Raw genomic sequence first — 55,631 nt, 5'->3', positions numbered from 1 at the left:
GCCATCGACGCGATGCGCGGTGGCCAGTGATCGCCGCCGCTTCACGACGCCGCGCAGCAGCGCAGGCTCCGCGAGCTTGTCCTGGGTGCCGTGGACGAACAGCATCGGGATTTGGACGTCTTTGAGGTGCTCGGCACGCGCGGTCGATGGTTTGCCCGCAGGATGCAGCGGGAAGCCGAGGAAAACGAGGCCGACGACGCCAGCCAGCGGCTTCTCCGCCTGCGCCTGAGACGTCATGCGGCCGCCGAAGGATTTGCCGCCCGCGACGAGCGGCAGACCACGGCATCGCCGGCGGGCCTCGGCAACCGCCGCTCGGATCGCCGCATGCGCGATAACAGGACTATCCGGCCGTCGACTTCCTCGCTGCATGAATGGAAACTGGAACCGCAGCGTGGCGACGCCATGTCGGTATAGATCGGCCGCCACATCCGCCATGAACGGGTGAGCCATGCCGGCGCCGGCGCCATGGGCAAGGACGAAGCATGCCCGCGCCTTTCGCGGCTTCATGAGCAGCGCCGACAGCGCCGGCATATAGCCGCTTTTGAGCGCCACCGGCGTTTCGGCTGGAGGCCGTACCGTCATTTCGCCGCCGCCAGTGGATCGCGCCGATCCTCTTCCCAACCGAACACTGAGCGCCCGCCGAGGGACGCGGAAGCCTCGAGTTCGCCATCGACAAACTCCTTAAGCGATGGACCGGACGCCATCCGCTCGAGCTGCCGTGCCTGGTCGTCGAGCCGCTTCAGGGTGTCCAGTTCCTCTTCGCGGCCGAGCCGCGCTTTCTGCACGGCCGACTTCAATACGCGGATGGTCTCGTCATAGACCTTGATGGGCACCGGGTAGGGATGGCGGTCCTTGCCGCCATGAGCGAGCGAAAAGCGGGCGGGATCGCGGAAGCGATAGGGGCGCCGTGGACGATTTCCGCGACCATCGCGAGGGAGCGCACAGTGCGCGCGCCGACGCCCGGTGTCAGCAGCAAGTCCGGAAAGTCGATGGGGCCGCGCTCGGCCGCCGCGGCAAGGGTACCGTGTAGGCGCCGCGTGAAGACGTCGCTCGAGCGGACATCGTGATGCGCTGGCATGATCAGATGCGGCAGCAGCGGCTGCGCGGCCTGTCAACGCGGTGAATTCGTCGACGATGCCGTCCGCGCCGAGTGCCGTCAGCAGGTCCAGTTGCGCGCTCCGCGACGGTGCGGCGCGCTGGTCGGTCAGATTAACGACTTCGCCATGCGGCGGCCCGTCGATGGCGCTGTGCGGCGCATCGACGAAGCTCTTCACGGTTTCGGAGTGCCAGTGATATCGGCGCGCCTGCTTGCTGTCCCCGTTCATGCCCTGCTGGACGACGGTCCAGCGGCCATCGTCGGTGACGAAGAATCCGTGCAGATAAAGATCGAAGCCATCCTGGACGGCGGCGCTGTCGACCTTGGCGACTAGACGGCTGGCGCGGGTGAGTGCGACGGCATCTAAGCCTATGCGGTCGCCGAGCGCGCGGAGCTCATCCGGCGTCTTGCGGGAATGCTGGCCACGGCCGCCGCAGACATGGATACCGAGTTCGTCCTGCAGCGGCCCCAGACCTCGCTTGAGGGCGCCGATGACGCTGGTGGTGATCCCGGACGAATGCCAGTCCATGCCCATCACCGCGCCGAACGATTGAAACCAGAAAGGATGCGACAGGCGGCGAAGGAATTCGTCCCGACCGTAATGGTGCACGATTGCCTGGGCTACGACCGCCCCAAGCGACGACATGCGGGTCGCCAGCCACGCTGGCACGCGGCCGCCGTGAAGAGCAAGATCAGCGCTGCCGGTTCGTTTCGCCATCAGCCGTCAATATCCGATTCTGCGCCCTCGCACGCCGCCTCCGCAGCCCCGCTCGATCGCGTCAAACCCGTTTCGTCAGCGATGCTCCTTCGCGTGATCTAGGGCGGCGCGCAACTTGTCACGTTGTCTTTCCCAGCGCTGCTGTTCCGCATCCGCACGCTTGTCGAGCTTCTCGCGTTCCGCTTGTAAGGCGGCGTCCTGTGCGTCGTGCTCCTGCTCTGCCGCGTCGAGTGCTTGTTGCGCTTTGGCGATACGTGCCGATCGTCGTTCCCGCTGCTTCGCCTCGGCTATGTCCGCTCGGCGCTGCGCGTGTTCGCGCTTCCGCTGCTGCTGGTCGAACGCTGCCGCCGCCTTGCGCGCCGCGGCCCCATCGGGCTTAACCGTTTTGCCTTCAGACCGCCGCGCCGGCTCCTTTCGCTGCCTTGTCCGAGCAGGCCCTTCAACCAGATCCTTCGGCAGGTCGCTCGTCACCCTGAACGAGCCATCTGTACCAACCGGCCTTCGTAGCACCGTGCCGGGATGCTCAAGCGTCGCCGCGACGACCTCGGCATCTTCGACCTCCCTGGCGAAACCCTGATGAAATAGGTTGCTGTCGGCGCCCCAAATCTGCAGGGCGGCCTTCATAGATGGAGCGGCGACGGCGAGGTCGTAGAAGCCGATGGAGGTCTGGTAGGTCTTAAGCTTTCTGGCCATCAGTCGCGGACCGGGCGCATCAGGGGCCATCCGGATCTACGCAAGGACAATTGCTCCTAAAAGGCTCAACCTGCGGCAGTAGAGAGCAGCGCGGCGGATGCTTCCCAAGCGCGGAAAAGACCTCGACGAAACCGAGGTCTTTTCCTTCCGAGGTCGGCTGTCGAAGTTACTTCTTCTTGTTCAGATTTTGCGCCATTTCGAGGTGATGCTGCAAGTGCGGGAGCGTCTTCCCGGCCCAATCCTTAAGCTTCGGATCTTCTCCGCCTTTCGCGTAGCGTTCGAATAGCGACACTGCGTCCTTGTGTGCGCTGACTTGCATCGACGCATAGTCGGACGTGAAGTCTTCCGGCTTCGCGTCCTTGAGCTTGTCGACCATCTTTTGGTGGGTATCGTCCAGTGCGGACGGGATTTCCGCTTTCACGCTGCCGCCGACGAGCGCTTTGAGCTCTTCTGACGTCTTGGTGTGGTCGGTGATCATCTGCCCGGCGAACGTCTTCGCGTCGGCGTCTCCACGCTCCTGCGCCAGCTTGCTGGTCGCGATTTCGGTCATGTCGCTCATCGCGGCTTCCTTGACGAAATCGGCGGTGGTAGGCGCGACGCCGAGGACCGAATTCACGCCGGTTTTCTCTCCCAGGGATTGCGCCGAGGCGTTGGTGGCAAGGGCAAGAGACAGGATGGCGGCAGCGGCGAGGAATGACTTCTTCATCGTGTGACCTTCATGGGTGAATCAGCGGAAGCGCTGCAACCCGAAAATGTCCGAACTCGGTCCATGTTCCACGGGCGGGCCTGCGCTTGAGAGGAATGCTGCATCTGGGCTTGCGGTCACCTCCGGTCCGCGTCACGACTGCAGGGTCGAGGCACGTTGCGAGGACTCACATGCGAGCGTTGGAGCTTTCCCATCCTTGGGGCACCGAGAACCTGAAGATGGTCGAACAAGCCGATCCCACGCCCGGCAAAGGCGAGGTCGTTGTGAAAATGCGCACGATCTCCCTCAATTTCCGTGATACGGCCATCATCGCGAAAGGCGGTTATTCGGCTGGCGCCGCCGATGCGCCGCCCATTATTCCATTTTCTGACGGTTGCGGCATCGTCGCGGCGATTGGCGAAGGCGTGCGCCGCGTCGCCGTGGGCGACCGCGTCTCGACCTTGTTCTTTCCTAACTGGCAGGCCGGCCCGCCGACGCCGGACAAGCGCGACGGACCGCTGGGGTCGCCCGGCGCACCCGGAGCGGCGAGGGAACTCGCTCTGTTTCCGGAAACGGCGGTTTCGAAAGTGCCCGACTATCTGACCGATGAGGAATTGGCGACGCTTCCGTGTGCCGCACTGACAGCATGGCGGGCGATGTTCGTCGATGCGCGCCTTGAGCCCGGCGACACCGTGGTGCTGCAGGGGACCGGCGGCGTTTCGATCTTCGGTCTGCAATTCGCGAAGGCGGCCGGGCTGAGGACGATCATCACATCGTCCTCCGATGAGAAGCTCGCACGGGCCACGGTACTCGGAGCGACCCACACGGTGAACTACAAGGACGTTCCCGATTGGCACCGTCCGGTTCGCAAACTGACCGGCGGTCGCGGTGCCGACTTCATCATGGAAGTCGGAGGAGCGGGTACGTTGATCGAAAGCCTGAAGTCCGTCCGCATGGCGGGACATATCGCGGTGATAGGCGTGTTGACCGATGCTAGTGCCCCACCGGCGAAACTCTCCGCTTCGGTGATGATCGCGACCGCTGCGAAGGTGCAGGGCTTGTCGGTTGGTTCCCGGGAGATGTTCGAGGCGATGTGTCGCGCGCTGACCCTGCATCGCATCCGGCCGGTGGTCGACCGTGTGCTCCCATGGACCGATGCTCGGCTCGCCGTCGAGGAAATGGCGCGCGGCAGCCATTTCGGCAAGATCGTGCTGACCTTCGATAGCTGACGTTGCTTAAGCATTCACCTCGGCACTACAGGTCGGAACGCGCATCAACGGAGCCGCTCTTTCTCGTCGGGAGTAGTTTCGGGACGCCATTCCCAACCGCCAGCTTTATATTCATAGAACCCAACGAGCTGTCCTTCAGTGTCGCTTCCAGGCGCTATGACCGGCACACTGTTGCTAGGCGCGCTTAGTTGCTCGCCAGCCTTCGGCCCATTAACGCAGCGGCCAGCGTAGTTCTCTGCCATCACAATTCCCGGCTTTTTGCCCACCAAGCGTCGGTCGCGATCTTCTTGAAGCGATCGGTCCAGTCGGGGCCATTCCGCGTGCAGACCTTGATGGCTTCGTTGATGATGTGGACCTGCACCCGATAGCTCGAACTTGATCTCATGCACCCAGCGGTCGCCCGCAGGGACACGGCCGATAGAGGACGCCAGCGCAGGCTTCACGAAGCCCGGATACTTCGCGCGGAGGCCGCCATCCGGCGCCTTGATCTTGGCGTAGGGCATATGTGCCTCACGCTTCGACGGAATGGTATCGGTGGTTTCCGCCCGATGAAGTGTAGATCGAGCGCCAGCCGGTGAGCGGATTGGGTGATCGACAACGGTTGAGTCGGTGATCTTGTCCGACTTGATCAGCGCGGCGCCTAGGTGTCCGACGATATCGAGCAATGCATCCGGACCAAGCCGGGCGGCGTCGATCTGGGGCGCGATGGAGGGGCTGAGATCGGTCATCGCTTCAGCCTCAGCGGCAACTGGCGCTCCGGATGTACATGGCGATGGACCAGATCCTCCAGCCAGGCCGGCACGTCTTCATAGGCGAGATCGCATCGTTCCTGGACCTCTCGGGCGATATCGGAGGTCACATCCCTCGACCAGTTCTCGGTCGTGTTGAAGGCGACGATGCAGAGAGGGTCGGAATATTCCCCGCGCATCAGGTCGGTGATGACGGTCTCCAGATCGGTGCCGTTGATGTCTGCTTCCCGCCAGACACAGCCGCCGGGACCGTGACAATCGACGACGAGGTACACAGTATCGTGGACGCCGGCCGGCACCGCGGATGGGCTCCACCCCGAACGCATGACGCAACTCCGCAACTGAACGGCGGATTCAAGAGACACCCCGGTGATTCGTTCCGTCGCGCGGCTAGAGCACCGGGGCGAGGTATCTGAGGGTGAAATACGACAGGGCGATCAGAGCCAGCGTCGCCGTCAGCGCGAACAGAACGCGCCCGAGTTCGAGCATCATGCGGCAGCGGCTTCCAGCTTTCGGATGGCCGCCCTAGCCTGGCGTGTGCCGATCAACGTGAAGCCGTGAACGCGACAGACCTTCTTCACCGCTTCGGCTTTGCGGTTCAAGGCTGCAGCAGCACGGTTCACAGTTGCACCTTCATCGGAGAACTTGCTCAGGTCCGCGATGTCGGCATCCGTCCAGCTACGGCTTGTCACGTGGGGCATGATCCACTCCTTCAGGTCGGGGGTTGCAGGTCTGGCGAGTCGCCCAGGCTGGGGCGTTAGCTTCAGCCTCGTTCTGGCGGGCCTGTTTCATCAGTCGATCGCGTTCGACGCACGGGGGCATCCGCCGTGCTTCGGCGCGCAGCAGCGTGGCTCGATCCACAAGGACCTCTTTCGTGCTTCGATGTGCTGAAAACATAAGAAGGTCATGCGCGCATTCCCTTCCATGCCGGAGGAGGGCGGAAGCGCGATGAGGCGTTCTCATCACCGATATCGGCCACCCGCGCGGTGACGAATTCAGTGGGTACCAAAACGCGGCAAGAATCGAGAAATCTTTCGCAAAAAGTTTTTGGAACAAATCCGGCGACTGCACTTCCTCCGTTCGAGGTGCTCATGTTTCGTTGGTTCGTCAGTCAGTTGCGGATTCCTGCCGAGATGGTCGGCCAGATCAAAGAGATATCGGCGCCTCTGATCGACCGACAGATCTCGCTCAAGTGGTGCGCCTGCTGCAGGAGGACGACCCAGATTCGATCGCCGACGACGAAGTCGAGGCCTGATCCTCAACAATCTGCACCACGATCTCATCAGTCAGCATCTGACATCGCGAACATTCGAACCAGTAGTGATCGGGGCCGGAAAGCGGCAACGACGCACGCACCAAGCTCATGCGGATATCGCAATCGGCACAGATCGGCGCGTTGAGAAGACAGCTATTCGGCATCCACACCTTCCAAGAATCGCAGAATGCATCAGGGAGGAGGCGCGGTCTGCAGATCAGATCGCGAGATTGCCAGCTTGCCTCACTGCCTGGTTGTGCCGTCCAATCGTTCGTCACGACCTGTGCCTGAACAAGCCTGATGCTCTGTCCGCTTCGAGCCGCCTCGATCGTGCCAATTCTGCGAGAACGTCTGGACGTGGAGAGGTCGGCAAGTCGACGGGCTGCCTCATCGGCAGTTTGGAAAGGTGGTCGGATCCGCAGCATCGCGCCGCGTTCGTGAACCAAACCTGGTGACTCCCGTTGAGGCCGAAACGGACCGTTCAGATGCCTCTGAAAGACCAGATCAAAAACGTCGCGCGGAAGTTCATCGAGGATCGTCCGGACGCCACCGCGTTGAAAAAACTGACACGGCCCAGAAAGCCTTTAGCGGTTCGTTTTGCCGACGACGGAATCGTGCCCAACAATCCGCGCCTGCCGTCGATCGTGTATCGAGGCGCGATCGCGGTCGACCGTGACGGCTTTGATGCGGCGGCGGTCATCGACGCGCTTTTCGAACTCAACGGCTGGACCCGGTCTTGGCGCGATACGGTCTACAACTTCGTGCATTACCATTCACAGATCCATGAGGTCCTAGGCGTATCGAAAGGGTCCGCCAAGCTCGAATGCGGCGGCGTTAAGGGCCGCGTGCTGTACTTGAAGGCCGGCGATGTAATTGCTTTGCCCGCAGGCACCGGTCACCGTCTCATCGAATCTACGCGCGATTTCAAAGTGGTTGGTGCCTATCCGAAAACGGGCACCTACGACGAGGTCACCGATACCCGCGACCGCATCGAGGCGAAGAAGCGTATCAGCAAAGTCCGGAAGCCTCTCAAAGACCCTGTCTACGGCAGAATGGGGCCGCTGAGCCGCCTGTGGGGGCGGTCGCGATCGCGTGAAGGCTGACGCGGTATGGACAGCATCACGTCATGGATCGGTTTGATCGCAGCGGCCTGTACCTCCTTGTCCTACATTCCTCAGGTCCGAAAGGCGCTGCCACGTGGATCGACGAGTGATCTGTCTCTTAAAATGCTCGCAGTGCTTACGTCCGGTCTGGCGATGTGGGTCGTATATGGAGTCCTGAAGACCGACTGGGTCATCGTCGTCGCCAACACGGTCGGCGCCGGCCTCAGCGGGGCGGTCCTGCTCTGCAAACTTCGCGACCTGCGTTCCTCAAGCAAAGCGGCCGCCAAGCAGGTAAACGCCTCCGACCAATTGTAGTCGCGCGCTCGCTATCAAGCAGAAGCGCCACGACGAAGTTTTGGACGCTCCCGTCTGCCACCATGCCTCCGCGTTCCCAAAACAGGTAATGCGGTCCGGTGATGGATGCGTCGAAATGGTCGGCCCGAGGGTCAGAACTTGACGACGGCTCTCAGGCCGACGACGGCAGCATCTCTGAGTCTGCGACCTGCGTCGGCGCTCAACGGGTCCGTTGCGCCGCCTCCTGGGCGAACGACGTACTGGAGGTTGGGTTGGAGGCTTAGACCCGGCTTGATCTCTTATTGATAAGCGGCGGTGATCATCGTCTCCGACGTCCTGCGTGGCCAAGTCGGCGAATGGATGCGTCGGAAGTCCGCATCCAGCGCCTGGGCTCTAGGCGAGACATGGGCGTAGGCGATCGCCATCCCGACCTTGTCGTTCGGCCGAGCGTCGGTCGGGCCGATCCATTCGATCCCGCAATCGGCGTAGATATCTAGGAGGCTCCGGTCGGGCGGGCTGTAGGCTGCTCGAGCGAAAACGCCGATGCCGCGATCATCGTCTCCCGCCACCCGGTAAAGCTGCTGCTCGAAGACGCCCCAAAAGCCGTAGTTTCCGGTCAAGGTCGCCGGCGATGCGGAAGACGACGGGTCGGCCATCGACCGACCGTCGTCGCCGTATCGAAGGTCCGCGAACGCGCCTGAGTGATGCCAACCCCCGATCTTGAAAGTACCCGCGAGATGCTCGTCGCCTTTTTTGTTGTTCCACGCATATTGCAACTGCCCAAGCACAAGCGGCGGGTCGTTGATCCGGAAATTCAAGCCGTAGCGATTGCGTTGCTGGGCGTCGCCTGCGCCCGGGCCCGCCGCGTCGCCGTCGAATACGGCGGTTTGCAGCGACCAATCCTCGCCAAGGTTCAGGGATAGCCGTGCTCCCAGCGCCGCCAGGGGCGGAGACGGTCCTCCGCTCGGCAGAACGATTGACACTACGGCCGGCCAGCCGAGCGAAGCGTTGGTGAAGACCTCCGTGTACTTCGTGTTGAAAAATTCCGGGTCGGCGGCGAGTTGCCCGATCTTCAGGGAACCGAGCGAATCCCATTTCTGCTCGAACCAGGCTTCGTAGAGGCGGGTCGTCGGAAGGGCCTCGATGCCGCTTACCACCATGAAATTCTGGAGGTAGCTTCGGGACAATCCGTCGCCATGAATCTGAAAAATATTTGCATGGAAGGTCAGTTGCCTCGCATCGATGAGCTTCTCCATGTCTATGTCGACGGCCAAGTTCAGACGTCCTTCGTACACCGCCCCCTGCCTCGATCCGCCACTGACGTTTCCGAGCGTTTCGCTGATATACGTCGCCGCGAACTTCACTCCGCGGTCCATGAACGGGTTCGGGAGGATGCCAAGGGTCGTCTCTTCGATCGTGCTCTGGCCCGTGTCCGGATCCGCGGGCTTGTGGTCGTCAGTCTTTTTGTCCTCCTGGGCCCAAGCCGTCGCGACGCTTAGGTGTGCGGCGATCGCCACGGCCAGCCAGCCGACCGATATGACGAACCGTCGCCTCGCCCTCATTCCACGGCCTGGTTGGCTGCCTCACGGGCCTTCTTTCCAGCCCGTCGAACCGACTTCTCGCCGACCTTTTCGGCGGCGGCTCGCGCTTCGCATCTGGTTCTGATGTCCTCGAGTTCCTCGTCGGTCAGGTGTTCGATGCCGACGAACGAATTGTGCGCAGCACTCGTTCGGATGAGCTCATCGAGTTTGACTTGGATGGCAGCGCTGTCCCGGTTCTGAGAATTCTGGATGAGGAACACCATCAGGAAGGTCACGATGGTCGTGCCTGTGTTGATGACGAGTTGCCAAGTGTCGGAGTATTCGAAGAGCGGTCCCGTCACGGCCCAGATCACGACGACCGCGAACGCGATGGCGAACGTCGAGGCGCGCCCCGCCAGCGTGGACGTCTTGTTGGCGACGTCGCCGAACAATCGGGCAAAGCCGTGTGGCCGATCGGCCTTTTTCGTTTGCATTACGGTCCTTTCCAGGTGCGACATTCGACCACATGCGGCCATTTCCGGAAAGGTAATTTTCATTTCATGGGCGTCGTCTATCGGACGAACACATCAGCAATTTTCAGTGTACCGTCAAAGTTTTGCGGAGAGACAATGCCCATCACCAGGCCCTGGACCAGCGAGGACATTGAGAAGCTCGAAAAGTTGGCGGACGAGGGAGCCACGCTGTTGCGTGCCAGCGCGGCGCTTCGCAGACCTTCGTCGGCTGTTCAGAAAAAGGCGCGCGAACTCGGCAAGCCGCTCGCGGGCGTCCGGAAAGTAAGGGCGGATCTGCGCGCCGCCGGAGTGCTGGAGGAAAAGCGCAGGTGACGGGCGAGATTTCCCGGATTGATTGCCGTCCGGCCTGATGCCAATCTTCTCGAGAGCATGAGGCGCGCATGAAATCCACCATCCGCAAGCGGTCGTTGGACATCGCGGGGCACAAGACCAGCGTCAGTCTGGAGGATGAATTCTGGTCCGCGTTGAAGGAAATCGCGCGGTACGAGGGTGTTACCGTCTTCGAGCTGGCGACCAGGATCGATAAAAGACGAACCGCCGTTTCGAAGTCCAACCTTTCGTCTGCCATCCGCCTTTTCGTGCTAGATCACTACGTTCGGAGGCGATCGCCGCCCGGCGTCGCCGATCTTCCGGATTAGAAAAAGGTGTCGCGTGACAGACGAACGGGCCGCCGGCTCGCTGAGAGATCGGGAGAATGAGCTCGCCGAGGTGCAGCGCATCGCGAAGGTCGGCGGCGTCCTCGTCCACCTCACCAACGGGTTCGAGAACAAGCGCTCGCCTGAATATCTCGCGATCCACGGACTGCCGCCCGAGGCGGTCAACGAGACGCACCAAGACTGGGTCAGGCGGCTTCATCCCGACGATCGGGAACGAGCCGAGCGCCAATTTCTGGATATGCTCGAAGGCAAAGCCGAGCGCTATTCCTCCGAGTACCGCATCATCCGCCCCAACGACGGCGAGGTACGCTGGATAGCGGCTGAGGGCCGCATCGAGCGCGATCGAAACGGGCGCCCCGTCCGGATGGTCGGCGCCCACATCGACGTCACGGATCGGGCTCAGGCCCGCGAAATGCTCCGGGAAAGCGAGGAGCGGTTTCGGCTCATCGCCGACAGCGCACCGGTCCCGATGTGGGTCACCCGGATGGATCGAACCCGGAGCTTCGCCAACAAGGCCTACGTGGACTTCGTCGGTGTCCCCTACGAACAGGCACTGGCATTCGACTGGCGGACCATCCTCCATCCCGATGACGCTCAGCGCGTGGTGAAGGAAAGCATTGCCGGGGAGGCGTCCCTGAAACCCTTCGTGCTGGAGGCGCGCTACCGCCGAGCCGATGGCGAAATCCGCTGGATCCGCTCGGAATCGCAGCCGCGCTGGGACCCAGCCGGCCGGCACATCGGCTTCATCGGCGTCGCGCATGACATCACCGTCGCAAAGCAAGCGGAGATCAATCTGCGATCGGTGAACGATGATCTCGAGCTTCTTGTCGCGCAGCGGACCGCCCAGCTCCGCAGCAGAGAATCCCAGCTTCGTGCGATTCTCGAGACCACGAACCAGCATCAGGACCTTCTCGATCTCGAGGGACAGGTCGTCTACGCCAACGCCACTGCCCTGTCTGCTGCAGCGGTCGGCCCGGAGGATGTGCTCGGTAAACGTTTTTGGGAAGCGGCTTGGTTCGACGAGGCGCCGGCGGTAGCGAAAGCGGTCGAGGAGGCGTTCCGCCAGGCGTCCAATGGTGCGACTTCGAGAATGGACCTCGAATTGAGCCTCCCTGCAGGCCGCCGGCTTTTCGAGCTCGCCTTGCGCCCCGTGACGGACGAGACCGGCGAAATAACGGCCGTCCTGGCGGAAGCCGTGGATACGACCGAGCGGCGGACCAACGAGGAAGCGCTTCGCCAGGCGCAGAAGATGGAAGCGGTCGGACAGTTGACCGGCGGAGTCGCCCACGACTTCAACAATCTTCTCACGATCATCCGGTCGGCGACGGATTTTCTCCGTCGTCGCGACCTTCCGGAAGAGCGCCGGCGAAGATACGTCGATGCCATCTCGGACACGGCAGACCGGGCATCTAGGCTGACCGGTCAACTGCTCGCATTCGCTCGCCGACAGCCTTTGGCGCCCGTCGCCTTCGACGTCGGCGTGCAAATCGACAGCGTGGCGAGCCTGATCCGTCCGCTCGTCGGTGGCCGGGTCCAGATCGAAGTGAACGCTCCGGACAAAGGGATGCTCGCCGTCGCGGATATCGGGCAGTTCGAGACGACGTTGGTCAACTTGGCCGTCAACGCCCGCGACGCGATGAACGGCGAGGGACGGCTCGTCATCTCCGCCGAGCCCGCTGTGGAGATCCCGGCAGTCCGATCCCATTCCGCCCGGCCTGGCGATTACGTCGCAGTCTCGGTGGCGGATAGCGGCACAGGCATTCCGCCCGAGCACATTCAGACGATATTCGAACCGTTCTTCACGACGAAAGAGGTCGGGCGCGGCACGGGGCTGGGCCTGAGCCAAGCCTTCGGCTTCGCGAAGCAGTCGGGCGGCGACATCGTGGTGACCAGCATCGTCGGAGAAGGGTCTGTCTTCACGATCTATCTGCCTCGCAGTCGTTCCACGGCCGCAGCCGATCCCGCCCCGGCGCCGCATACGGATCTCACCAGCGGGCAAGGACACCGGATCCTAGTGGTCGAGGACAACCCGGATGTCGGCCGGTTCTCCACCGAGCTCCTGGAGGATCTCGGTCACTGGACCGAATGGGTGCGGTCTGCCGACCAGGCCCTCGCGGCGCTGTCCGAAAACGAGTTCGCCTTCGACCTGGTCTTCTCGGATGTCATCATGCCGGGGATGAACGGTGTCGAATTGGGGAACGTCATCCGCGAAAGATATCCCGGACTGCCCGTCGTGCTCACGTCCGGCTACAGCAGCGTTCTCGCTGAAAACGCGCATCGCGGATTTGAGCTCATTCAGAAGCCGTATTCGGTGGAAGCGCTGTCGAGAACGCTGCGGAAGGCGATCGGAGATCGATCGCGCAGATAGGTGAGCGGCTCCGTCAACGTCCGCGTGGCGAGCTCTCCGTTGATGACTTCGAGACGCTTCCGCATGGCGTAGTCGCTTAGTACGGATGCAGACGCCGCGCGTCGGATCCGAAAACGACGCCCCTCGCCGCCGATGGGCGAGAGGCTCGATTGGTGGTAAGGCCGAGTTCTCAGGTCTTGATGTCGTCCGGAAGCTTTCCGCCATTCGCGGCCAACTTGGCCATCACCTGCTTGTGCAGCCAGATGTTCATCGTAGCCGAGTCGTTCGTGTCACCCGAATAGCCGAGCTCCTTGGCGAGCTCCTTGCGTGCCGACAGGCTCGAATCGATGTCGAGGGCCTTCATGAGATCGACGATCGACGTCTTCCACTCCAGCTTCTCACCCTTCGCCGCGACGGCCTTGTCGAGGATCGGAGCGACATCGACGTTCGAGGCGCTGCCGGTTGGTGCTGTCGAAGGCGCGGTGGCAGAGGGCGACGATGCCTGAGACGACGCCTTGTCCTGCGCGGCAGGTGCCGCTCCGCCGGCCGGCGCCGCTTCCGCGTGACCGAAGATGGCGCCCATGATCTTTCCGAAAATGCTCATTTTGCTCTCCAATGATATGAAAAAGGACGCCGCGGCCGAGCCGCGGCGTCCTTCAACGTTTATGCGTCATGCCGCTTCTGCGTTCACCGCCGACAATGCCAGCTTCGAGAGCGCATCGTCGGTCTTCTTTTCTTCCGCGAGGGTCTGGTCCAGCAGCTTGACGGCATCCTTCAGTCCAAGGGTCTGCGCCCAGGTCCGAAGGGTGCCGTAGCGGGAGATCTCGTAGTGCTCGACGGCCTGCGCGGCTGCGAGCAGGCCCGGGTCGAGAGCCGATGTGTCGGCGTACTCGTCCATGATCTCCTTGCCTTCATCGAGGATGCCCTCGATGGCGTCGCACTTCTTCCCGCGCGCAGCCTTTCCGAGGCTTTCGAATATCTGTTCGAGGCGTTCGATCTGCACCTCCGTCTCGGCCTGATGCTTTTCGAAAGCCGCGCGTAGCTCGTCGGAAGCGGCGGCTTTGGCCATCTTCGGCAGGGCTTTGTAGATCTGCTTTTCGGCGTAGTAGATGTCCTTGAGGGTGTCGAGGAATAGATCGTTGAGGTCTTTGTCAGCCATCGCGGCCTCCCATGCTTCTGACGCCGCTGAAACGCGGTGTTCCCGTCCAGGTTCCAAGGATTCGGTAGTGCGGATCGCGCCATAAATCCGGGAGGTCAGCCAGTGGGACGAGATCGATCTGCTCTGTGTAGCGGGTCCGATAGATCGTCATGAGAGCATCGTGCCCTTCGTCCGACGAACTGCAAAGGGCGTCCTCTACGACGACGGTCCGGAAGCCGAGCTCCACGGCGCTCAGCACCGTCGACAACACGCAGACGTCGGTCTCAGCGCCGGTCACGATGACCGTGTCGACCGCTCTTCCGTGAAGGCGGGCGGCGAGGTCGGTGCCTGCAAACGCCGAATAGCCCGGCTTGTCCACGACATGTCCCGGCGGCACCATGCGGGCCAAGGCCCCGATGAGATCCAATTGATCCGGCGGAAGGCGGTCGCGGGTAGCTCGCTCCCATCGCTTGAAATACTGCCGCCAACGGCCGGGGCGTTCGTCCGCGGATCGGGGCGTTATGAAACGGGTGAACACGTTCCGGGGCGGGTTCAGTTCTGCGGTCGCCACGATGCCCGGCAAGACCCTCGCCATCCAAGGCGTCTCCCACATTCCGCCGCGGGCGAAGATCCGCTGCATGTCCACGCACAGATGAACGGCATTCCGGATGGGGTCCCGTGACACTTTGGCAGCCATTCAGGAGGCTCCGGAATGATGTGCCGTCCGAGGATGCCGGTCGTGCAGGAACGTCGCGAGCTCCGTGCGGAGATCGGGCGAAGCGGCCATCACCCGCTCAAACAACTGCTCCTGGAAGTCCCGAGGCAAGGTGGGCCACAGTTCGATGGCTGCTTGCCCGAGCGTCATCGCTGCCTTGGTCTCGTCCATGATCATCTCCTTTCGCCGGAAATGGACAAATTTGAGCTTCGTTCCGGCAGCTGCGGAGCTTCGCTTTCCCGTACTTCACACCTACACTGACGGCGTCGCAGTTCGGAAATCATGATGCTCTTGCTCGTCGCCTTCGGGGCTTTGATACTGCTCACGGCCTGGCTTCCCGTGGTGCTGAAGGAAGCGCCGCTTTCGCTGCCCATCGTCTGCATCGCCATCGGCGCAGCAGCGTTCTGGTCCTTTCCGGAAATCCCGGTGCCGCACCTTCCCGCCGAACTTCCTCTGGTCGAGAAGATGACCGAGTTCGTGGTCATCATTTCGCTCATGGGAGCCGCCTTGAAGATCGACCGCAAGCTCGGGTGGCGGAGATGGATCACGACGTGGCGGCTGCTTGCGATCGCGATGCCCCTTACGATCGCCGCGTTGTGGGCTTCCGGCTACGCGTTGCTCGGGCTGTCTGGTGCATCCGCACTCCTGCTGGCCGCCGCTCTGGCACCGACGGACCCGGTCCTTGCCAGCGACGTGCAGGTGGGACCGCCCAAGTCGGGAGAGGAAGACGACACCCGCTTCGCGCTCACCTCCGAGGCGGGCCTGAACGACGGCTTGGCGTTCCCGTTCGTGATGGCGGCGATCGCCATGAGTCAGTCAAGCGGATCGCTGGGCTCCTGGGTCGCACATTGGTTCGCCGTCGATATCGTCTGGCGCCTTGCTGCCGGCATCGCCATAGGGGCAGCGCTGGGTTACGGCCTGGGATGGTTGGTCTTCCGCATTCCCAATCGTGCCAAGCTGTCGCGGACGGGCGATGGCTTTGTAGCGTTGGGGATCACTGTCGTCGTTTTCGGCGTGTCGGAAGCCGCTCAAGGCTACGGTTTCGTATCCGTCTTCGTCGCGGGACTGGCGCTCCGGGCCGCTGAGCGCGACCATGAATACCACCAGACCCTACACGACTTCGCCGAGCAGCTTGAACGCCTTCTGATGATGACGCTGCTCGTCCTTTTTGGCGGGGCGATCTCGGCAGGTGGTCTGCTGAACTCGCTGAGCGTCAGCGGCGCGGTCTATGCGGGCCTGGCCATCTTCGCGATACGCCCCTTGCTGGCGTGGATCTCGTTGTCGGGGACTACGTGCCCTCCGACCGAGCGGGCCGCCATCAGCTTCTTTGGGATCCGCGGCATCGGGACCATCTATTATTTGGCCTTCGCCTTCCAGAAAGCCTCGTTCGACGGTGCCGAGACGATGTGGAGCATTTCGGCCGCAATCGTCCTGACGTCGATCGTTCTGCACGGGGTCACGGTGACGCCGGTGATGATGCTGATCGACCGGCGACGGAGGCGAGGCCAGACGGCCCGAGAGGAGAAAGCGCTCGCATCTGAGAGCAACTAGAAGCCCCCGCTTATTTGGCCACCGGTCGTCGGGAAGACCCGTCAGACGGCCGATTTGCGGCCCGAAGCCTCTCTCCGGTGTAATCGTGAAGATCGCCGACCTCGGCTTCCAGTTCGGCGCGTGAAAAGCCTTCGGCCGATGCCATATCGACGCAGCGGGCGACAAGCTCGCCACGTCCTGCGACGCCCCGGGAAGCCCGAAGTGCTCTGCGGGTTGGATGCTGTTCTGGGCCCAAAACTCGGCGAACTCGCGAATCTTATTCTTAAAGGACCCTACGTCCCGACGTTGGGACGGCGTCCTCCATGGTCGGACCGAACTTCATGGAGGACCGCTTCGCCGAGGGCAGATCACGCCCTTCGTGGATCCAACAGCATCCTATCGCGACGCCACAAGCGGCGACGCTTTGGACGTTTGCCAGGGGTGTGATTTGTTAGGTTACGACATAGATAGTTTCGGATACGCTTTCAAAACGGTCAGCGATCGCCACCCGCCACTCGGGTTCTGGAATTCGATGGTCTGCCCGACGGAGAGGCCGATCAACGCCGCACCGATCGGTGTCAGGATTGATATCTTGTTTGCCTCGACGTCGGCCTCTTCCGGGTAGGTCAACTCCACGTTTCTTTCCTGACGACCGATATCATCACGGAAAGTCACGTCGGAATTCATCGTAACGAGACCCACCAACACCCGCGTCGCGGTCAAAATCTCCGCCCGTTCGATTTCTCGTTTCAAAAATGCCGCCGTATGCTGTTCGACGTCCGAAGCGGCCTCTGCGATGTGCCGAAGGCGACCGATCTCGGACGTCTTCAGGCAGATTGGCGGCAAGGCCGGTTGCTGATAGCTCATCGTCTCGCCTCCATTATGCCGCTTCAGGACCATCGGGAGGTCCATCGTTCCACGACGTATGCCACTCCTTCGACTTTTCTGCGGCAAACGGCTTCACATCAGGGGTCTGCACGCGGATGACGCTCAGCGTGCAGGATTTTCCGGCACCGTCTACGTACGGCATCCTGTCACCAGCTTGAAGCCCGAGCAGGGCCGCGCCCACTGGCGAAAGAATCGAGACGTGTCGTCGATAGCTCCAAAATTTCTCGGGCATAACGAGTATCGCGCTACGCATGGGCTCGCCGTCATCAGGACGGAAATCGACCCACTCGTCCAAACGGACGCAATCAGGCATCGTGGACGGTGGATGGATTGAAGCCCGGTCGATTTCCGAACGCAGAAAGTTACCTACGGGGTGAAATCCGTATACGGCATGATCGGTGACGCGCTTAAGCCGCAGGATATCGATAGATGGTATGGCGATCGGAGGAAGCGATAAAGCGATCATGACGTGCTCCATAGGACAGCAGCCGGGATCGGGCTCGTCGATCAAGTATGCCGTCGGAAATATCGGAGGATTAACGTGCAGCCGTCCCGTCACCGCGCATTGAGCAGCGGAGCGGGCTAACTCCGGTTTTGGAGTCGTCCTGCGTGAAGCAGTGAACGATTTCTGCATACGTTCGACATGATGCCTTCAAACTAGCGCCGAAGAATCTGAAGTCAACGAGTAGCGTCATGATGACGCATTTTCGGGAGTTATCAAAAAGCATCTGCGAATGCTTGGCTGTGCGAATTGAGTCCTGAAGAGGGGTCAAACCCCGCACTACCTTCAGCGCTTCAGTTCGTTCTTCGTCAACGCGCCCGTCTTGGGATCCATGTGGATCTCATAGGTCTTGTCGTCCTTGACGGCATCGCCTTCCCAATGGCCGTCATCGGCGTCGAGCTTGCGGACATCCGTGTAACTCATCGACTTCAATTTCTGGATCGCTTGGTCCTTGGTGATCCAGTCGGCACCAGGCTGATCCGCGATTGCGAGTGTCGATGCGATCGCGCAGAAGCCGATTGCTGTCAAAACGCCGAGATGGCACTTCATTCTACGCTCCCGTGAAGGCTATCGAAAGAAACCTGAGCGGAGGGCGGTTGTTCCGCTGCTTCGCGAGAATCCACTCAGGTACCAACTGGCGTTTGGCCGGACACGGAAGGAGCCGAGCCATGACGATCCGCCGTCTCGGGAGGCGACATGCGCGCGCTCCCGACATCAGTCGCAAGCTGCGGCGCCGGTCTCGTCCTTGTCCGAGCCTTGAATAGAGGTAGTCGTTTCTTCGTCTTGCTGTCGGGAGAAAATCGTCAGCGTCGCCGCGACCAAGCATAGGAATGCGATTCCGGCGGCCGGAGCGGCGAGTGCGAAGAGACCATATGTCCGGTGAGCTCGCCCACCGGCCACCGCTCCGGAAACGAAACTCGTCCATACGCAGAGGTTGAGGATCCAAGACCATTTGGACCGACCGCCCGAAAGAGCGCCGCCGAGCGACTCTCCCAGGCCGACGAGCGTTCCGGTGACGAATGTGCCTCCCGGACGCATGCCGGTTCCGGACTTCAATATCGTGTTCTGCATGCCCATCGCGGCGATCGCAGGTATCACCGCGACATCGGGCGTCACGCCCTTCCGCACGAATAAGAGCGCGATCGATAGCAACGCGGCTTCCGCCGCGAGCAGGACGACGCATCGGAGATATGGGCGACGGATCTTCGTCATGCCGCCGATCATGGCGGCCGCCACGAACGCGGAGACGAGAATGGCGGCCCGATAGCATGCTTCGAGGTCGCCATGCTCGAGGTCCACGCCTATCGAGATGCTGGCGCCGCTCGCGAAGGAGATGAAAAAGCCGCCCAACTCCTTGAAGCTGACCGCGTTCACGAACCCGGCGAAGCAGGTCATGAGCAATCCCGAGCACGCGACAAAGCTCCGGTTCATTGTCGTTACCTTTCGAATGCGATGCTGAGGGATCGGCGGAGAAGAGCCCTGCTGTCGCCGACTCTGACGTCCCGGCATGTCTTCTACCCGCCCGGTCGGTTCGCTATCCGTCTCCGCGGCGTAAGGCCCTGCGACGCGGACGCTCGCGCGACGCCGCCGAAGGTTGGACCCCTCGACGGATGGGTGCTACCTTCCGAGGTATGCGGCCGCCTGCTTTTTTGCGTCATGGGCCGCGACGAAGGAGAGGTGAACCGAAGTGGAAAGAAGGCACGGAGCAATCGGAGCGGTCTTGATCGCTTGGACTCTCGCCGTCATCGGCGTCGCGACGATCGGAGCGGTTGCCGTCTTTCTTCTCGGATAGCGAGGCGGAGATCCGGGTCTCCGGAAGATGCCTCGTCACCGATGTCGCCGCAGCGACATCGGTGACTCCGGAGCCTTACTTCGGAAGCACCTCGGTCACGGTCAGATCGCGCACCTCACCGGTCCGCGTCTGCCAACTGATCGACTCCCCTGCGGACATGCCGATCAACGCGACTCCGATCGGGGTCAGCACGGATATCTTCTTGAGCGTGATGTCGGCTTCGTCCGGGTAGACGAGCGACACGGTCTGCACCTGGCCGGTCGTGTTGTCGCGGAACGCGACGCCGTCGCCCATGCGCACCACGCCGGACGTCGGGCGTTCGTCGCGGATGATCCGCGCCCTGTCGAGTTCATCCGCCAGCCAATCGGCGACGTCCGGCATTCGGGTCGTGGCGGCCTCTGCCAACGATCTCAATCGAGCATGATCGCTCGCAGTGATCGAGATCTTCGGTTTCAGGCGTCGGGAAGGAGAGGCCTTGCCCCGACCGTTATCATCGACTTGGTTCATTTCCGTTCACCCTTCAATTCCGTTGGCTCCCGCGGAAGTCCGGTACCACCGGGCTTCGCACGGATCGCGCGCAGATCTGGATTTCCATATGTGACGATCAGAGAATTGATGTCGTGTCGCCGCGCGGCCTCGCAGGAGGCGCCTTTGACGGCGGCTAGTCCGCAGCCGCGGGGAGACCGGAGAGCCGGTCGAAGCTAGGCACGATAGACATCATTCCATGATGCTAGGCATAGTTTTCGCGATGTCAATCTCGTCGTTGAGGTCGAGAGGGACGCCGACCGAGATGTGGAGCGAATTACATGCGCGACGGAGTGTCGCGAGGGTGGAGTTGACTTCCTTCCACGCCGCGCTACGTTCGCACCATGTCGCATCTTCGCAAATATCGCTCGTTGCTTCGAGCAGGACGTCTCCAAAACCGGAGTTAGCCCGTCGCCGTCCTCGCGGACGGTCACGGGTGTGTTGCGAACGACTTCCCAGAAATAAACGGCCCTCCCAAGCCTGCCGACCGCTCCGGTCGGCTTGCGCGTCGGCTTTCCGTCTTGCCGCGTCCCACAGTTTATCGCGGGGCGTCGTCTCCGCGTGCGTCGCGAAAGCTGCGATTGGAGACGACGTACGCCTGTCGATGGGCATGACGACGAACATGCGAGGAATGATGATCAGCCATCTGGATCCCAGGCTTCCCCCGATCGCGGTCAAGGCGTCGGAAATCGACTTGTTGTGGAACGTCGCCGAGCACGGCTCATGTGTCGAGCCGCGGGCTTCCGCATTCCTGAAGAACGAGATCGGACGAGCCGAGATACTTCTGGAGCCGCGGGTGTTGCGCGGTCTCGTCACGATGAACTGCAGGGTTTCATTCCGCGACGTCGGTTCGACCGAGGAGATGACGGTCGAACTCGTCTTTCCCGAGGCGGCGAACGAAGCGGCGGGCAGGATCTCCGTGCTGTCTCCGCTAGGCGCGAGCCTGCTCGGAATGTCCGTGGGACAGGCCGTCCAATTCGCGGACGAACGCGGAGCGCGACGGACTATCGTCGTTACGGCCGCCACGCCGCTTTCCCGATCGTGACCGCATCCCGCGACCGGGCGGCTCGACGTTGCCGCCGGTTACGCTGCATTTCAATGGAGTTTCTCAAGATGACCGAGCGACAGATACACGGACGCATCACCGGTCCGATCGTGATGATCGGCTTCGGCTCGATAGGCAAGGGCGCGTTGCCGCTCATCGAGCGCCACTTCGAATACGACAAATCGAGATTCGTGATCGTGGCCCTCAAGCGGACGACGAACTCGCGAAGAAGCACGGCGTGCGGTTCATCAGGAAGGCCGTCACGAAGGACAACTACGAAGAGATCCTTGCGCCTCTCCTGACTGAAGGCGGCGGTCAGGGTTTCTGCGTGAACCTCTCCGTCGACACCGGCTCCGTGGATCTCATGCGTCTGACGAGAAGGATCGGTGCCCTCTACATCGATACGGTCGTAGAGCCTTGGGCCGGCTTCTACTCGGACACGAAGAGCACGCCCGCGGAGCGCACCAACTATGCGCTGCGGGAGACGCTGCTTGCCGCGAAACGCGAAAGCCCCGGCGGAGTGACGGCCGTATCGACGTGCGGTGCCAATCCCGGCATGGTATCATGGCTCGCGAAGCGGGCGATGCTCGATCTCGCACACGATCTGACGTTCGACCTGCGACCGCCCGAAAGCCGCGAGGATTGGGCAAGGCTGGCACGCAGGCTCGGCGTCAAGGGAATCCAGATAGCCGAACGGGACACCCAACGCTCCAACAAGCCGAAACCCGCGAACGTCTTCGTCAACACCTGGTCCGTGGAGGGATTCGTGTCGGAGAGCCTTCAGCCCGCCGAACTGGGCTGGGGCACGCACGAGAGATGGATGCCTCGGGAGGCCCGGACGCACGAGACCGGTTGCCGCTCGGCGATCTATCTCCTCCGCCCGGGTGCCGCGACGAAGGTACGCTCCTGGTGTCCGACACCGGGGGCTCAACACGGTCTTCTCATCACGCACAACGAGGCGATTTCGCTGTCGGACTATTTCACCGTGAGGGAGAACGGTGCGGTCGTCTACCGACCGACATGCCACTACGCCTATCATCCCGCCGACGACGCCATGCTGTCCGTAGGAGAACTGCTGGGCGCGGAGGGGCGGATGCAGGGAGCGTCGCGCATTCTCGACGAGACCGAGATCGTCGACGGTATCGACGAACTCGGCGTGCTCGTCTACGGGCACGCCAACAATGCGTATTGGTATGGGTCGCAACTCTCGATCGACGATGCGCGCAGACTGGCGCCCTACCAGAACGCGACAGGACTTCAGGTCACTTCGGCGGTGATCGCCGGCATGGTTTGGGCGCTGGAGAATCCGACCGCAGGCATCGTCGAGGCGGACGAGATGCATTTCGACCGCTGTCTGCAGATTCAGAAGCCGTATCTGGGAAAGCTGCGGGGATACTATACCGATTGGCACCCTCTGGCTGGCCGACCCGGCATCTTCGACGACGACGTGGATACCGCGGACCCGTGGCAGTTCAGGAACGTGCTGGTCAGATGACGATGCCTGCATCGATCCGACGGCTACGCTACGGCCGCAGTTTTCATTCTCGAGGAAACGCGGCCGCACGAAGGCGGCCGGGCAACCCGGAGGAATGAGAGGTGTCGGGGATCGCCCATGTGATCGGTGCAGGTTTGGCGGGGCTCGCCGCCGCCCTGCGTCTGTCGGAGAACGACTACGCGGTGCATATCCACGAAGCGACGATGCAGGCCGGCGGTCGATGCCGCTCCTATTTCGACCCGAAGCTGGAGATGGAAATCGACAATGGAAACCATCTGATCCTGTCCGGAAACGTCGACGTTCTAGCCTACGCGCGATCCATCGGAACTCTCGACGGTCTCGTCGGACCCGACACCGCCAGACTGCCGTTCGTCGAGCTGGGATCGGGGAAACGCTGGACCATCGATCTAGGACGGGGGCGCCTTCCGACGTGGATCTTCGACAGACGCCGGCGCGTGCCCGATACCCGCATCGCCGAATATCTTCGGCTTTATCCGCTCGTCGCCAACCGCGAGGACCGGCGCGTCGGGACGTCGTGCGTTGCACGGGGCCGCTTTATGATCGATTGCTCCACCCGTTTCTTCTCGCCGCACTTAACGTCGATCCCGAAGAGGGCTCCGCCAAACTGGCAGGAAGCGTTCTGAGGGAAAGTATCGTCGCGGGAGGCGTAGCGTGCCGCCCGCTGGTCGCGCGACCCGGGCTCGGCCGCGTCCTGGTGGACCCCGCCGTCGCGACGTTGAAGCGCCGCGGAGCGGTCATCAGCTACGGACATGCTCTGAGGGCCTGTGGTTTTCGGGACAGCCGGGTCGCAGGCCTGGTTTTCGCGGACGGGAATGTCGCCGTGGGCCGGACCGACGTCGTCGTCATGGCCGCGCCGCCCTGGGTCGTCGCGCCTCTGATTTCCGATCTCCGCGCGCCCGACGAATTCCGCACGATCGTCAGCGCTCATTTCAAGATCGCTCCCACGGCCGGGCAATCACCGGTCGTCGGGGTCATCGGAGGACTGGTCGAGTGGCTGGTGACGTACGACGATCGGTTGTCGGTCACGGTCAGCAACGGCGACCGTCTGAACGGGATGCCCCGGGATGTTCTGGCAGCCGCGCTTTGGGACGAGGTTCGGCGGATCTGCGGAATCGACGCGGCTCTCCCGCCCTGGCAGATCGTCCGCGAACGTCGCGCGACCTTCGCGGCCGTTCCGGAGCAGAACTCTCGACGTCCCGGGACCCGCACGGCTTTCGGCAATCTCTTTCTGGCGGGAGACTGGACGGATACGGGCCTGCCAGCCACGATCGAAGGTGCCGTCCGCTCCGGCTACCGCGCCGCCGACATGGCTCTAGGGCCGCCTGCCTAGAAGGCGGTGTCGAGATCCGCGTTCACGCGACCGTCGCCCGACCTTGTGCCGGCGGCGGCCCGGGCAGGCACCCGTGTCGCCGGTCGGCGCTGCCGTCAGATGACCCCAAGCGCCGCCCGGGCAGGCACCCGTGTCGCCGGTCGGCGCTGCCGTCAGATGACCCCAAGCGCGTCCATGGCCTCGGCTATGCGGACGAAACTCGCTATGTTCGCGCCCAGCACGTAGTTGCCCGGCGCGCCGTAGTCGTCGGCCGTCTCGGCGCAACGATCGTGGATATCGCTCATGATGGCCGCCAGTCTCGCTTCCGTCTGGTCGAAGGTCCAACTGTCGCGGGAAGCGTTCTGCTGCATCTCGAGCGCCGACGTCGCCACGCCTCCCGCGTTCGCGGCCTTTCCCGGCCCGAAAAGGATGCCGGCGTCCTGAAACGCTCTCACTGCTTCGGGGGTGCAGGGCATGTTGGCCCCTTCGCCGACGGCGACGACGCCGTTGCGGACGAGGGTCGCCGCATCCTTGCCCGTGAGTTCGTTCTGCGTGGCCGATGGCATGGCGACGTCGCAAGGAACGTCCCAGATCGATCCGCCTTGGATGAAGCGCGCGCGGGAGCCCTTCAGGCGGACATATTCCTCGATCCTCTCGCGTCTGACCTCCTTGATCTCCTTGACGAGCTGGAGATCGACGCCGTCCTCGTCCACGACGTATCCTGCCGAGTCCGAGCAAGCCACGATCTTTCCGCCGAATTCGGCGATCTTCTCCATGGCGTAGATGGCCACGTTGCCGCTTCCGGACACCACGACGCGCCTGCCGTCGAACGAGAGCGACTTCGTCGCCAACATGCTATTCACGAAATAGGTCGCTCCGTAGCCCGTCGCTTCCTTGCGGGCGCGGGAGCCGCCGTAGACGAGACCTTTCCCCGTCATCGCGCCGGCTTCGTAGCGGTTGGTCAGCCGCTTGTATTGGCCGAAGAGAAATCCGATCTCGCGTCCGCCCACGCCGATGTCTCCCGCGGGAACGTCGGTGTACTCCCCGAGATGACGGTAGAGCTCGGTCATGAACGACTGGCAGAAGCGCATGATCTCGTCGTCAGACCTGCCCCTCGGGTTGAAGTCGGAGCCTCCTTTGCCGCCGCCGATGGGAAGCCCCGACAGCGCGTTCTTGAAGGTCTGTTCGAATCCCAAAAACTTGATGATTCCGATGTTTACCGATGGATGGAAACGAAGGCCTCCCTTGTACGGACCCAGCGCCGAGTTGAACTGGACGCGGAAGCCGCGGTTGATCCGGACCTCTCCGGCATCGTCCACCCACGGAACGCGGAAGATGATCTGCCTCTCAGGTTCGCACAGTCGCTGGATGAGGGCCTTGTCCAGGTACTGGGGGTGTCGGGCGACGACCGAACCCAGGCTTTCGAGAACCTCCTGAGCAGCCTGATGGAACTCCTCGTCACCGGCGTTGCGCCGAACGATCTCGCTCAGAATGGGAGAAAGCTTTTCGTCTAGAAGAGGCACGTGCTCAAAACTCCTGTCGCAAAGCTTGCGGCCGCCCGCAGCTTCTTGGACTACAGTACATCCACGACGAAGCCATAGCCAGACACCGCACCGACCCTGCGGCGTGGAGGCGCGAAGATGAAGCGGCGGGTCAGCGAACAACCTGTAACGACCGGAGACGTTGAAGGACGCTCAGTTCCTTCCGACGGCCCAGAGGGACAATCCCGGGATCTGCCGATCTACACAGACGCTCCGATGCGCGTGCCGCTCACACGTTTTCAGCGGGGTCTACGGGAAAGGCGGCGCGATCGATGGTGCGCTCGGTCCGATCGCGGGAGGCGGGACCATTAGACGACCGTGACGTAGTTGCCGTCGGCGCGTCGAAATTCCTTTCGGCGGGTATTGATCACGACCTCGGCTTTTCCCACATGGCGGTCGCCCCAACGAAAGGAGAAAGGAGGCCAAACATGACAACGTCCGCCATGTCCGACTACGACGATATCCACGCGAATTCCCTACTTGCCAGCACCTTCAGCCACCCGCGGGAAGTTCTCGCCGATCCTGTTTTGGATGTCCTGCAGAAGCGATGCATCCTCGCCACTTGGGCTTCGGACGCATTCGCTGTCGAGGGCAAGCCGTGGCTTCGCCAGATCCCCGGCTCCGACCGTCAAGTGCGCATTGGCGACATCCTCGCGGCTCTGCGGACCCTCGACGGAGGTGACGGCCCTCCGCCGCGCCGCGGTGGCGCGATCCATTTCACCCGGAAGCGAAAGGTCGGCCAGACGGCCTACGAACGAAAACGCCAGATGATCGCCGTCCACCCGTGACGTCTGGACAATAGGTGACCGCTCACGCGCACGGACCTTCAGCAGCGGCCTATGCCCGGCGGCAACGCGGACCGTTCGGATCGCGTTGCCGTTTGCTTCTGCGCGGTTTGGCTGTCTACGCATGCCGTATGGCGGGTCTCATCGCACGGGACACCGATGAGTGACACAGTTCATCGACAGCTCCGTCGGAAGCTTATGCTCGAGCAGTGGCTTCTGTGTGCCGTCCAGGCATGCCGGATGCCGGCTAGATTTCAGGCTGTCGGGTCGAAGACCGTCGCTCTCGGCGGGCTCGCATCCATGGCGCGATCCACCACGCGATCGGATATGCCAGGGCGAAACTGAGGACGACGACTAACGGAATGAAATATTTCGAATGCTCGGCCAGCGGGCGCACCAACAAGACGATGATAATGCCAGCGCCGAAGAGGACGGCGTTGTCAACCCGAAGACCAGCCACGATAGTCGCGTTCGCGTTTCCATGATGACCATGAGCGCCGCATGTGCAGACGGACGGTCAGTTCTTGCCAAAAATCAAGCGCGCCGAAAAATCTTAGGCTTTCGTTCGCCTGGCCGTAGCTCATAGAAGAGTTGAGGATACGATAACGGAAGGCGCCGTCGCGCATCCAAGCGCGGCTGGAGCCTGATTCACGAATCCGCGACATCCTGCACCTTCCGTCGTCTTACAGGCGTTCGGCGATCGACAGAGCGTTTCCCAGCGCCGCGCCTGCCGCGGTGTTGTCGAAAATACACCATTTGGAAACTGCGGGGCTCCGCCCCAGTTGTTCGGCGATGCGATCGAGCGCTGCCTCGTCGTAGTCGGAGTAGTACGTCCTCGGCGCGCCGTGCAGACGGTAGTACATCAAGCCGTCCCATCCTCCGGGCTCGCCATCGCCGTAAAGCACGGGGTGGGCGGCCACGCGGGCTACACGCAGGCGTTTGAGTAGCCCGTCTGCATCCGGGGTGAACCAGCTTGCATGGCGGGGTTCGACGGCGACAGCGGCGGCAAGAATCGAGCAAGCGTGTCCGAAGAACCCTCTCGCGGTGTCGGCGTCGAAAGCCAGTTTTGGCGGTAGTTGCACAAGCACGGCCCCAAGCTTCCCAGCCAGGCCTGCTACCTCTTCGGCAAAAGCCCGAAAAAGGATTTCGGCATCGACTAGACCCCGATCGTGCGTGATGGCCTTGGGGACCTTCACGGAAAACCTGAAATCAGGTTCTACGGTCCGTGCCCATCTTTCGTAAGTTGCCCGTCGATGAGATCGCGAAAACGACGAGTTGATCTCGACGGCCGAAAGGCGTGATGCGTAGCGTTCCAGATGGCTGCCCTCCGACGGGAAGAGGCCTGCGCGCGATGCCGGGACGGACCAGCCGGCCGTTCCCACATGTCGTGCCGCGCGTACCAACTTCCTCCACCCCATCATGTCCTGCCAAAAAAACGGCCCGCCGAAGCGGGCCATTGTGGATCAGCGGTACAAAGTCCGTTCCTTTCGGACCTCTTCGGCGTCGTACGGCTGGCTGCCCGGATCGTACCCGGTCCATCCGTTCTTCTGCCAAGCGGCGCTGCGGTCGCGCAGGTTCACCGAGGAGGTGTCCAGCACGGCTTCCAGACGAGACTTGTCGCCGTCTGCGACCTTGGCGGTCACTAGCGAGCCACCGCGGCGTACGCCTTCCGCATAGAGCGGAGCTTCGTCCTTCGAGACGCCGGCTTCCGTCAACGCGCCGACGAGACCGCCGGTTGCCGCGCCCGCGGCGGCGCCGACCGCGGTCGCCGCCAGCCAGCCGGCCGCCACGACGGGCCCGAGACCGGGGATGGCAAGCAGGCCGAGGCCAGCGAGCAGACCAGCCGCGCCGCCGATTCCGGCACCGACGCCAGCGCCGGTACCTGCCGCTTCGGCACGGTCGTCGACGCCGTCGCCGTCACGGTCCTTCTTGTCGTCGAACCAGCCGTCGGAGTTGTTCGCGACGATGCTGATGTCGGAATGAGGAACGCCGGCGGCCTCGAGCTTCGTCACGGCGGCCTGGGCATCGGAGTAGTTGTCGTAGAGACGGGAAATGGTCGAGGTCATGATGTTTCTTCCTTACTTCGCCGCGTTCACGTTGCCCTGGAAATCCACGCTGATGCTGCTCGTCACACCGCTCTTGGATGCCTTGCCGCGCCAGACGCCGTTGTCATCCTTCTTGAGCTCGGTCACGTTGCCGTAGCCGGCTTTCTCGATGGCCGACTTGGCCTGGCCCTCGGTGAAGGAGTTGCGACCGGCGACTGGAGCGTTGGAGTTCTTCTGCTCGGTGTTGACGGCGTTGTTGTTCGGTCCGTCCTTGGCCTGCGGGTTTTGCGCGAAAGCGGCTCCGGACGCGAGCAGAGCGGCGGCTACGATGAGATTGGAGATCGGTTTCATGCAAATCCTCACATGTTGGTGACGGGTTCTTCCAACATCTTCGAACACGCCCGGTTCCAATCCTTGAAGGATGAAACATTCAGCGGCCATTCTGATTATCGTGCGGAATCCACGCGATATCCTGGTTCGGGCCGAGCCGGCCAAGCCGCTTCGGACACCGCGCTTCCGGGACGACGCTCGGGCTCATTCCCCACGTTGACGTCCCCGGGCGCCCTGCCGCGCCCGTGGGCCGCGAAGGCCCGCTGCTTACGTTCTTCGCCGCGTTGACGTCGCGATCAAGCGTCGAGCCGCAGGCGTAGCGGTGGACCCGCTCCGCCAAAAGTCTTCACTACCTTCGACCCGCATGCCGAACAGTCCTGCGAGGTGACGCGCGGACCGATCTTCACCGCCATCCCGCCGGCTCTCTCAGCCTTGCAGACACGACAAAAAAACAACTACCGAATGGTTGCGCGACCGCAGATCCGGAACGCACGGTTCGACCCAGTCCGCAAGGATATGCAGCCTCAAAAAAATTTAGGTCGGCCCTTGAAATCGCGCTGCGAGTTTTTCTAGATATCGGATGTCGGACGCCCATAGGGTCCGACGGAGGCGGGCGCCGGTGGTGTCCGGCGTCTGCTCATACCCATCTTGCTCAAAGGAGGATTTGGCTATGAGAAACTACGACTTCGCCCCGCTCTGGCGCTCGAGCATCGGCTTCGATCGCCTTTTCGATCTTCTGGACGCGACGCAGCGCTCCAATGAGGAGGGCTTTCCGCCCTACGATATCGAACGTCTCGGCGATGACCGCTACCGCATCTCGCTCGCACTGGCTGGCTACTCTCCCGAGAACATTTCCCTGACGGCCGAGCAGAACGTTTTGACGGTCGAAGGCCGCAAGGACGAGCAGAAGCGCGATCTGCTCTACCAGGGAATCTCGGCGCGCGGCTTCAAGCGGCAGTTCAACCTGGCCGACCACGTCAAGGTCACCGAGGCGAACTTCGACAACGGTTTGCTGCGGATCGGTCTGATGCGTGAAGTGCCAGAGGCCATGAAGCCGCGAAGCATTCCGATCGGACAGCCGGGTAGCAGCAGCTTCGAACAACTGGAAGCGAAGGCCGCCTGACGGTGGCTCCAAACCCGCGCGCCTGTATTCGGCGCGTGGGCTTTCTTTTGACGCGCATCACGGAGTTCGACAATGGCCGCCACGGCTCTTCCCGCCCTGGATACGGGGGACGGTTTCACACGCTACATGAACACGATCAAACGCTTTCCCCTTCTGACGCCGAAGGAGGTTTTCTTCGGGCGAAAGCTTCGAGAAGACGGCGACGAAGAGGCTGCATACCAGTTGGTGACCAGCCATCTGCGTCTCGTCGCGAAGATCGCTATGCGATATCGCGGCTATGGGTTACCGATCTCCGACCTCATCTCGGAGGGCAATATCGGACTGATGCAGGCCGTCAAAAAGTTTGACCCGGATCGCGGCTTCCGGCTCGCGACGTATGCAACCTGGTGGATCAAGGCGACAATCCACGAACACCTTCTGCGATCATGGTCGATCGTCCGGGTCGCCGCCTCCAATTCCCAGAAGCGCCTCTTCTTCAATCTGCGCCGACTCAAGAGCAAGATAGGGGCGCTCGAGGAAGGCGATATGCTGCCCGAGCATGTATCTAGCATCGCGCGACGTCTGGACGCGCCCGAAAGCGAAGTCGTTGACATGAATCGGCGCCTCCAGGGAGACATATCCTTGAACGCGACGTTGCCCTATGACGACGATGACGGCATGGAATGGCAGGACCGTCTTACTCACGATATGGATGTGGAGGAATCCTACGCGAGCGGAGCGATAGCGCTCGGCGTCGGCAAGCGCTCGAACAGGCATTGTGCGGCCTTTCCCTAAGAGAGCAGCGCATCATTCGTGCAAGGTGGCTCACCGATCACCCGTTGATTCTCGATGAGCTCGGCGCCGAAATGGGCATCTCAAGGGAGCGCGTACGCCAGATCGAAGAGAGGGCGATAGAGAAGATCCGTGGCGCCGTTGCATCTTCCGGTGGAGCTACCGCCTTTCATCGCTGATCGATACCTCTTTTGCGATGCACCATAGGTCGCGGTGGTACACACCGATCGATTTGTTTATCTCACGGAAAGGGCGGCTCCGTGCCGGGGGTCGCCGTACCGACGGGCGAGAGGCGATGATGTTCTTTGTTGAATCATTCAACGATCGTACGAAGGCAAACATGGAAGTTGCGCTCGAGCGGGGCTGTGAAAGTCTCCCGATAAATCTCAGGTCGGATCACGGAGCGCGCAAGCGCATCGGCGAGAAGATCGTCGAGTGCGCGGAAGCGGGACGCCGTACCCTGCATGAACTCACGGTCGCGGCAAAAATCGCTGCTGCTGAATTCGGCTCCGAATAGCTCGACGAAAACGACTGTCTGTTCAGTTCCCTTTGGCCAGGACCCGAACGAGAGAAGCGAAAGGGCGCCAGTGATCCGTCGCCCTAAACGGTGAAGCAGCCATCCTCTCCACCCCTGCAAACTCGCAAGACGGTCCTGCCGAGGCTTGCCTTCGAGCGGACCTTCACCGTCGATGGCAGCAGGCCACTTTTGCGTGCTGCAGCAAAAAGCCGCCGGCATTGGCGCTCGGCGGCTGGTGCCGGTACTTAATATACTTTTTCCGACTGAAATTCTCCCCTGCCGGCGATCAACTATAGTACCGGCCTGCGAACATTCGCAATAGGAACCGCTGCTGCGCGTTGAACACCGAACATTCCGCGAAAAGAACGCAATTGGTGTCGGGAAAGAGACAAAGGTTTTGACGTTTCTCCGGTAGAATCTTCGGAGAGAAGGAGCTGCCATGCCAACCTATCGTTTACACGTCGAGTACGATCGAGGCGGCAGGCACTTCGATCTTTACGGTGCTGATTTCATCGACCGGGACGCGGCTTTGACAGAGGCTCATCTCGGCCTAAGGGAATTGCTTGCAGCAGCAATTGTCGGGGCAACAGATGGGCCAGTTGCTATCACTCTGGAAGACGCCGACGGACGTCACGTCGCGACCGTAGCGCGGCAGGAAGTGGTTCCGCCTAGTTGGAGGTCAACTTACTGAGCGGGTCACTGGCTCCGGCGCCGTCTGATCGCGCCGCGCGGCGCGCCTCCCGACGATTGGCTCCCCGACGGCCATGCGATGGTGCAGGCCATGTAGCCTGTGCGTCCTTGTTGGATTTGCGGCATTCGGAGCCAGGTTAGGCAAGCCCGACAGCGCCTCCAGGCCGTCTTGCATCACACAAGTGAATCGGTCGCAGTGGCGTGCCCGGCCCGGCACACGTCATCTTCGCGGGACGTCGTATCCCGAAGCGCCGAGCATCTCCTTGGTCAATTTCTTTGGCCGGTCCGGCACGGTTATCGTCTCGGCGGTTTCAATCGCCTTCGAGCCACCCCCGGCCTGTTCTAGCGGAACCGGTTCAATCTGAGTGCTGATAAAGCCGCAGCGCGGGCATTCATATGCGTGAACGACAAAGCCCGGCGTGCCCGGTATTGACCGAATCCACGCGGTGGCGGCTTGGCACTTAGGGCAGGCGGGTGTCCGATTTTTTGGCATGGCGGGACGCGGATGTACGATGTCAAAAATTTGCAGATGTCATTTCGGAAATCAAGACCTACCGCTGGAGATCCAAGTGCGGGCAGCGGACTGCTGATTATCGGAAACGTCCCGCTATCGGATCGTACCCCGCATATCTGACGTCGACCCTCCAGGCCCGGCTTCGCGAAGCGATCGCGTCGGTCAACCATCACTTTCGGCGCAAGGCGGAAAGCAGGCCTTCGATCGAGTAGGGCTTCTTGAGAAGGTCAAAACCGTGAGTGCCTTCGTCCGCCAGCACGTGACTATAGCCACTGGTGAGCACGACCTCGATCCCCGGCCACTCCGCGCGGATCGTCCGCGCGAGCTCGATCCCGGTCATTCCCGGCATCACCACGTCGGAGAAGACCAGATCGTATTCACCCTCCTCGCGAAGAATATCGAGCGCAGTCTGACCGTCGCCCACCCATCGCACGGATTGTCCCAATTCCCGCAGCAGGTCGGCCGCAAAGGATCCAACGGTTTGATTGTCCTCCACCAGCAGGATTCGGCGTGCGACGGTTGCGGACGAGTTCGAGGATATGCCCGAGCGGCCCGTGCTGGAAGGCGTTTCCGTGTCTGAGCGCGGAAGGTAGAGCGTGAAGGTCGTGCCCCGACCGATTTCGCTCGTAGCATCAATCTCGCCGCCGGACTGCTTGGCGAAGCCATAGACTTGGCTCAAACCAAGACCTGTACCTTTATCGACGGGTTTCGTCGTGAAGAACGGCTCGAATATCCGCGTAAGCGTTGCGGGATCCATGCCTGTCCCCGAGTCCTCGATGCTGACGGCGACGAAGTTGCCGCTGGCGGCGGCATGACCTCTCACCGCGGGGACCGCGACGGCGGCGGCGATCCGGATCGAGATGCGGCCCCCGTCGGGCATCGCATCGCGGGCATTCACCAGAATGTTGAGGACGGCGGTCTCGAACTGGCTGGGGTCGGCCTCGATAGCGAGTCGTTCGGCCGGGTGCTCCACTTGCAGTTCGACCATTCCTCCCACCGTAGTGCGCATGATCTGATCCAGATCGCGCAATCGTTCCGCAACATCGAAGATTTCCGGGGCAAGGGGTTGCCGCCGCGCGAAAGCGAGTAGCTGACCGGTCAAGATGGTCGCCCTGCTGGTCGTGTCGGCTATCGCCTTCACGTACCTTGCGCGTTTTTCCTCCGAGAGGTCCGGCCGCTGAAGGAAATCGACCGAAACGCGGATGACGGTGAGAAGGTTGTTGAAGTCGTGAGCAACCCCGCCGGTCAGGCGGCCGATTGCCTCGAGCTTCTGCGCCTGCACCAGCGCCTCACGGGAACGATCGAGTTCCTCCTGAGCGATCCGACGCTCGGTGATGTCCCTTGTGACCTTGGCGAAGCCGACCAGCTTTCCGGTGTCGTCGTGGATCGGGTCTATCAGCACGTGAGCCCAGAAATGTTCGCCGGATTTGCGTACGCGTTGGGCTTCGCCTTCGAACTTGCCGCTGTTCACCGCCGTCGCAAGAGCCAGCGCGGGCTTGCCGCTGGCACGGTCTTCATCGGTGTAGAAGACGGAGAAGTGTCGGCCGACGATCTCGGCTTCGGTGTAGCCCTTGATAGCCTGGGCGCCGGCATTCCAGTTCGTGACGTGGCCGTTCGGATCGAGGAGGTAAATAGCGTAGTCTTTGACGCCCTGGACTAGAAGTTTGAACCTGCGTTCGCTGGCAAGCAACTCTTCGTCGATCGCGCTTTTCCGATATGTCGCGCGTTATCTTCGCGAAGCCGATGACTTCGTCGGCTGCGCCATAGACCGGATCGATGACGACATGGGTCCAGAAGCGGGTGCCGTCCTTCCGGATACGCCACCCTTCCGACTCGAAGCGGCCTTCCGCTGTGGCCGTCGCAAGCGCGCGGCCGGGTAGACCGATGGCTCTATCTTCATCCGTGTAGAATACGGAAAAGTGCTGGCCGATGATTTCTTCCGCCGAATAGCCCTTGAAGCGCTCGGCTCCGGTGTTCCAAGTCGCGACATAGCCTTCGGCATCGAGCAGGTAGATGGCGTAATCCTTGACGGCGTCGATCAGGATCTGAAATCGGTCACACTGCGCAATGTCGCTCAACGGGGACGGTCTGGGTTTAAGCATATCGTTCCCTCAGCGGATAAAGCGTCCGCGCATAGAGAAGGTACGATAGACCGGCATGGTGTCGGCGCATAGCCCGACTGTCGGCTCTCCCTCAACGTGAGAGGTCAGGTTGAACTACCCAAGGTCGCGGTTCGGCTGTTGGCTGTTGCTCCTTGGGTCGCAACGCAGACGTCGCGGAACTTCACCGCGTAGAGGCCGCGGCGAAGCCGAGGAGGCTTCGCGATGATCTCGCATGGCGGATTTGAGAGGTGTGAGATAGATGGTTTCTAGGTAGTATGGAACCGGTATGAAAGAAGCGAGTTTCGCAACTATCGCAAGTACAAGAGGCTGATCGATGGCTACCAACAAACCTACAGGCGACAACGCGCGCAAGGGCGCCGTGAAGAAACGCAGCCAGACGAAAACGACAATGGGCGGCGCGACCACCTGGACCAAGCGAGAGAAGGGCTCCGGCGAATTCATGGCTATCAAGAAAGCGCCGAAAAAGCCTGCGACCAAGAAGACGGCGAAAAGCTCCGCATCGGGCAAATCCGCTGCAGCGAAGAAGAAGTCGGTCAAGAAGACGACCGTTGCCAAGAAGTTCAAAGGTGTCCGGCGCGAGAAGAAATGATGGCACGACCGTTCGGCGCACGCTCCAGCATAAAGAAGCGATCAGTTGTAATCGGCGGCCGCAAGACCAGCGTTAGTCTTGAGAACGAGTTCTGGGCGGAGGTGCAGAACTTGGCGCGCAGCCGTGGCCAAAGCGTCGTCCAGTTCCTCGCAGACGTGGTGAAGAGCTACGAAGGGCACAATGTATCCTCTGCGCTGCGCCTGTCCGTCCTCGGACACTATCGGAACCCGGGACAGGCTGACGGCTCTTGACGCAGCATGATGGGTAGGACGCGAATGCGCCGCCCGTCGTCGAACTGCTCGGTCCACTTGGATGCGAAGTATTTTCAGAACACCACCGATTTACTTGTCGATCTGAAGGGCAGCCTCAGCGATCCAGCGTTCGAGCAAGGCGTTGATTTCTTCCCAATGGCTCGCAATCGAGGCCGGGCCGCGATCCTGAACACGTTCTGCCATCTTCACCAGTCCGGCCAACGCCAGACCTTCGGCACGACCGATCGCGGGAGAGGTGCCCGCCGTAGGTGTTTCCGTGGCTAAGGCATGGACCAGTCGACGGGCATCATCTTCCGGACTATTCCGCGCCGTCCTCAGCACCGCGCGGCAATATCGAGCTTTTAGATAGCTAACTCTATTAGGCATTCCCTTCTGATATCAGCTTTGGTCGGGAAGGGCGTAAATTTTGAAGGTATCGGGTCAGAGAAAAATCGACTCCCGGGAGCCTTTCTGCCTTTCAGTCGTAGCCTTTCTGCGAAGCGCGCCGTCCACCCCAGCGGATGCGTGCCAATCGCCTGGCGGTCCGGTGACGCCCACGCGGCCGGGCCGCTTGCCTGACTCGATTGTTGGTCGAGCCTGGGGTATGATGTCCGCATGGCACTTGGCGGCTGGAAGCCCGAAGAAGATGATCGGCTACGAGAACTGGCGGCTAAGGGCGCGACCTTGATGCGAGCCAGCGCTGCGCTCGGGAGAGCTACCGGCTCTGTCAGGAAGCGGGCAGTCTCCCTCGGACTGACCTTTCCGGGCGTACGACAGGTTCGAGCCGACTATGTTGCTTCCGGCGCGATCGAGCGAAAACATAGGACGTAGCGGGCGACAAGCTTGGAGCGACGGCGTGTATGCCGAGACTCAGCCCTGCGCGCTTCTTATACTCAGCGACTGCTACCGGAAAACCTCACGGGCAGCGGCGAAGGCAGTTGCGCCAAGTCGCGCGCCACTTGTTTCATCGATTCAGCAACGTCGTCCATCGGATTACTAGGACCGATGCCTTGCATCTTCAGGCATACATCCGCGCTGATAGCGGCTAAAGCGACAGCGACCAGCGGCGGGGCCGATCATTATGTTTCTGATACCGGTGCGCGCCTCCACCGAGATCCGCTCCAAGGGGGCCCGAACTCATCTTCAACGGTGATGCTCGTATTCCTCGGACCGATCTGAAGCGTTCGCGTTGTCATCAAAGATTTGATTGCCTGCCCTGACAGCGAGTGACACAACAACTAAAAGCGGATTTATAATTCAGCAGCTCGCCAAGGTTGATCCGTAAAAGTATTCTGCTCAACACACTTTGTGGCGACCTAAGCTCAATTTGAGGCAGGCCTCCTTCTAGGCATCATGTTTGACCATCGTGTTGATGCTGGATCTGCTGCATGTTGTTATGCCTGATCCGCTGTTTCTCATACCGGGATTGCCCAGGCCCACCAAGTCAGGTCGGTGCCTCTAGACGTATCAGCTACTTTTTCCCCCCTGAGGGGCTTGTGTGCCGACGAGGGGGCTATGCCTGCGCCTTGTCTGCTCTATAGAGACCCGGCCTGCGCCGAGCAGCTCAGCGATGACGGCCGCGGAGACCGGGCGTCCGAACAGGTAGCCTTGCATCTGGTCGCATCCCAATTCGCGGAGCATCTCACGCTGCCTCTCGGTCTCCACGCCTTCCGCAGTCGTCGTCATTCCCCAGGCCGCGGCGATGCTTAGAACCGCCCGCACGATCGAAGCGGATCCCGGCGTTTCCAGATCCGCTACGAACGATCGGTCGATCTTGACCTTGTCGAAGGGGAAACGACGCAGATAGCTCAGCGAGGAGTAACCAGTTCCGAAGTCATCCAGTGCGATCGCGACGCCCATCTCCCGCAGGCGGTGCAGAACGCTGAGAGCGACGTCATCGTCCTTGATCAGAACGGCTTCTGTGACCTCGATTTCGAGACGGCTCGGACTGAAGGCGGTCGACATTAAGGCCGACGTGACTGTCAAGGCGAACAAAGCCGATCTGAATTGCAGAGGTGATACGTTGACTGCGAGGCGGACTTCTGGAGGCCATGACGACGCCTCCGCGCAGGCGGTCCGAAGCACCCACTCCCCCAGATCGGCAATGAGACCGGCGTCTTCGGCGACCGGAATGAATTCGGCGGGCGATATCATCCCACGGACCGGATGGCGCCATCGCACAAGAGCCTCGCAGGCAACAAAGGCCCCCGTGCTCCCATCCACGATGGGTTGATAATGTAGTTCCAGTCCGCCGTTTGCGATCACTTCCCGCAGATCATGTTCCAGAATGAGGCGAGCGCGCGCTCGCTCCGTCATATGGGTCTCGAAGAAGCGGTGGGTCCGCCGCCCGTCCGATTTGGCGGCGTACATCGCGAGATCGGCATGTCTGACCCACTCGTCGATGTCGCGGGCGTCGTCGGGGGCGATCGCAATGCCGACGCTCGCGTCGCTGGATAACCGATGACCAGCGACATCGAACGGCTCGCGCAATCGCCTATGGAGCTCGGAGACGAGATCGAGGACTTCCTCGCGCGAGCCGGCGTGGCGCTTGACGATCGCGAATTCGTCGCCGCCGAGTCTGGATATCAGGTCGTCGGCGCCGAGGCAGCTGCGCAGACGAGCGGCGATTTGCTGTAGGAAACGGTCGCCGACGTCGTGCCCCAGAGTATCGTTGATGTCTTTAAATCCATCGATGTCGATGTAAAGGAGGGCGTTACGACGGTCATCCCCGGTGTCGTTCCACAACTCTTCCATTTGAGCGCGAAAAAGCACCCGGTTCGGAAGGTCGGTCAGTCCATCGTAGTGTGCGAGATGCGCGATGCGGTCTTCCGCGAGTTTCCGCTCGGTCACGTCTTCGTACACGCTGACGATGTAGCGCGCCTGCCCATCGGCATCCCGGATGGCCACGCGGGTCGAATTCAGGAAATGCGTCTTTCCGTCCGGTCCCCGGAAACGCCGCTCGCTTCGGACCACGCTCTTTTCCGACCGGACGAGACGGTCTTCCATTTCGGAGACAGCCTCCGCGTCGCTCGCCGGCATCAGATCCGATATGGTTCGCCCGACTATCTCGGCGCCGGTCAGGCCCAAGTAGCGATCGGCGTTCCGATTAGCGAGGAGATACTTTCGGGTGCCGGCGTCCTTCACGGTGATCAACGCGGGGATGTTGTCCATGATCTCATGGACGAACGCCAGGTTACGGTCGCGTTCATGTTCGATCTGCATACGCTCTGTCGTGTCCTCGATCGTAGATACCCAGCCACCGTCGCGCAGCGGCCTGTTGTGGGCCAGATACGAACGGCCGTCGGTGGTCACGCTCGCCATCCGGACGACCTGACCGGCGGCGATGGCTTGCTGTACTTCGGTACAGAAAGCGGTCGCGTCACCATGAAAGTGTCCCAGACGCTTCCGTTCATCGACCAATTCTCTGAAATGCCATCCGATGACGGAAACGGCAGGGTCGAGGCCGAACATCTCGAAGAAACTGCGGTTGACCGAGACGACGTGGCCATTCTTGTCGTAGACTACCAAGCCCTGAATCATGTTGTTCAGAGCCGTGTCCAGACGCTCACGTTCCGCCTCCAGACTGCGTCGGTTCTCCCGGCCATCGCGCAGGATCTGCACTATTATCCAGACCAGAACCATAGCGACCGCAAGCGCCGTCAAGGCCGCGACCGTCAATGTCGCGCGGGTCTGAAGCTGCCAGTCCTCGAGCGCCGCCTCCACGGTCTTGCTGGCAACGACGGTCGCCGGCACATGCTGGAGTGGAACGCCGGCGGCCAGGCGCTCCGCGGCGTCCAGCGCTCCTCGGCCTCTGATGGTCCGGCGATCGGCGCGCAGCAGCGACAGCGGTGCAGTGCCGAATTTCCTGCCGACTGCTTCCGGAGCCGCGGGATGCCTCGCCAGCAGGGTGCCATCCGAGCCGAAAAGACTGATCGCATTGTCAGTCCCAGGAGTGATCGAGCCGAAGAACCGCTCGAATTGCCGCAGGTCGATCCGGCGGACAAGCACGCCGACGAAGATCCCGTCGATGCCTCGCAGCCGTTGCGCGATGATCATGTGCCACTTGCCGGTCAGAAGGCTCGGGGCGGTCTCGGTCAGCACGTCGGGCGCGGAGGGATCGGTCGTGAAGCGCTTGAAGTATCCGCGCTGAGCAACGTTCAGCTTCGGCACGGGCGACATCTGGGACCAGTTGACCATGTTGCCGTCGATATCGAATATGGAGACGTCTCCGAGGTACGAGATACCTCGCGATCGCATCATGGCGCGGGCATTTTCGCCCGACAGCCTCGATCGGAGCTGATCGGCCGAGCCCAACCCGGGAATGTCGAGCCTCCGGATCAGGTCGGAAGCGATCGTCGCCGAATCCGCGAATTGTTCGTCGAAATGGCGGGATAGCATCCGGACGGTGCTGGACAACTCCCGCTCCGCACTAAGCAGCGCGCGTTCGCGGAAATGGTCGATGAGAGACACCGTCGCGCATGTGATGGTGGCCAGCAACCCGAGTCCCGCCAAGGCCAGACACAGCGCCGGGCTCTTCCGTATGCTCGTCTCGCCCAGTGGCAAGAGCGTCTTCCTCAACGTTTGGATCATCAGCCTTCCGAACGCGATGTTTGCGGTCGGTAAAAGGTTATGACGCGAAAGTTGCGGAAGTGATCAACGCCCGCGCACCGGCAAGGCTCTATCGTCGAGACCGTCTACGCTGGTGAACAGCTGATTAAATCGTAGGCAGGTGCCGAAGCTAAACCTCGAATTAAGGGGAGCGGCATACGTTCGCCATGCATTAACCAATAAGGCATTCGGTCGAAAATGAAGATCAGCACTTTGCTCACGGTCGCCGTCGTGTCTCTCTCGGTAGTCGGTGGAGGCGTTGCCCTCTACGTCGCTGGCACGAAGTACGCCGCTCTCGACCGGGTGCACGAAGCGCAAGGGCGGTTGGCGATCGTCCGCTCCGTCGGCGACATTCCGCGTTACCTGAATTCGGAACGGGGCTTCGCCACCAATATCCTGTACGGGCCGGCCACCATCGATCCGAAGGCGAAGGCGGAGCTGATCGACAGATACCGCAAGCAGACGGACGGCGCGCGCGCCAAGATGTTGGAACTTCGTAAGGGACTTCCGGGTCCGTTCGTTGACGGCGCGCGTATCGCGAACGAGATCGACGCCTTGAATGCCAAATTCGTTACGTTGCGGGAGGCCATGGACAAGGCGATGGACGGCCCGGCCGACGCCCGCAAGGATGCCGGCCGCAAGATCGTGGCGGACAACGCCGTGTTCAACAACGCCGTCACTGCTCTCCTGGACGAGCAGGTCCGTAGGATCGCAAAGCTTGACGGCGATGCCTACCGCCAGGCCAGTCTGGCGAACATCTCCTGGACGCTCCGAGACGTCGGCGGTCTGAACGCGAGCCTGCACAAGAACGTGGTCGGCTCCGGCAGGCCGGCGACCGATGCGGAGCGGCTGGAGCTCAGTCGCATCCAGGGCCGTTCGGACCAGATACTGGCGTCCCTGCAGGCGCTGCGCGGTGTCGCGACGACGCCGGCCAACGTGTCCGCCGCCCTCGATAAGATGAATGCGGCCTACGTCGATAGGTTCGGCAAGGAACTGAAGATGGTGAAGGACGGCGCGGCGACGGGCAAGTTCGAGCACGACGTCGACACGTATTACACCGAGTCCCAGAAAGGCCTCGGCGCGATCATCGACGTCCGGGACGCCTTCTACGCGAATGCGGAGCAGGTGCTGGAAGAGGCGCGCTCGTCTGCCGGCTTCGGTCTGATCCTGGCCCTCTGTGGTCTCGCGATTCTTGCCGCAGCGGATGTCGCAGTCGTCGTGATGGTGCGGCGACGGATCTGCAAGCCCATCGTGGACCTCACTGCGAGCATGTCGCGACTGGCCGGAGGCGATCTCGCCGGCGAGGTCCCGAGCGCCGGTCGAAACGACGAGATCGGGGCCATGGCGGCGGCGGTCGAGGTGTTCAAGACGAGCATGATGGACGCCGAAAGGCTGGCCGCGGACAAGGCGGCGGATAGCGAAGCCAAGGCAGGTCGGGCGAAGATGTTGGAGAAGCTGACATCTACATTCGAGGTGGCGATCCAGGAGCTTGTCGGCGGACTGTCGCGCGCTTCGGGCGCCATGGAGGATACGGCACGATCCATGGAGGCTACCGCGCAGACCGCGGGTAGCCAGGCCGTGGTGGTCGCAGGCGCCTCTGATCAGACATCCGGGAACGTTCAGTCGGTCGCGAGCGCGACGGAGGAGCTGTCGTCGTCGATCACCGAAATCGGGCGCCAGGTCGCTCAGTCGGCGGATATCGCGGCACGCGCCGTGGAGAACGCGCGCCAGACCGGCGAAACGGCGCTGTCGCTTGCGGATGGCGCGAAACGGATCGGCGACGTGGTGACGCTGATCAACAGCATCGCTGCGCAGACCAACCTTTTGGCTTTGAACGCCACCATCGAGGCGGCCCGTGCAGGCGACGCCGGCAGAGGCTTTGCCGTCGTCGCTTCGGAGGTGAAGTCTCTGGCGGAACAGACGGCGAGGGCGACGACGGACATCGCGGAACAGGTGACGTCGATCCAGTCGGCCAGCAATCATACCGTCTCGGCCATCCAGGACGTCGCCAACGTGATCGGGGAGATGAACCGGATAAGCTCCGCGATCGCGGCCGCGATCGAGGAGCAGGGATCCGCGACGATGGAAATTTCCCGCAGCGTCCAGGAAGCTGCGCGAGGGACGCGTGAGGTGAGCACGAACATCGCAGGCGTCAGGCAGGCGGTGGACGTTTCCGGCGCGGCGGCGGCGCAGGTGTTGAACGCCGCGGAGGGGCTGTCGCGGCAATCCAGAGATCTGACCGATCAGGTCAATCAGTTCCTGTCGGCGGTGCGGGCGGCCTAGAGCGGTTGTAGCCGGGGGCGATCGAGCGGACGCATGATCGCGTCACCGACTTCGCTAGGTGACCTGAGGCGTGGGCACCGGTCTGCCCGGAGCGCCGCAGGACGATGGCGGGAGAGGCACGGTCGAAGACCCAACCTGTCCGTCCGTGTCGGTCCTGAGAAAGAAAATGCTCTTTCTCGATTTCGGCCGTGTCTTCGATCACGCGTGATGCGGAAATTCCTGCAGCGTAAACTTCTCATTCTCAGCCGTCATCCGAAAGGCAAAGCCGTGACTTCGGACGCAACGAGCGGCCTGAATCTTTCGTTGATATCCTCCACGGTTCGGACGTCGACCGAAACGCCCAATAGCTCTTCGACGGCCTGCTGGAAATCTACGATGTGGAACAACGTGGTCACGTCAGGCGTCGGCTCGACGAGCAGATCGAGGTCGTTGTCTTCAAGATCGTGGCCTCGCGCAACAGACCGCGAAACGCGGACGTCGCGCAATGCGTGCCGAGCGGCCATGGCCAATGTGGCTTGGTGATGCTTGCGAAGTGCGATCGAAGGTTTCATCGCTCGCCGCGTCCCTATTGCCGGGGGAACATAATCACTTCGTCGGCAAGCTTCAAAATCGGACCTGCCGGAACCTCCGCCATCGACACCCTGCAATGAAGGTCGACCGGGACCGCGCCGACCAAGCAGGAATTAGTAAGGCTCGTTTCACCCGTTTTGCGGCTCCTCTCAAGGACGGAGAGGGCCTAGGTTGAGTATCGATTCCGAATAACGCTCGTTCACCAATTGGAATTGACGGAATATCTCCTTAGCCAAAGTCTTGTCGGCTGGACCGATGATGCCGTGGCGCGGCTCGTCGATACGGGGAAAGAACTCGCGCGTGAACGGGATGAACGCACGCTTTCTTACATCGATGAAGAAGGGCTTCCGCTGTCCGGCTAGGGTAGCTCGCTCCTTCGACACCTGAATTACCCCGATGGGCAGCCTGGGACCGAATTTACCGATTTGAGATGACGTGTATACGCCAACCACCAACCCCTGTGACGGAACCTTTGCGGTCGTGATGCGCGAAGCCTCTCGCGTTTTGAAAACTGAAATCACGCATGCGGCGTGAGGCAACGGGCCGGGAATCTCGGGAGCATCATCGAAGGGAAAAAGCGTCCAGACGAAATCGCCAAACTTCAACGGGACCGAAGTCAACGGAACAGGCTCTTCCGCCGTTCGTATTCCTCGTCCGTTTCGCCGGGGTCGCGCTGCATTTCGTAGTCGTCCAAGCTAAAGCGCGGCATGTGCGACGCAACGTCGGACAGCGTCTCGAGATATTCTGCACGACTCCTAACAAGGTTTTCAAGAAGTGTCGCTACGTCTACGTCATCGATCGCGGCGGTTCGCTTGGCGATCTCAAATGCGTCTTCGCTAATTTCCACGGTGCGCGTCATGGGATTTCCTTGATAACTAAGAACCGCGTGAGACGGTCTTAATGATGATCTCCGGCAAGAAGCCGTTGTCACGGCGACGGAAGGCCCGGAGTTGGTTTTGCGCCAGAAGTCTGCATTAGCTTGTAGCTTTTCGAACCGGCCGGTCGGTGTCCATGATCCCGCCTAACCGGGCATAATCCTCGATCGTCATGAGTACGAACCGTGGCTTTTCATGATAGCTCAAAACAACAGGTTCGAGCATCGCGGCTCTTTGAACGTCCGCCATGTTTCTCTGGAGATCGGAAGAACGGAAAATCCTCATACTGAAACCTCCCGCACTAAAATACGTAATTTACATACTATTGTCAATGCCTCCGACATTCGGCTTTGGCGTGCCACTCAGGCGACGAAGGCGCGGCAAGTAAACAAGCGGGACGGCCGGTTTTGATGCTGTTGTCATCGGGAGAAAAGGCCTGGAGACTGGCGGAGCTCGGGCGTCGGCGCCTCGGCTGGCGAGCAGCCCTGTCACGGGCTTCCCCCGGCGTCTGATAGGCTGCGCGGTGCCGAACGCGCTCCGGTCCCGTTTGCTCTGGAAGCGGTAAATGGTAAAAGAGGAGCGGGGGTCCTCTTGAAACACCTGATGGCAAAACGTCGATCTGGAGCACTGGCGTCCTTGGTGGCTGCCTATGCGCTGGTTCTACATGTCATCATTTCAAGCTTTGTGCTGGCGACCGTTTCCCCCGCAGCGTTCGCATCGGGAGCGGAAATCTGCGTCAGCCATCCGGAGACGGTTGCGCCTGATGGTGCGACCGGGAAGGTTCCGGCCAAATCGGGTGTCCGTTGCCCATTGTGCGTCGGCAATCATGCGCCAGGCGTCCCGCCATCCCACGTCGTTCTGACGGTTCTCCGCTTCGCCGTCGCACTCGACCTTGAGACAAAGGTCGAAACCGCTTCGATGATCGAGGCTCCATATTCCAGCCATCAAGCAAGAGCGCCCCCGCCTCTGACCTGATCGTTCGCGACTAACTGCAACCGATTTCGTTCAATTCGTTGGGGTCTTCCCATGCTTTCCGTTTCTCGACGGGTGCGCGGCATATTGCTGGCATCCGTAGCTACCGCCGTGCCCGGCTTCGCGTGTGCTCAGCAAACCAATCTGCCTGCCGTCACGGTCGATGCGCCCGTCGCGTCGCCGGCCGCCAAGCCGCTCCGTGCGGCGCGATCATCCACGGGGGCGTCCCGAGCCGTTCGAAGGGCCGTCCAGGCTCCGGCTGCGCCAACGCTCGGGGCGGAAGGCGTCGCGCCAGCCGGAGCGCTTACCGTTCTGACGGCGCAGCAAGCGCTGCGGGAGGTCAATCAGACCCCGGGCGGCGTTGCCGTCGTTTCGGACACCGAGTTCAAAAACGGACCGGCGAACACCGTAAAGGACATCCTTGGCTGGGTGCCGGGCGTGCTGGTCCAGACCCGCTGGGGGCCCGACGGTCGGGTATCGATCCGTGGCTCAGGACTGTCCCGAAGCTATGGGAACCGCGGCATCAACATCTTCATGGATGGCATTCCGCTGAACACATCGGACGGCCTGTTCGACCTGTTCGAGGTGGATCCAACTGTCTACCGTTACGTGGAGGTCTATAAGGGCGCCAACGCACTGCGTTACGGCGCTAATTCGCTCGGAGGCGCCATCAATTTCGTGATGCCGACAGGACGCGATGCGCCAGCCTTCGAGGCGCGGATCGATGGCGGAAGCTACGGGTACGTGAAGACCCAAACCAGCACAGCCGGGGTATCGGGACCGGCGGACTATTACATCACCGCATCCGCGCAGCGGGAGGACGGCTATCGCGAACATAGCCGCACCGACACCGAGCGTTTGAATGCCAATTTCGGCTACCGGTTTTCGCCAGACGCCGAGACCCGCTTCTACATCAATGCGGGCCGGTGGCGAGCGCAGATACCGGGAGAGGTGACGAAAACTGCTGCGTTGACCAATCCGCGCGCCGCGGACTCGGAGTTCGTGCGGCAGGATCAGCAGCGCAACATCGATACGATCCGGCTTGCGAACAAGACGACGCTGCGTTTCGGCAATACGATGGTCGACTTCGGAATCTTCGGCCTTTCACGCCACGTCATGCATCCGATCTACCAGTGGCTTGACTTCACTGCCCAGGATTACGGCGGCTTCGTCCGCGCCACAGACGAAAGATATATCGGAGGATTCCGAAACCGCCTGACGACCGGCGTCAACGTGCTGAACGGAACGATCGATATCATTCAGTATCAGAATCTCACCGGCGCGGTGAAGGGCGCTCTTGCGTCTTCCAATCTCTGGAAGTCGAACAACGTGACCGCCTATGCGGAGAACGCGTTCTATGTGGCGCCGAACGTCGCCCTGGTCGCGGGCGGCCAATTCCTCCATGCATCGCGTGAGCAGCAGGACCGTTTCCTGTCAGACGGCGATCAGTCGGGCACCCGCAGTTGGGATCTCTTCAGCCCGAAAGTCGGTGTGATGTGGGACGTCGATCCAGGCTGGCAGGTGTTCGGCAATATCTCTCGCAACGCCGAGATCCCCACATTCGACGTGAACAGTTTCTCATCGCCTGCGAGCTCGAACGTCGATGCGCAAACCGGCACCACTTATGAGGTGGGTACACGCGGCCGTCGCTCCGACGTCACGTGGGATTTGTCCCTGTATCGCACCAATCTTCGTAACGAATTCCAGTGCCTCACCACATCGCCGTTCAGCCCATGCACTGTCGTGAACGCCGACCGCACGGTGCATCAAGGTGTTGAGGCGGGCTTAGGCCTGGCTTTCCTCAAATCGACCTTCGCGCAGGATGATCGGTTCTGGTTTAACGTTGCCTACACCTACGGCGATTTCCGCTTCGACCGCGATGCGCGATGGGGGAATAATCGTCTGCCGGGCGCGCCGCCGCACTACGTCCGTGCCGAGGTGCTCTACAAGCACGCGAACGGTTTCTACGCCGGTCCCAATGTCGAATGGATGCCGCAGGCCTTTTTCGCGGACAACGCCAACAGCCTGACCGTCGATCCGTATGCGTTGCTGAATTTCAAGGTCGGCTACGATGCGGGCATCGGTTGGTCGGGCTATGTCGAGGGACGAAACTTGCTCGACACCCGCTACATCTCCACAACGATCACGGCTGGTACCGCTACGGCATCCTCGGCGCTGTTCAATCCAGGCATGGGCCGGGCGATCTATGGCGGTATCAGGTATCGAATGTAGAGCGTCCGAAAGCAGGCCATGAGACCTAAAGCTCAATCGGACGTCGCCCTCGCAAAGGCGACGTCTCCTCTCTACGCCATCTTCTGGCGTTGGCATTTTCTTGCGGCAGTCATCGTGATCCCGTTCGTGCTTTGGCAAAGTGTAACGGGGACACTGTATCTATGGTCGGAAAAATGGATGGATGTCAGCTATCCGGAACTACGCTTCGTATCGCCAACAGGCCAATCTATCGCGCCGAGCGAACAGATGGCTGCGGCGCTTGCCTTGGAGGGTGCGGTGTTGCCAAGCGCGACGTCTGTCCAACAGGATCATGGCGGACATGCGGGACACGTTGCGCCGATAGCGAGCAGGGATCCGCGTCCCGTTCAACAGATCCAGCTCTCAAACGATGCCTCGCGAAGCACGGCTGTCATGCTCATGGGTGCCGATGGCCTGCCATACCCCATTTTTGTCAATCCATACGATGGCAAGGTTCTGGGAACGTTGACCTCTGGCCAGTGGCTGCCCGGCATTACACGGGCGCTGCATGGTGGTTGGCCCGCCGGACAAGCCGGGAACTGGCTTCTGGAACTTGGCAACTGCTGGGCCATCGTGATGGTGGTGACAGGAATGTATCTGTGGTGGCCACGTAGCCGGGGCCTCTGGCGCGCAATGTGGCCGCGTTTGCACTCCGGTCCTCGGGTCATGGTTCGCGATCTGCACGGAATTGTCGCCGTCGCGTTTTCGGGAATGTTGCTTTTCTTCCTGATCAGCGCTTTGCCTTGGACCAGCTTTTGGGGCGGTCAAGTATTGTCCGGGATTCAAGTCGCGCTGGACCAAAAAAGTCCCGCTGGATTTTCGCCGGGTGGTTCCTCCGCAACGCGGATGATGGACATCGGTGCATCAATCGATGCCGCTGTGAAGTCGGCCCGAGAACGTGGCGTGAGTGGCATGCTCACCGTGCAAATGTCGCCTTGGCCTGGAGCGCCCTTGTTCGTCGCGAACCGCGTGTCGTCCGTTGCGGATGATCGCGTCTTGCACGCCGATCCTGCCACCGGTCGCATCGAGAAGGAGTTTCGAAATGCAGACTTGCCGGTCATCCCGCGCATGGTTTCGGTGGGGATCCACGTTCATCAGGGAGATTTTGGGCCCGTGAATCTCTGGCTGAACACGGCATTGGCGGTGTCTTTGACCTGGCTTAGCGTTACCGGAACCATCTCATGGTGGATCAGGCGACCTAAAGGGCGGATCGGAGTGCCGCCGTCTGGCGGAAAACCGTGGCCGTCAAGCGTGGTCGGCTCAGTAGCAGTCGCTGGCGTCATTCTCCCGATTTTTGGCGCCTCTGTTGTAGTGATTGCGGGAGCAGGGTGGTTTCGTCGGCACCTGCTTTATCGGGCTTGAGAAAGGTCGAGGCGATCGTGCTTCGGTGGTTCGGACGATCCGGCAAGATGACATAGTTGACCCTCCACTATGCGCCGATTGTGCCATCCAAAGTCGAATGCTCGCTTGTGGCGCAAAGCGGACCTAACGCGCGGCGCTGCATTGCTAACCTTGCGGCAACTGCGCGATACAGCCCGTGCCAACGTTGAGCAGGCCGAAAGACCACCAGGACGATGACCAGGATGGCTAAGGATCTCCCCAACCATAGTGGCCAATCGGTTAGACCACGCCGCCGGTTCAAGGCTTCCATGTTACAGCTACGACTGCATAACGACAGCACAAATTCCCAACATTCTGATGCACCATGACAGACGCACGGCCAGGCTATGCGAGGGCAAGCGCTCGCTTGGCAACTTCTCTAAGCCGCTAGTTAGACGAAGCAATTGCCGCCTCGAGCGTTGCGCATGCCGCATCAACGATCTTGGGCCGGAGGTTGGTCACACCAAGCAGCAGGCCCGGCGCCATCTTCGCCCGATCGCTCCACCATATTGACAATGGCATCGGAGCGATTCCCTGCGGGACAACGGATCGCACCAGTGCGACATCGTTGATCGTCGGCGGAAGCTTCACCATGACGGCGAGCCCTGACATCGCCTCGACAGTGATCCGGTCGCCGAGCCGTTTGCGCAGCGCATCGCGACGTTCGGAATAGAGCGCCTTCATGTGACGGAGGTGCCGCAGATAGTGGCCATCCGCGATGAAGCCTGCGAGAGCGAGTTGCGTCGTCGTATTGGGCGCAGGCTGCAGGTAGGTCGCGACTTCCCAGAGGCGCCCGACAAGCTCCAGCGGCGCAATCACGAAGCCCAGACCGAGCGCCGGGCTCATCGTTTTGCCGAAACTGCCAATATGGATCACGCGATCGCCGCCGGGCTCACTCGCCAGCGCCGGCATGGCCCGGCCGGAAAGTTGGAGTTCGCTGAGATAGTCGTCTTCGATGATCCAGGCACCGGATCTCGCCGCCCAACCGAGTAGAGCGGCTCGACGGCTCGGAGACATGGCCGCGCCGGTTGGCGCCTGCTGACCCGGGGTGACGACGACCAACGGCGCGTCCTTGCACGCGCGGATTCCCCGTTCGACGTCGATCCCCTCGCCGTCGACCGGAACGGGAATTAGCTCCATCCCGTCGAGTTCGAGGCCTTTCTTGGTGAAGGGATAACCGGGCTCCTCGATCCAGACTTTGCTTCCCCCCAGTGCGAGCGCCCGTATCACCATCGCAAGGCCGTTGCGGTAACCCGCGGTCAGTATAACCTGATCGGGATCACACTGCAGACCGCGCGCGATCGCCAAATAGCTGGCGATCTGCGTTCGAAGCTCGGGATGGCCTCGCGGGTCGATCTGACCAACGGAGGCCATGGCGTCGGCTCGGACGGCGCGTGTCCTGTGGCGAGCCCAGATCTTGGCCGGAAAAGCGTCCTGGGCCGGCACGCCCATCTGAAAGGGAAGGGGAGTGCTATAGAAGGCTGGGAGCAGTCCCGAATATGGCTGCTCGGAAATCACAGTCGATGCCTTCGCACGCCGCGGCGGCGTCGCCGAAACGCGAGTCCCGGCGGCGCCGGCGGATACAACAAGTGCCTCATCGGCCAGACGCTCGTAGGCGCCTTTCACCGTGCCCCGCGAAACTCCGAGCTGGGTCGCGAGGTCCTGCCATGAAGGCAAACGGCTCCCAGGAGCCAAGCGTTTGTCAAGAATGGCAGCGCGGATCGCGCCGCTAATCTGCTCGCCCAGCGGCATCGGTCTGGAGCGATCGAGATCGAACGAGATCGGGTCCTTTCCGATCGGTACAGTCAAAAGCTCATTCCTTGGTTCTGTCCGGTTGGCCGGTCTGGAGCGTAATCATTGGCCATACAGATCGACCGCTCAGCCCTACGGCGAGGCGGTTCGGTCCGATCAAGCCAGAACTCGCCGACGGAGGGATCTTCGCTCGCGAGTTCATAACACTGTCCCAAGGAATACAGATGCGCCTCTTTCATGTCGACTCAAGTGCCCGCAGTCACGGTTCTAGCAGCCGCGCCCTAACCGCACATTTCGTCGAGAACTTGCGAAGCCGCGTGAGCGGTCTGGAAGTCGACTATCTCGATCTGGCCACCGATCCGCTTCCGCACGTCGACGAGCTGTTTACCGCCGCGATGTTCACTCCGCCGCCCCAGCGAACCGAAGAGATGAGGGACGCGCTGCGGCTCGCCGACAGCGTGGCATCGCGCGTGATGTCGTCGGACGCAGTACTCTTCGGCATTCCACTCTACAATTTTGGATTGCCCTCGACGTTCAAGGCATTCCTCGACCAACTTGTCCGACCCGGCGTCACGCATATTCCGGAGCCGGACGGCAGCATAACCGGAAAACTGGGTGGCCTCCGCGCCATGGTCGTCACGACCCGGGGCCTCGATTTCAGCGCCGGATCCGAATGGGAAGATATGGATGGTCTTCTGCCCAACCTGCGCGCCATCTTCAAATTCACCGGCCTAAAGAACGTCTCTTACGTGAACGCCCAGCCTTTGCTTGCCAAAGGCGAGAAACGTAAGCAGCAGGCGCTCAACGACGCCCGCGACGAGTTGAGCGGCATCGCCGAGGAATGGAGTCTTGATATGCATCACTACGTTGAGGTGGCGTGATGTCGAAAGAGCGTTTTTCTGTCGGATATGCGGAGATGGCCAGCGAAATCGGAGAGTGCTGGCCCCTCATGCGCCAATTGCGTCCGCACCTCGAATCCCCTCAAGTCCTCGTCGATCAGGCGATCCGCCAGAGCGCTCAAGGCTACAAAATTCTTGTCCTGCGGCTGGACGACGAGATCGTCGCGCTCGCAGGCCTGAGGCGGCAGGAGAACATGATCTTCGGCGATCATATCTACGTCGACGACTTAGTGACCAACGAAAAGGTCAGGGGCCGAGGGTACGGCACGAAAGTGATCGAGGCGGTCGAGCAGGAATGCGCCGCGGCCGGCCTGAGCACATTCGTGCTCGACACCGCGCTCGAGAACGTCGATGCGCAGCGCTTCTATGAGCGGCACGCCATGCGTAAGAAGGCCGTGAAGTACCTCAAACGGTGGACGGGATAGATTTACATACGGAGCGTCGCCTCTAGCCCATCTGTCGCAGGCGCGAAGCGTGTTTCATTCGACGATGCCCATCTACCGATCATCTGGCAGCGATGGCCCCAGACCCCGACAGCATTTCTCAAGTGAAAACCGACAAGCGCGCCGATCCTCGACCGGCTGACACCTCCGCCTCGTCGAGACCGGTTTCAAAAGACATCCGCGATTTTTCGCATCAACCTGCCCGGTCAAAATCTCAATTGACCCCAAACCCAAAGGATATCCGACATGAGTGCACGTATCGCCAACCCCTTCCTGCATGCAGCGTCCAGCTTCAAGTCCGCCATTGCTCTCGAGAGAAGCTTTTCCGAGAGCACCATCGAACCGGTGATCCTGGATCTCGTCCGGCTTCGGGCTTCGCAGATCAACGGCTGCGCCTACTGCATCCACATGCACGTCACCGATCTGAAGAAACTCGGGGAGGAGGGCATGCGGCTTCACATGCTCGACGGTTGGCGCGAGTCCTCGCTCTACACGCCGCGTGAGCGCGCAGCGCTTGCCTGGACCGACGCGCTGACCTTGCTGACGGAAACGCACGCGCCGGATGCCGACTATGAGCTGCTGAAATCACAGTTCACGGAGGAGGAGCAGGTGGTCCTGACCCTCGCGATCGGCACGATCAACATGTGGAATCGCATGAACGTCGGCTTCAGGTCTCTTCATCCGTCGGGCGAAATTCACCGGAAGTCGTCCTGACGTCCGGCCGACCTGCCTCCTTTCATGGCTTCTGAAGTCCCACCCTCTGCTTCGGATGCAGATGGCCTCTCTGATCTAATCCCTGCGAAGAGGCCATGAACTCTCTTCGAAGCCTCGAGCCGGCGGCGCGCCGGACCACCTACCGTCAATACAGGCCGTGCGGAGCTGGACCCCGGCACACCCGACGGCAGCACCGGGTAAGATCCATGGATCAGACAGTTCAACAAATTCCTCGCATCGGTCAGCCGGCCGCTACTGCCTCTCCCCAAGTCGAGCTTGCGAAGGCGAGGGACCGATGGCGGATCATCGCCCCCAGCGTTGCAGTGATCGCGGCGCTGTCCAGCGTCGCGCTCGCGACCATCCGCTGGGATAGCTGGGTGGCAAACCGGCCCGTTCAGAGCACCGACGATGCCTATGTCCGCGCGCAGATCACGTTGCTGAGTAGCCGCGTGGCCGCCGCGGTCAAGATCGTCGCCGTCGACGACTTCGAGCGCGTTAAGGCGGGCGAGCTTCTCCTCGAGATCGACCCGGCGGATTATCTGGCGCAGGTTGCACAGGCAGAGGCGTCTGTGAGTGCCGCGAAGGCAAGCCTCGATAACCTCGCGAACCAGGTCGAACTGCAGCGCGCCATGATCATGCAGGCGGACGCCCAGACCAATTCGGTGTCCGCGCTTGAAACGCAGGCCGAGCAGGAAGCGGAGCGTCAGAGCGCGCTGGTCAAGACCCAGTCCGGTACGCTGCAGAAGTTCGAGCAGGCGACGGCCGCCTATCACAAGGCGAAAGCGGATCACAAGGCAAGCGAGGCATTTGCGGCGGCCCAGCGGCGGCAACTCACGGTGCTCGAGGGAACCAGGGAGCAGAAGGCGGCCGAGCTGAGGGCCGCCGAGGCGACCCGGGACGCAGCCAAGCTGCGACTGAGCTACACAAGGGTCGTCGCGCCGTTCGACGGCGTGGTGAGCGAGCGCAAGGTGCAGGCGGGCGACTACGTCAATGTCGGGTCGAACCTGATCAGCGTCGTGCCCCTTCCGAACGTCTACGTCATCGCGAACTACAAGGAGACCCAGCTCCGGCAAGTGCAGCCCGGCCAAAAGGTCGATATCGCGGCGGACACGTTCAAGGGCGAGACGCTTCATGGCCGGGTCGAACGCGTATCGCCCGCGAGCGGATCTCAGTTTGCGCTGCTGCCCCCGGACAACGCGACCGGCAACTTCACAAAAGTGGTGCAGCGCATCCCGGTTCGCATCCAGTTCGATCCAGACCAGCCGCTGTTGGGCAAGCTGCGCCCCGGAATGTCGGTGACGACGCGGATTCATACCGAAGAGGGCCAGGCCGATGGCACCAGGTAGCGAAGTTTCGGGCGGCCCCGTTTCGACCGGCGCTCCCGCTCCGCGTCCCATATTTGCAGTTGGAGCTGTTCTTCTCGGAGCATTTCTGTCGAGCTTCGATAGCCGACTACTGACGATCGCGCTTCCAGACCTGAAGGGCATTCACTCCCTCGGCTTCGACGAGGCGTCCTGGATGATGACGGCGACGTCGGCGGCTCAACTGCTGGTCGCTCCGGCGGTAGCATGGCTTGCAATGCTGTTCGGCCTCCGCCGTATCCTGATCGTACCCAGCCTGCTTTACGCCGTGCTGTCCGTGCTCATCCCAATCGTAAGCGAGTACAGCACGCTGGCGTTCCTTTCGATTTTGCGCGGGTTGCTGCTGGGCGTCTTCGTGCCGGCCACGATCATGATCATCTTTCGCAATCTGCCGATGAAATGGTGGCTCGTCGCGATAGGCATCTACGCGGCTCGGGTCGGTTTCAGCGTCAACCTAGGCGTCTGGGTCGTCGGGCTATACGTGCATCAGATCGGATGGCAGTGGCTGTTCTGGCAAGATGCGGTCTTCGCGCCGTTGATGGCGCTGTTCGTATACCTCGGTACGCCTCGGGAACCGATCAATCGCGCGCTCGTCCAGAGCGGCGACTGGAGTGGTATGCTGCTGCTGGGCGCAGGCATGGCGATGATCTACGCAGGGCTCGATCAGGGTAACCGGCTGGACTGGCTCAACTCTGGCACGGTGGTCGCGCTGCTTTTGGCCGGCGCCGTCCTTGTCGCCTGCTTTTTTGTCAACGAAGCCGTCGTCGAAAACCCGTGGGCGGAGGCTGGGGTCGTCCTGTCCCGCAACATCGGGTTGGCGATCATGTGCATCCTGCTCTATTCGCTGACCAGCCTGTCCAACGGAATGCTGACGCCAAACTTCCTGGTGGCGGTCGGAGGTCTCCGGCCCGAGCAGATCGGCTGGCTGTTCCTTCTGTACGGCGCACTGCCGATGCTAGTCTTCACGCCGATCGCGGTCTGGATGGCGGGACGGCTGGATTCCCGAGTGGTCATCGTAGTCGGCTTCTCCGCCTTCTTCCTCGCGGCGTTGCTCGGGACGCATCTCACCCGCCAGTGGGTCGCCGAAGACTTCGTGGCCATCGCGTTGCTTCAGTCCGTGGGACAGTCGGTCACCCTGATCGGAATCATTGTCACCGCGCTTTCGAACGTCGATCCCAGGCGCGCCACGGCTTTTGCCGCCTACATCCAGTCGGTACGCATCGGCGGCGCAGAGATCGGCAGCGCGCTGATGGCGACCTGGTTACGTGTTCGCGAACAGACCCATTCGAACACGCTCGGCCTGAACGTTACGCAAGGCGATCCGAGTGTGGTCGAAATGCTGACGCAGTTGCAGAAGGGTTTCTCCGTACATGACACCGGATTGGCGACGGCGCGAAGTGTTGTGACGCTGTCACAGATCGTACAGCGGGAGGCCAACACGCTGGCCTATATAGATGGCTTCTGGTTCTCGGCATGGTGTGCCATCGCCGCGCTGGTTGTGGTGGCTTGCATGCACAGGGCCGCGCCGGGACCGTTCGTGCCGAAATGAGGGTCCCGAGACTCGGCGGGTGAGATTTTCGAAAGTGAACACGAGTGACCGACAGATCTACTTGAAGCAGGTCATCGGCGATTTTCGGTGTTTTTTTAGTCTTCGCCGCCGTCAAGGTGGGCCTTCGTGGTCTCCGCCCTGACTCGCTACATTCCGACATTTCAGCTTGCTTCAGGAAAAAAACGCTGAGGCGTAACTGGCTTGAGAGAGCTGACAAACAGACTCATTTGGCCCTCTTGGGTACCCGACCCGTCAGTCGCCGGTTTTCGCTGCTGACCCGCGTTGAAACCAAGCTCTCTTGCGGATGGCTCATCGTTGGCTCGGTGCCACCACGGTGCTCGGTCGGCAGAGCGAACCGGCTCGTCAACTTAGGCCAGCAGTTGTTGTCCCATTCAAATTGCCGCCGCGACGCTTCTTCTGGCGACCGCTCATGGCGGATTGTGTTGAAAAAGTCAGCTAGTTGGCTATCGGCCAGTGCGCAGAGGAGCGGCGTGCAAGTGTCTGTCCCAGTTCAGATGGGCATCGGAGCCGGTGTCGGGATCAATTTTGCCAGCTTTCGAAGGTTCTGAGCGGTGGCAGCGAGCAGGAACTCGTCGCGAGCACCGCAAGGACCTCTCAGACGAAGCCGGTCGAGGCGCAGGATACGCTTCAGATGCGCGAACAACATTTCGATCTTTTTGCGTTCACGCCGCGAGGTTACGTAGGCTTCCGTTCTGGCGATCCCGCGCGCCACATCGCGAGCGCTCTCGTAGATCGAGCGTGGTACCTTGCGAGCTGGCATCTTCGGACAACACCGTGGCTTGAGTTCGCAGATGTCGCAGTCCCGCTTGCTGGCGCGATAGTGAAGCGTCGCTCCGT

General features: G+C 61.5%; 53 protein-coding genes and 7 pseudogenes (2 of these 60 only partly in view). 27 read left to right on the top strand and 33 right to left on the bottom strand.

Annotated features, from left to right (window positions below; translation table 11 throughout):
• The 4 genes and pseudogenes from RPMA_RS27295 to RPMA_RS27280 form a co-directional block, all read right to left on the bottom strand.
• A protein-coding gene (locus tag RPMA_RS27295; protein ID WP_249225465.1) for an alpha/beta hydrolase family protein crosses the window boundary here: on the bottom strand, positions 1-582 show its 5' portion. The gene continues 108 nt to the left of window position 1, outside the view; 582 of the gene's 690 nt are visible here — the first part of the coding sequence; the start codon lies at positions 580-582; its stop codon lies beyond the left edge, outside the window.
• Positions 579-1,814: pseudogene (locus RPMA_RS28480) on the bottom strand (DUF763 domain-containing protein). Before RPMA_RS28480 ends, RPMA_RS27295 begins: the two are co-directional and overlap by 4 nt.
• A 75-nt stretch (positions 1,815-1,889) precedes the next feature.
• Positions 1,890-2,507: a cell envelope biogenesis protein TolA gene (locus RPMA_RS27285; RefSeq protein WP_211910810.1), complete on the bottom strand. Its 618-nt coding sequence runs from the start codon at positions 2,505-2,507 to the stop codon at positions 1,890-1,892.
• A gap of 166 nt (positions 2,508-2,673) precedes the next feature.
• Positions 2,674-3,213: a DUF4142 domain-containing protein gene (locus tag RPMA_RS27280; RefSeq protein WP_211910809.1), complete on the bottom strand. Its 540-nt coding sequence runs from the start codon at positions 3,211-3,213 to the stop codon at positions 2,674-2,676.
• A 170-nt stretch (positions 3,214-3,383) separates the two neighbouring features.
• Here RPMA_RS27280 and RPMA_RS27275 point away from each other — a divergent pair, with 170 nt between their 5' ends.
• Positions 3,384-4,421 carry a zinc-dependent alcohol dehydrogenase family protein gene (locus RPMA_RS27275; protein ID WP_211910808.1) on the top strand — a complete coding sequence of 346 codons (1,038 nt, stop codon included), beginning with the start codon at positions 3,384-3,386 and terminating at the stop codon, positions 4,419-4,421.
• Between the two features lie 44 nt (positions 4,422-4,465).
• Here the strand turns inward: RPMA_RS27275 and RPMA_RS28670 are convergent, their stop codons facing one another.
• From RPMA_RS28670 to RPMA_RS27255, 4 genes are all read right to left on the bottom strand, one after another.
• Positions 4,466-5,149, bottom strand: coding sequence for a hypothetical protein (locus RPMA_RS28670; RefSeq protein ID WP_211910807.1), 684 nt, complete (start codon positions 5,147-5,149; stop codon positions 4,466-4,468).
• A complete protein-coding gene (locus RPMA_RS27265) occupies positions 5,146-5,496 on the bottom strand; it encodes a hypothetical protein (protein ID WP_211910806.1) in 351 nt (116 codons plus the stop codon). The genes RPMA_RS28670 and RPMA_RS27265 overlap by 4 nt, the downstream gene beginning before the upstream one ends.
• A gap of 162 nt (positions 5,497-5,658) precedes the next feature.
• Positions 5,659-5,871, bottom strand: coding sequence for a hypothetical protein (locus RPMA_RS27260; protein WP_211910805.1), 213 nt, complete (start codon positions 5,869-5,871; stop codon positions 5,659-5,661).
• A 487-nt stretch (positions 5,872-6,358) separates the two neighbouring features.
• Entirely contained in the window at positions 6,359-6,871 is a 513-nt protein-coding gene (locus RPMA_RS27255; RefSeq protein ID WP_211910804.1) for a hypothetical protein, read from the bottom strand.
• A gap of 39 nt (positions 6,872-6,910) precedes the next feature.
• Between RPMA_RS27255 and RPMA_RS27250 the strand changes: the two genes are divergently transcribed.
• Both RPMA_RS27250 and RPMA_RS27245 read left to right on the top strand, forming a co-directional pair.
• Positions 6,911-7,528, top strand: coding sequence for a cupin (locus tag RPMA_RS27250; RefSeq protein WP_211910803.1), 618 nt, complete (start codon positions 6,911-6,913; stop codon positions 7,526-7,528).
• Between the two features lie 6 nt (positions 7,529-7,534).
• Positions 7,535-7,843 carry a SemiSWEET family sugar transporter gene (locus tag RPMA_RS27245; RefSeq protein WP_211910802.1) on the top strand — a complete coding sequence of 103 codons (309 nt, stop codon included), beginning with the start codon at positions 7,535-7,537 and terminating at the stop codon, positions 7,841-7,843.
• A 131-nt stretch (positions 7,844-7,974) separates the two neighbouring features.
• Here the strand turns inward: RPMA_RS27245 and RPMA_RS27240 are convergent.
• Together RPMA_RS27240 and RPMA_RS27235 are read right to left on the bottom strand one after the other, a co-directional pair.
• Positions 7,975-9,078, bottom strand: a pseudogene (locus RPMA_RS27240) (carbohydrate porin).
• A 302-nt stretch (positions 9,079-9,380) separates the two neighbouring features.
• Positions 9,381-9,836 carry a low affinity iron permease family protein gene (locus tag RPMA_RS27235; protein ID WP_211913852.1) on the bottom strand — a complete coding sequence of 152 codons (456 nt, stop codon included), beginning with the start codon at positions 9,834-9,836 and terminating at the stop codon, positions 9,381-9,383.
• Positions 9,837-9,971: 135 nt separating this feature from the next.
• On the opposite strand from RPMA_RS27235, the gene RPMA_RS27230 reads away from it, so the two are divergent.
• The 3 genes from RPMA_RS27230 to RPMA_RS27220 all read left to right on the top strand — a co-directional run bounded on the left by RPMA_RS27230 (position 9,972) and on the right by RPMA_RS27220 (position 12,899).
• Positions 9,972-10,187 carry a hypothetical protein gene (locus RPMA_RS27230; protein ID WP_211910801.1) on the top strand — a complete coding sequence of 72 codons (216 nt, stop codon included), beginning with the start codon at positions 9,972-9,974 and terminating at the stop codon, positions 10,185-10,187.
• Between the two features lie 68 nt (positions 10,188-10,255).
• On the top strand, positions 10,256-10,513 hold the full coding sequence (locus RPMA_RS27225; RefSeq protein WP_211910800.1) for a ribbon-helix-helix domain-containing protein: 258 nt from the start codon (positions 10,256-10,258) through the stop codon (positions 10,511-10,513).
• Positions 10,514-10,526: 13 nt separating this feature from the next.
• Positions 10,527-12,899 carry a PAS domain S-box protein gene (locus RPMA_RS27220; protein ID WP_211910799.1) on the top strand — a complete coding sequence of 791 codons (2,373 nt, stop codon included), beginning with the start codon at positions 10,527-10,529 and terminating at the stop codon, positions 12,897-12,899.
• Between the two features lie 169 nt (positions 12,900-13,068).
• Here RPMA_RS27220 and RPMA_RS27215 read toward each other — a convergent pair whose 3' ends face one another.
• The 4 genes from RPMA_RS27215 to RPMA_RS27200 all read right to left on the bottom strand — a co-directional run bounded on the left by RPMA_RS27215 (position 13,069) and on the right by RPMA_RS27200 (position 14,902).
• Complete coding sequence (locus RPMA_RS27215) at positions 13,069-13,482, bottom strand: DUF3597 domain-containing protein (RefSeq protein WP_211910798.1); 414 nt, start codon at positions 13,480-13,482, stop codon at positions 13,069-13,071.
• A 66-nt stretch (positions 13,483-13,548) separates the two neighbouring features.
• Positions 13,549-14,037: a YciE/YciF ferroxidase family protein gene (locus RPMA_RS27210; RefSeq protein ID WP_211910797.1), complete on the bottom strand. Its 489-nt coding sequence runs from the start codon at positions 14,035-14,037 to the stop codon at positions 13,549-13,551.
• Positions 14,030-14,713: a cysteine hydrolase family protein gene (locus RPMA_RS27205; RefSeq protein ID WP_211910796.1), complete on the bottom strand. Its 684-nt coding sequence runs from the start codon at positions 14,711-14,713 to the stop codon at positions 14,030-14,032. The genes RPMA_RS27210 and RPMA_RS27205 overlap by 8 nt, the downstream gene beginning before the upstream one ends.
• Positions 14,714-14,902 carry a hypothetical protein gene (locus RPMA_RS27200; RefSeq protein WP_211910795.1) on the bottom strand — a complete coding sequence of 63 codons (189 nt, stop codon included), beginning with the start codon at positions 14,900-14,902 and terminating at the stop codon, positions 14,714-14,716.
• A 111-nt stretch (positions 14,903-15,013) separates the two neighbouring features.
• On the opposite strand from RPMA_RS27200, the gene RPMA_RS27195 reads away from it, so the two are divergent.
• The gene (locus RPMA_RS27195) at positions 15,014-16,282 is read left to right on the top strand and encodes a cation:proton antiporter (RefSeq protein ID WP_211910794.1); all 1,269 of its coding nucleotides are present in this window, start codon (positions 15,014-15,016) and stop codon (positions 16,280-16,282) included.
• A 435-nt stretch (positions 16,283-16,717) separates the two neighbouring features.
• Here the strand turns inward: RPMA_RS27195 and rnk (RPMA_RS27190) are convergent, their stop codons facing one another.
• The 5 genes from rnk (RPMA_RS27190) to rnk (RPMA_RS27170) all read right to left on the bottom strand — a co-directional run bounded on the left by rnk (RPMA_RS27190) (position 16,718) and on the right by rnk (RPMA_RS27170) (position 19,950).
• Complete coding sequence (gene rnk / locus RPMA_RS27190; RefSeq protein WP_211910793.1) at positions 16,718-17,128, bottom strand: nucleoside diphosphate kinase regulator; 411 nt, start codon at positions 17,126-17,128, stop codon at positions 16,718-16,720.
• Between the two features lie 13 nt (positions 17,129-17,141).
• On the bottom strand, positions 17,142-17,615 hold the full coding sequence (locus tag RPMA_RS27185) for a GreA/GreB family elongation factor (RefSeq protein ID WP_211910792.1): 474 nt from the start codon (positions 17,613-17,615) through the stop codon (positions 17,142-17,144).
• Positions 17,616-17,936: 321 nt separating this feature from the next.
• Complete coding sequence (locus RPMA_RS27180) at positions 17,937-18,200, bottom strand: PepSY domain-containing protein (RefSeq protein WP_211910791.1); 264 nt, start codon at positions 18,198-18,200, stop codon at positions 17,937-17,939.
• 165 nt (positions 18,201-18,365) lie between these two features.
• A complete protein-coding gene (locus RPMA_RS27175; RefSeq protein WP_211910790.1) occupies positions 18,366-19,046 on the bottom strand; it encodes a YoaK family protein in 681 nt (226 codons plus the stop codon).
• A 472-nt stretch (positions 19,047-19,518) separates the two neighbouring features.
• Positions 19,519-19,950, bottom strand: coding sequence for a nucleoside diphosphate kinase regulator (gene rnk, locus RPMA_RS27170; RefSeq protein WP_211910789.1), 432 nt, complete (start codon positions 19,948-19,950; stop codon positions 19,519-19,521).
• A 628-nt stretch (positions 19,951-20,578) separates the two neighbouring features.
• Here rnk (RPMA_RS27170) and RPMA_RS27165 point away from each other — a divergent pair.
• The 3 genes and pseudogenes from RPMA_RS27165 (at position 20,579) to hpnE (ending at position 23,859) form a co-directional block, all read left to right on the top strand.
• Entirely contained in the window at positions 20,579-21,013 is a 435-nt protein-coding gene (locus tag RPMA_RS27165; protein ID WP_249225463.1) for a GreA/GreB family elongation factor, read from the top strand.
• 68 nt (positions 21,014-21,081) lie between these two features.
• A pseudogene (locus RPMA_RS27160) lies at positions 21,082-22,508 on the top strand (homospermidine synthase).
• Positions 22,509-22,609: 101 nt separating this feature from the next.
• A pseudogene (gene hpnE / locus RPMA_RS27155) lies at positions 22,610-23,859 on the top strand (hydroxysqualene dehydroxylase HpnE).
• 152 nt (positions 23,860-24,011) lie between these two features.
• On the opposite strand, the gene gdhA reads toward hpnE, so the two are convergent.
• Positions 24,012-25,361, bottom strand: coding sequence for an NADP-specific glutamate dehydrogenase (gene gdhA, locus RPMA_RS27150; RefSeq protein ID WP_211910788.1), 1,350 nt, complete (start codon positions 25,359-25,361; stop codon positions 24,012-24,014).
• 446 nt (positions 25,362-25,807) lie between these two features.
• Between gdhA and RPMA_RS27145 the strand changes: the two genes are divergently transcribed.
• Positions 25,808-26,167 (top strand): hypothetical protein, encoded by a 360-nt coding sequence (locus RPMA_RS27145; protein WP_249225461.1) that lies wholly within the window; start codon positions 25,808-25,810, stop codon positions 26,165-26,167.
• 437 nt (positions 26,168-26,604) lie between these two features.
• Here RPMA_RS27145 and RPMA_RS27140 read toward each other — a convergent pair whose 3' ends face one another.
• From RPMA_RS27140 to RPMA_RS28665, 5 genes are all read right to left on the bottom strand, one after another.
• Positions 26,605-26,829, bottom strand: a complete 225-nt coding sequence (locus tag RPMA_RS27140; RefSeq protein ID WP_211910787.1) for a hypothetical protein — start codon at positions 26,827-26,829, stop codon at positions 26,605-26,607.
• Positions 26,830-26,847: 18 nt separating this feature from the next.
• Positions 26,848-27,621 carry a DUF72 domain-containing protein gene (locus RPMA_RS27135; protein WP_249225459.1) on the bottom strand — a complete coding sequence of 258 codons (774 nt, stop codon included), beginning with the start codon at positions 27,619-27,621 and terminating at the stop codon, positions 26,848-26,850.
• A 6-nt stretch (positions 27,622-27,627) separates the two neighbouring features.
• On the bottom strand, positions 27,628-28,230 hold the full coding sequence (locus tag RPMA_RS27130; RefSeq protein ID WP_211910786.1) for a general stress protein: 603 nt from the start codon (positions 28,228-28,230) through the stop codon (positions 27,628-27,630).
• Positions 28,231-28,242: 12 nt separating this feature from the next.
• Complete coding sequence (locus RPMA_RS27125) at positions 28,243-28,560, bottom strand: hypothetical protein (RefSeq protein ID WP_211910785.1); 318 nt, start codon at positions 28,558-28,560, stop codon at positions 28,243-28,245.
• Between the two features lie 275 nt (positions 28,561-28,835).
• On the bottom strand, positions 28,836-28,994 hold the full coding sequence (locus RPMA_RS28665) for a zinc ribbon domain-containing protein (protein WP_408056487.1): 159 nt from the start codon (positions 28,992-28,994) through the stop codon (positions 28,836-28,838).
• 215 nt (positions 28,995-29,209) lie between these two features.
• Here RPMA_RS28665 and RPMA_RS27115 point away from each other — a divergent pair, with 215 nt between their 5' ends.
• From RPMA_RS27115 to RPMA_RS27100, 4 genes and pseudogenes are all read left to right on the top strand, one after another.
• Positions 29,210-29,662: an Hsp20 family protein gene (locus RPMA_RS27115; protein ID WP_211910783.1), complete on the top strand. Its 453-nt coding sequence runs from the start codon at positions 29,210-29,212 to the stop codon at positions 29,660-29,662.
• A 72-nt stretch (positions 29,663-29,734) separates the two neighbouring features.
• Positions 29,735-30,612, top strand: a pseudogene (gene rpoH / locus RPMA_RS27110) (RNA polymerase sigma factor RpoH).
• Between the two features lie 116 nt (positions 30,613-30,728).
• A complete protein-coding gene (locus RPMA_RS27105) occupies positions 30,729-30,950 on the top strand; it encodes a hypothetical protein (RefSeq protein ID WP_211910782.1) in 222 nt (73 codons plus the stop codon).
• A gap of 439 nt (positions 30,951-31,389) precedes the next feature.
• Positions 31,390-31,641 (top strand): DUF6894 family protein, encoded by a 252-nt coding sequence (locus RPMA_RS27100; protein WP_211910781.1) that lies wholly within the window; start codon positions 31,390-31,392, stop codon positions 31,639-31,641.
• A 682-nt stretch (positions 31,642-32,323) separates the two neighbouring features.
• On the opposite strand, the pseudogene RPMA_RS28730 reads toward RPMA_RS27100, so the two are convergent.
• Both RPMA_RS28730 and RPMA_RS28725 read right to left on the bottom strand, forming a co-directional pair.
• Positions 32,324-33,031 (bottom strand): annotated as a pseudogene (locus RPMA_RS28730) (response regulator); the annotation flags it as partial.
• Positions 33,005-34,193, bottom strand: a pseudogene (locus RPMA_RS28725) (PAS domain S-box protein); the annotation flags it as partial. The pseudogenes RPMA_RS28730 and RPMA_RS28725, both read right to left, overlap by 27 nt.
• Here RPMA_RS28725 and RPMA_RS27090 point away from each other — a divergent pair.
• The 3 genes from RPMA_RS27090 (at position 34,074) to RPMA_RS28655 (ending at position 35,117) form a co-directional block, all read left to right on the top strand.
• Positions 34,074-34,328: a hypothetical protein gene (locus RPMA_RS27090; RefSeq protein ID WP_211913868.1), complete on the top strand. Its 255-nt coding sequence runs from the start codon at positions 34,074-34,076 to the stop codon at positions 34,326-34,328. The pseudogene RPMA_RS28725 and the gene RPMA_RS27090 sit on opposite strands and share 120 nt — an antisense overlap.
• A gap of 262 nt (positions 34,329-34,590) precedes the next feature.
• Positions 34,591-34,866 carry a hypothetical protein gene (locus RPMA_RS27085; protein ID WP_211913867.1) on the top strand — a complete coding sequence of 92 codons (276 nt, stop codon included), beginning with the start codon at positions 34,591-34,593 and terminating at the stop codon, positions 34,864-34,866.
• Entirely contained in the window at positions 34,863-35,117 is a 255-nt protein-coding gene (locus tag RPMA_RS28655) for a ribbon-helix-helix domain-containing protein (RefSeq protein WP_211910779.1), read from the top strand. Before RPMA_RS27085 ends, RPMA_RS28655 begins: the two co-directional genes overlap by 4 nt.
• Positions 35,118-36,584: 1,467 nt before the next feature.
• Here RPMA_RS28655 and RPMA_RS27075 read toward each other — a convergent pair.
• Positions 36,585-39,707: an EAL domain-containing protein gene (locus RPMA_RS27075; RefSeq protein ID WP_211910778.1), complete on the bottom strand. Its 3,123-nt coding sequence runs from the start codon at positions 39,705-39,707 to the stop codon at positions 36,585-36,587.
• A 216-nt stretch (positions 39,708-39,923) separates the two neighbouring features.
• Between RPMA_RS27075 and RPMA_RS27070 the strand changes: the two genes are divergently transcribed.
• A complete protein-coding gene (locus RPMA_RS27070) occupies positions 39,924-42,008 on the top strand; it encodes a methyl-accepting chemotaxis protein (RefSeq protein ID WP_211910777.1) in 2,085 nt (694 codons plus the stop codon).
• Positions 42,009-42,256: 248 nt separating this feature from the next.
• Here RPMA_RS27070 and RPMA_RS27065 read toward each other — a convergent pair whose 3' ends face one another.
• The 3 genes from RPMA_RS27065 to RPMA_RS27055 form a co-directional block, all read right to left on the bottom strand.
• Entirely contained in the window at positions 42,257-42,559 is a 303-nt protein-coding gene (locus RPMA_RS27065) for a nucleotidyltransferase domain-containing protein (protein WP_211910776.1), read from the bottom strand.
• A gap of 168 nt (positions 42,560-42,727) precedes the next feature.
• Entirely contained in the window at positions 42,728-43,198 is a 471-nt protein-coding gene (locus tag RPMA_RS27060) for a hypothetical protein (RefSeq protein WP_211910775.1), read from the bottom strand.
• Positions 43,195-43,437, bottom strand: coding sequence for a hypothetical protein (locus RPMA_RS27055; RefSeq protein ID WP_211910774.1), 243 nt, complete (start codon positions 43,435-43,437; stop codon positions 43,195-43,197). The genes RPMA_RS27060 and RPMA_RS27055 overlap by 4 nt, the downstream gene beginning before the upstream one ends.
• A 607-nt stretch (positions 43,438-44,044) precedes the next feature.
• On the opposite strand from RPMA_RS27055, the gene RPMA_RS27050 reads away from it, so the two are divergent.
• Genes RPMA_RS27050 through RPMA_RS27040 form a run of 3 tightly spaced genes read left to right on the top strand, consistent with a single transcriptional unit; the run spans position 44,045 to position 48,037 of the window.
• The gene (locus RPMA_RS27050) at positions 44,045-44,428 is read left to right on the top strand and encodes a hypothetical protein (RefSeq protein WP_211910773.1); all 384 of its coding nucleotides are present in this window, start codon (positions 44,045-44,047) and stop codon (positions 44,426-44,428) included.
• Between the two features lie 51 nt (positions 44,429-44,479).
• Positions 44,480-46,657, top strand: coding sequence for a TonB-dependent receptor family protein (locus RPMA_RS27045; protein WP_211910772.1), 2,178 nt, complete (start codon positions 44,480-44,482; stop codon positions 46,655-46,657).
• 18 nt (positions 46,658-46,675) lie between these two features.
• The gene (locus RPMA_RS27040) at positions 46,676-48,037 is read left to right on the top strand and encodes a PepSY-associated TM helix domain-containing protein (protein ID WP_211910771.1); all 1,362 of its coding nucleotides are present in this window, start codon (positions 46,676-46,678) and stop codon (positions 48,035-48,037) included.
• 405 nt (positions 48,038-48,442) lie between these two features.
• On the opposite strand, the gene pdxR is transcribed toward RPMA_RS27040, so the two are convergent.
• Positions 48,443-49,864, bottom strand: coding sequence for a MocR-like pyridoxine biosynthesis transcription factor PdxR (pdxR, locus tag RPMA_RS27035; protein WP_249225457.1), 1,422 nt, complete (start codon positions 49,862-49,864; stop codon positions 48,443-48,445).
• 167 nt (positions 49,865-50,031) lie between these two features.
• Between pdxR and RPMA_RS27030 the strand changes: the two genes are divergently transcribed.
• From RPMA_RS27030 to RPMA_RS27010, 5 genes are all read left to right on the top strand, one after another.
• Entirely contained in the window at positions 50,032-50,688 is a 657-nt protein-coding gene (locus tag RPMA_RS27030; RefSeq protein WP_211910770.1) for an FMN-dependent NADH-azoreductase, read from the top strand.
• A 35-nt stretch (positions 50,689-50,723) separates the two neighbouring features.
• Entirely contained in the window at positions 50,724-51,131 is a 408-nt protein-coding gene (locus tag RPMA_RS27025; RefSeq protein ID WP_211910769.1) for a GNAT family N-acetyltransferase, read from the top strand.
• Positions 51,132-51,395: 264 nt separating this feature from the next.
• Positions 51,396-51,863 carry a carboxymuconolactone decarboxylase family protein gene (locus RPMA_RS27020; RefSeq protein WP_211910768.1) on the top strand — a complete coding sequence of 156 codons (468 nt, stop codon included), beginning with the start codon at positions 51,396-51,398 and terminating at the stop codon, positions 51,861-51,863.
• Positions 51,864-52,069: 206 nt separating this feature from the next.
• Positions 52,070-53,209: an HlyD family secretion protein gene (locus RPMA_RS27015; protein ID WP_211910767.1), complete on the top strand. Its 1,140-nt coding sequence runs from the start codon at positions 52,070-52,072 to the stop codon at positions 53,207-53,209.
• Positions 53,196-54,773 carry an MFS transporter gene (locus RPMA_RS27010; protein WP_211910766.1) on the top strand — a complete coding sequence of 526 codons (1,578 nt, stop codon included), beginning with the start codon at positions 53,196-53,198 and terminating at the stop codon, positions 54,771-54,773. The genes RPMA_RS27015 and RPMA_RS27010 overlap by 14 nt, the downstream gene beginning before the upstream one ends.
• Positions 54,774-55,284: 511 nt before the next feature.
• Here RPMA_RS27010 and RPMA_RS27005 read toward each other — a convergent pair.
• On the bottom strand, positions 55,285-55,631 hold the 3' end of the coding sequence (locus RPMA_RS27005) for an IS1182 family transposase (protein WP_211910765.1). 1,015 nt of this gene lie beyond the right edge of the window; 347 of the gene's 1,362 nt are visible here — the last part of the coding sequence; the start codon falls outside the window, past its right edge — the gene reads right to left on this strand; its stop codon occupies positions 55,285-55,287.

Origin of the sequence: Tardiphaga alba, assembly GCF_018279705.1 — a bacterium.
Classification (GTDB): domain Bacteria; phylum Pseudomonadota; class Alphaproteobacteria; order Rhizobiales; family Xanthobacteraceae; genus Tardiphaga; species Tardiphaga alba.
The sequence above is the reverse complement of the archived record's forward strand: the minus strand, read 5'-3'. Positions and strand labels throughout refer to the sequence as shown.

Coding starts and splice junctions, on each gene's coding strand:
- RPMA_RS27020 (WP_211910768.1), top strand. CDS start 51,396: ATGAGTGCACGTATCGCCAACCCCTTCCTGCATGCAGCGTCCAGCTTC.
- RPMA_RS27165 (WP_249225463.1), top strand. CDS start 20,579: ATGACGACGAACATGCGAGGAATGATGATCAGCCATCTGGATCCCAGG.
- RPMA_RS27210 (WP_211910797.1), bottom strand. CDS start 14,037: ATGGCTGACAAAGACCTCAACGATCTATTCCTCGACACCCTCAAGGAC.
- RPMA_RS27085 (WP_211913867.1), top strand. CDS start 34,591: ATGGCTACCAACAAACCTACAGGCGACAACGCGCGCAAGGGCGCCGTG.
- RPMA_RS27280 (WP_211910809.1), bottom strand. CDS start 3,213: ATGAAGAAGTCATTCCTCGCCGCTGCCGCCATCCTGTCTCTTGCCCTT.
- RPMA_RS27260 (WP_211910805.1), bottom strand. CDS start 5,871: ATGCCCCACGTGACAAGCCGTAGCTGGACGGATGCCGACATCGCGGAC.
- RPMA_RS27125 (WP_211910785.1), bottom strand. CDS start 28,560: ATGAAACCGATCTCCAATCTCATCGTAGCCGCCGCTCTGCTCGCGTCC.
- RPMA_RS27225 (WP_211910800.1), top strand. CDS start 10,256: ATGAAATCCACCATCCGCAAGCGGTCGTTGGACATCGCGGGGCACAAG.
- RPMA_RS27250 (WP_211910803.1), top strand. CDS start 6,911: ATGCCTCTGAAAGACCAGATCAAAAACGTCGCGCGGAAGTTCATCGAG.
- RPMA_RS27265 (WP_211910806.1), bottom strand. CDS start 5,496: ATGCGTTCGGGGTGGAGCCCATCCGCGGTGCCGGCCGGCGTCCACGAT.
- RPMA_RS28670 (WP_211910807.1), bottom strand. CDS start 5,149: ATGACCGATCTCAGCCCCTCCATCGCGCCCCAGATCGACGCCGCCCGG.
- RPMA_RS27025 (WP_211910769.1), top strand. CDS start 50,724: ATGGCCAGCGAAATCGGAGAGTGCTGGCCCCTCATGCGCCAATTGCGT.
- RPMA_RS28655 (WP_211910779.1), top strand. CDS start 34,863: ATGATGGCACGACCGTTCGGCGCACGCTCCAGCATAAAGAAGCGATCA.
- RPMA_RS27030 (WP_211910770.1), top strand. CDS start 50,032: ATGCGCCTCTTTCATGTCGACTCAAGTGCCCGCAGTCACGGTTCTAGC.
- RPMA_RS27245 (WP_211910802.1), top strand. CDS start 7,535: ATGGACAGCATCACGTCATGGATCGGTTTGATCGCAGCGGCCTGTACC.
- RPMA_RS27235 (WP_211913852.1), bottom strand. CDS start 9,836: ATGCAAACGAAAAAGGCCGATCGGCCACACGGCTTTGCCCGATTGTTC.
- RPMA_RS27200 (WP_211910795.1), bottom strand. CDS start 14,902: ATGGACGAGACCAAGGCAGCGATGACGCTCGGGCAAGCAGCCATCGAA.
- RPMA_RS27070 (WP_211910777.1), top strand. CDS start 39,924: ATGAAGATCAGCACTTTGCTCACGGTCGCCGTCGTGTCTCTCTCGGTA.
- RPMA_RS27055 (WP_211910774.1), bottom strand. CDS start 43,437: ATGACGCGCACCGTGGAAATTAGCGAAGACGCATTTGAGATCGCCAAG.
- RPMA_RS27115 (WP_211910783.1), top strand. CDS start 29,210: ATGAGAAACTACGACTTCGCCCCGCTCTGGCGCTCGAGCATCGGCTTC.
- rnk (WP_211910793.1), bottom strand. CDS start 17,128: ATGAGCTATCAGCAACCGGCCTTGCCGCCAATCTGCCTGAAGACGTCC.
- RPMA_RS27140 (WP_211910787.1), bottom strand. CDS start 26,829: ATGTCGCGGATTCGTGAATCAGGCTCCAGCCGCGCTTGGATGCGCGAC.
- RPMA_RS27010 (WP_211910766.1), top strand. CDS start 53,196: ATGGCACCAGGTAGCGAAGTTTCGGGCGGCCCCGTTTCGACCGGCGCT.
- RPMA_RS27040 (WP_211910771.1), top strand. CDS start 46,676: ATGAGACCTAAAGCTCAATCGGACGTCGCCCTCGCAAAGGCGACGTCT.
- RPMA_RS27100 (WP_211910781.1), top strand. CDS start 31,390: ATGCCAACCTATCGTTTACACGTCGAGTACGATCGAGGCGGCAGGCAC.
- RPMA_RS27135 (WP_249225459.1), bottom strand. CDS start 27,621: ATGGCCCGCTTCGGCGGGCCGTTTTTTTGGCAGGACATGATGGGGTGG.
- rnk (WP_211910789.1), bottom strand. CDS start 19,950: ATGAACCAAGTCGATGATAACGGTCGGGGCAAGGCCTCTCCTTCCCGA.
- RPMA_RS27130 (WP_211910786.1), bottom strand. CDS start 28,230: ATGACCTCGACCATTTCCCGTCTCTACGACAACTACTCCGATGCCCAG.
- RPMA_RS27175 (WP_211910790.1), bottom strand. CDS start 19,046: ATGACCTGCTTCGCCGGGTTCGTGAACGCGGTCAGCTTCAAGGAGTTG.
- RPMA_RS27230 (WP_211910801.1), top strand. CDS start 9,972: ATGCCCATCACCAGGCCCTGGACCAGCGAGGACATTGAGAAGCTCGAA.
- RPMA_RS27185 (WP_211910792.1), bottom strand. CDS start 17,615: ATGATCGCTTTATCGCTTCCTCCGATCGCCATACCATCTATCGATATC.
- RPMA_RS27045 (WP_211910772.1), top strand. CDS start 44,480: ATGCTTTCCGTTTCTCGACGGGTGCGCGGCATATTGCTGGCATCCGTA.
- RPMA_RS27065 (WP_211910776.1), bottom strand. CDS start 42,559: ATGAAACCTTCGATCGCACTTCGCAAGCATCACCAAGCCACATTGGCC.
- RPMA_RS27285 (WP_211910810.1), bottom strand. CDS start 2,507: ATGGCCAGAAAGCTTAAGACCTACCAGACCTCCATCGGCTTCTACGAC.
- RPMA_RS27205 (WP_211910796.1), bottom strand. CDS start 14,713: ATGGCTGCCAAAGTGTCACGGGACCCCATCCGGAATGCCGTTCATCTG.
- RPMA_RS27195 (WP_211910794.1), top strand. CDS start 15,014: ATGATGCTCTTGCTCGTCGCCTTCGGGGCTTTGATACTGCTCACGGCC.
- RPMA_RS27145 (WP_249225461.1), top strand. CDS start 25,808: ATGACAACGTCCGCCATGTCCGACTACGACGATATCCACGCGAATTCC.
- RPMA_RS27215 (WP_211910798.1), bottom strand. CDS start 13,482: ATGAGCATTTTCGGAAAGATCATGGGCGCCATCTTCGGTCACGCGGAA.
- RPMA_RS27275 (WP_211910808.1), top strand. CDS start 3,384: ATGCGAGCGTTGGAGCTTTCCCATCCTTGGGGCACCGAGAACCTGAAG.
- RPMA_RS27015 (WP_211910767.1), top strand. CDS start 52,070: ATGGATCAGACAGTTCAACAAATTCCTCGCATCGGTCAGCCGGCCGCT.
- RPMA_RS27105 (WP_211910782.1), top strand. CDS start 30,729: ATGATGTTCTTTGTTGAATCATTCAACGATCGTACGAAGGCAAACATG.
- RPMA_RS27075 (WP_211910778.1), bottom strand. CDS start 39,707: ATGATCCAAACGTTGAGGAAGACGCTCTTGCCACTGGGCGAGACGAGC.
- RPMA_RS27180 (WP_211910791.1), bottom strand. CDS start 18,200: ATGAAGTGCCATCTCGGCGTTTTGACAGCAATCGGCTTCTGCGCGATC.